Annotated in this window: 51 protein-coding genes and 1 rRNA gene (1 of these 52 only partly in view); 35 read left to right on the top strand and 17 right to left on the bottom strand. The window is 72.0% G+C overall.

Going from position 1 to position 57,177, the window contains the following annotated elements; genetic code table 11:
- Nucleotides 1–90, top strand: the 3' end of a protein-coding gene (locus ON36_RS24205; RefSeq protein ID WP_043658046.1) for an Rv2640c family ArsR-like transcriptional regulator. It extends 270 nt beyond the left edge of the window; 90 of the gene's 360 nt are visible here — the last part of the coding sequence; its start codon lies beyond the left edge, outside the window; the stop codon is at nt 88–90.
- 37 nt (nt 91–127) lie between these two features.
- On the opposite strand, the gene ON36_RS24200 is transcribed toward ON36_RS24205, so the two are convergent.
- The 3 genes from ON36_RS24200 to ON36_RS24190 all read right to left on the bottom strand — a co-directional run bounded on the left by ON36_RS24200 (nt 128) and on the right by ON36_RS24190 (nt 3,890).
- Complete coding sequence (locus ON36_RS24200; RefSeq protein WP_043658044.1) at nt 128–2,083, bottom strand: glycosyltransferase family 39 protein; 1,956 nt, start codon at nt 2,081–2,083, stop codon at nt 128–130.
- A gap of 96 nt (nt 2,084–2,179) precedes the next feature.
- Complete coding sequence (locus ON36_RS24195) at nt 2,180–2,836, bottom strand: SDR family oxidoreductase (protein WP_043658041.1); 657 nt, start codon at nt 2,834–2,836, stop codon at nt 2,180–2,182.
- Nucleotides 2,837–2,888: 52 nt separating this feature from the next.
- Entirely contained in the window at nt 2,889–3,890 is a 1,002-nt protein-coding gene (locus ON36_RS24190) for an oxygenase MpaB family protein (RefSeq protein WP_083885360.1), read from the bottom strand.
- Nucleotides 3,891–4,110: 220 nt separating this feature from the next.
- Here ON36_RS24190 and ON36_RS24185 point away from each other — a divergent pair, with 220 nt between their 5' ends.
- From ON36_RS24185 to ON36_RS33780, 21 genes are all read left to right on the top strand, one after another.
- Nucleotides 4,111–5,757 carry an AMP-binding protein gene (locus ON36_RS24185; protein WP_245558184.1) on the top strand — a complete coding sequence of 549 codons (1,647 nt, stop codon included), beginning with the start codon at nt 4,111–4,113 and terminating at the stop codon, nt 5,755–5,757.
- Complete coding sequence (locus ON36_RS24180) at nt 5,754–6,512, top strand: oxygenase MpaB family protein (protein WP_043658039.1); 759 nt, start codon at nt 5,754–5,756, stop codon at nt 6,510–6,512. The genes ON36_RS24185 and ON36_RS24180 overlap by 4 nt, the downstream gene beginning before the upstream one ends.
- The gene (locus ON36_RS24175) at nt 6,509–7,696 is read left to right on the top strand and encodes a PucR family transcriptional regulator (RefSeq protein WP_043658036.1); all 1,188 of its coding nucleotides are present in this window, start codon (nt 6,509–6,511) and stop codon (nt 7,694–7,696) included. Before ON36_RS24180 ends, ON36_RS24175 begins: the two co-directional genes overlap by 4 nt.
- A 313-nt stretch (nt 7,697–8,009) precedes the next feature.
- On the top strand, nt 8,010–9,248 hold the full coding sequence (locus ON36_RS24170) for an aminotransferase class I/II-fold pyridoxal phosphate-dependent enzyme (RefSeq protein WP_052314306.1): 1,239 nt from the start codon (nt 8,010–8,012) through the stop codon (nt 9,246–9,248).
- Between the two features lie 26 nt (nt 9,249–9,274).
- Complete coding sequence (locus ON36_RS24165; RefSeq protein ID WP_043658033.1) at nt 9,275–9,712, top strand: type II toxin-antitoxin system Rv0910 family toxin; 438 nt, start codon at nt 9,275–9,277, stop codon at nt 9,710–9,712.
- Nucleotides 9,709–11,907 carry an MMPL family transporter gene (locus tag ON36_RS24160; RefSeq protein ID WP_083885358.1) on the top strand — a complete coding sequence of 733 codons (2,199 nt, stop codon included), beginning with the start codon at nt 9,709–9,711 and terminating at the stop codon, nt 11,905–11,907. The genes ON36_RS24165 and ON36_RS24160 overlap by 4 nt, the downstream gene beginning before the upstream one ends.
- Before the next feature lie 26 nt (nt 11,908–11,933).
- On the top strand, nt 11,934–13,082 hold the full coding sequence (locus tag ON36_RS24155; RefSeq protein WP_052314305.1) for an acyl-CoA dehydrogenase family protein: 1,149 nt from the start codon (nt 11,934–11,936) through the stop codon (nt 13,080–13,082).
- Nucleotides 13,083–13,502: 420 nt separating this feature from the next.
- Nucleotides 13,503–13,727: a hypothetical protein gene (locus ON36_RS24150; RefSeq protein WP_043658030.1), complete on the top strand. Its 225-nt coding sequence runs from the start codon at nt 13,503–13,505 to the stop codon at nt 13,725–13,727.
- Entirely contained in the window at nt 13,727–13,912 is a 186-nt protein-coding gene (locus ON36_RS24145) for a hypothetical protein (protein ID WP_043658027.1), read from the top strand. The genes ON36_RS24150 and ON36_RS24145 overlap by 1 nt, the downstream gene beginning before the upstream one ends.
- Before the next feature lie 31 nt (nt 13,913–13,943).
- Nucleotides 13,944–14,789: an MlaE family ABC transporter permease gene (locus ON36_RS24140; protein ID WP_245558185.1), complete on the top strand. Its 846-nt coding sequence runs from the start codon at nt 13,944–13,946 to the stop codon at nt 14,787–14,789.
- Nucleotide 14,790: 1 nt separating this feature from the next.
- Nucleotides 14,791–15,654, top strand: coding sequence for an ABC transporter permease (locus ON36_RS24135; protein WP_043658022.1), 864 nt, complete (start codon nt 14,791–14,793; stop codon nt 15,652–15,654).
- 7 nt (nt 15,655–15,661) lie between these two features.
- Nucleotides 15,662–17,107 (top strand): MCE family protein, encoded by a 1,446-nt coding sequence (locus ON36_RS24130; protein WP_043658020.1) that lies wholly within the window; start codon nt 15,662–15,664, stop codon nt 17,105–17,107.
- Nucleotides 17,104–18,126: an MCE family protein gene (locus tag ON36_RS24125; protein ID WP_043658017.1), complete on the top strand. Its 1,023-nt coding sequence runs from the start codon at nt 17,104–17,106 to the stop codon at nt 18,124–18,126. Before ON36_RS24130 ends, ON36_RS24125 begins: the two co-directional genes overlap by 4 nt.
- Complete coding sequence (locus tag ON36_RS24120; RefSeq protein WP_043658090.1) at nt 18,123–19,139, top strand: MCE family protein; 1,017 nt, start codon at nt 18,123–18,125, stop codon at nt 19,137–19,139. Before ON36_RS24125 ends, ON36_RS24120 begins: the two co-directional genes overlap by 4 nt.
- Nucleotides 19,139–20,239: an MCE family protein gene (locus tag ON36_RS24115; RefSeq protein WP_043658087.1), complete on the top strand. Its 1,101-nt coding sequence runs from the start codon at nt 19,139–19,141 to the stop codon at nt 20,237–20,239. The genes ON36_RS24120 and ON36_RS24115 overlap by 1 nt, the downstream gene beginning before the upstream one ends.
- Nucleotides 20,236–21,375, top strand: a complete 1,140-nt coding sequence (locus tag ON36_RS24110) for an MCE family protein (protein ID WP_043658014.1) — start codon at nt 20,236–20,238, stop codon at nt 21,373–21,375. The genes ON36_RS24115 and ON36_RS24110 overlap by 4 nt, the downstream gene beginning before the upstream one ends.
- On the top strand, nt 21,372–22,556 hold the full coding sequence (locus ON36_RS24105; protein WP_043658011.1) for an MCE family protein: 1,185 nt from the start codon (nt 21,372–21,374) through the stop codon (nt 22,554–22,556). Before ON36_RS24110 ends, ON36_RS24105 begins: the two co-directional genes overlap by 4 nt.
- 11 nt (nt 22,557–22,567) lie before the next feature.
- Nucleotides 22,568–23,332, top strand: a complete 765-nt coding sequence (locus tag ON36_RS24100; protein ID WP_043658084.1) for a hypothetical protein — start codon at nt 22,568–22,570, stop codon at nt 23,330–23,332.
- A complete protein-coding gene (locus tag ON36_RS24095; RefSeq protein WP_043658008.1) occupies nt 23,329–24,552 on the top strand; it encodes a TetR/AcrR family transcriptional regulator in 1,224 nt (407 codons plus the stop codon). Before ON36_RS24100 ends, ON36_RS24095 begins: the two co-directional genes overlap by 4 nt.
- A 241-nt stretch (nt 24,553–24,793) precedes the next feature.
- Nucleotides 24,794–25,867 carry a lytic transglycosylase domain-containing protein gene (locus ON36_RS24090; RefSeq protein WP_052314304.1) on the top strand — a complete coding sequence of 358 codons (1,074 nt, stop codon included), beginning with the start codon at nt 24,794–24,796 and terminating at the stop codon, nt 25,865–25,867.
- Between the two features lie 40 nt (nt 25,868–25,907).
- On the top strand, nt 25,908–26,276 hold the full coding sequence (locus ON36_RS33780) for a WhiB family transcriptional regulator (protein WP_083885354.1): 369 nt from the start codon (nt 25,908–25,910) through the stop codon (nt 26,274–26,276).
- Between the two features lie 81 nt (nt 26,277–26,357).
- On the opposite strand, the gene ON36_RS24080 is transcribed toward ON36_RS33780, so the two are convergent.
- Together ON36_RS24080 and ON36_RS24075 are read right to left on the bottom strand one after the other, a co-directional pair.
- The gene (locus ON36_RS24080; RefSeq protein ID WP_052314303.1) at nt 26,358–27,584 is read right to left on the bottom strand and encodes a PucR family transcriptional regulator; all 1,227 of its coding nucleotides are present in this window, start codon (nt 27,582–27,584) and stop codon (nt 26,358–26,360) included.
- A 79-nt stretch (nt 27,585–27,663) separates the two neighbouring features.
- Complete coding sequence (locus ON36_RS24075) at nt 27,664–28,257, bottom strand: SMI1/KNR4 family protein (protein WP_043658007.1); 594 nt, start codon at nt 28,255–28,257, stop codon at nt 27,664–27,666.
- A 187-nt stretch (nt 28,258–28,444) separates the two neighbouring features.
- Between ON36_RS24075 and ON36_RS24070 the strand changes: the two genes are divergently transcribed.
- Nucleotides 28,445–29,476, top strand: a complete 1,032-nt coding sequence (locus ON36_RS24070) for an alpha/beta hydrolase (protein ID WP_043658005.1) — start codon at nt 28,445–28,447, stop codon at nt 29,474–29,476.
- A 40-nt stretch (nt 29,477–29,516) separates the two neighbouring features.
- On the opposite strand, the gene ON36_RS24065 is transcribed toward ON36_RS24070, so the two are convergent.
- Complete coding sequence (locus tag ON36_RS24065) at nt 29,517–29,849, bottom strand: MmcQ/YjbR family DNA-binding protein (RefSeq protein WP_043658003.1); 333 nt, start codon at nt 29,847–29,849, stop codon at nt 29,517–29,519.
- Nucleotides 29,850–29,982: 133 nt separating this feature from the next.
- Between ON36_RS24065 and ON36_RS24060 the strand changes: the two genes are divergently transcribed.
- Nucleotides 29,983–30,210, top strand: a complete 228-nt coding sequence (locus ON36_RS24060) for a hypothetical protein (protein ID WP_043658000.1) — start codon at nt 29,983–29,985, stop codon at nt 30,208–30,210.
- 3 nt (nt 30,211–30,213) lie between these two features.
- On the opposite strand, the gene ON36_RS24055 is transcribed toward ON36_RS24060, so the two are convergent.
- A complete protein-coding gene (locus ON36_RS24055; protein ID WP_043657997.1) occupies nt 30,214–30,864 on the bottom strand; it encodes a response regulator in 651 nt (216 codons plus the stop codon).
- Nucleotides 30,861–31,874, bottom strand: coding sequence for a sensor histidine kinase (locus ON36_RS24050; protein ID WP_052314308.1), 1,014 nt, complete (start codon nt 31,872–31,874; stop codon nt 30,861–30,863). The genes ON36_RS24055 and ON36_RS24050 overlap by 4 nt, the downstream gene beginning before the upstream one ends.
- A 165-nt stretch (nt 31,875–32,039) precedes the next feature.
- Between ON36_RS24050 and ON36_RS24045 the strand changes: the two genes are divergently transcribed.
- Both ON36_RS24045 and ON36_RS24040 read left to right on the top strand, forming a co-directional pair.
- On the top strand, nt 32,040–32,315 hold the full coding sequence (locus tag ON36_RS24045) for a cation:proton antiporter regulatory subunit (protein WP_043657995.1): 276 nt from the start codon (nt 32,040–32,042) through the stop codon (nt 32,313–32,315).
- Nucleotides 32,316–32,365: 50 nt separating this feature from the next.
- Nucleotides 32,366–33,649 carry an ArsB/NhaD family transporter gene (locus tag ON36_RS24040; protein ID WP_043657992.1) on the top strand — a complete coding sequence of 428 codons (1,284 nt, stop codon included), beginning with the start codon at nt 32,366–32,368 and terminating at the stop codon, nt 33,647–33,649.
- Between the two features lie 6 nt (nt 33,650–33,655).
- Here ON36_RS24040 and ON36_RS24035 read toward each other — a convergent pair whose 3' ends face one another.
- A complete protein-coding gene (locus tag ON36_RS24035; RefSeq protein WP_043657990.1) occupies nt 33,656–35,083 on the bottom strand; it encodes an amidase in 1,428 nt (475 codons plus the stop codon).
- Between the two features lie 124 nt (nt 35,084–35,207).
- Here ON36_RS24035 and ON36_RS24030 point away from each other — a divergent pair, with 124 nt between their 5' ends.
- Nucleotides 35,208–36,731, top strand: a complete 1,524-nt coding sequence (locus tag ON36_RS24030) for an AIM24 family protein (RefSeq protein WP_373281839.1) — start codon at nt 35,208–35,210, stop codon at nt 36,729–36,731.
- A gap of 79 nt (nt 36,732–36,810) precedes the next feature.
- Here ON36_RS24030 and ON36_RS24025 read toward each other — a convergent pair whose 3' ends face one another.
- Nucleotides 36,811–38,094, bottom strand: coding sequence for a hypothetical protein (locus tag ON36_RS24025; protein ID WP_043657988.1), 1,284 nt, complete (start codon nt 38,092–38,094; stop codon nt 36,811–36,813).
- A gap of 249 nt (nt 38,095–38,343) precedes the next feature.
- On the opposite strand from ON36_RS24025, the gene ON36_RS24020 reads away from it, so the two are divergent.
- The 3 genes from ON36_RS24020 (at nt 38,344) to ON36_RS24010 (ending at nt 40,885) form a co-directional block, all read left to right on the top strand.
- Complete coding sequence (locus ON36_RS24020) at nt 38,344–38,907, top strand: HD domain-containing protein (protein WP_043657985.1); 564 nt, start codon at nt 38,344–38,346, stop codon at nt 38,905–38,907.
- 141 nt (nt 38,908–39,048) lie between these two features.
- On the top strand, nt 39,049–40,194 hold the full coding sequence (locus ON36_RS24015; protein ID WP_043657981.1) for an acyl-CoA dehydrogenase family protein: 1,146 nt from the start codon (nt 39,049–39,051) through the stop codon (nt 40,192–40,194).
- A gap of 235 nt (nt 40,195–40,429) precedes the next feature.
- Complete coding sequence (locus ON36_RS24010) at nt 40,430–40,885, top strand: DUF4254 domain-containing protein (RefSeq protein ID WP_245558183.1); 456 nt, start codon at nt 40,430–40,432, stop codon at nt 40,883–40,885.
- Nucleotides 40,886–41,105: 220 nt separating this feature from the next.
- Here the strand turns inward: ON36_RS24010 and ON36_RS32940 are convergent, their stop codons facing one another.
- Both ON36_RS32940 and ON36_RS24000 read right to left on the bottom strand, forming a co-directional pair.
- On the bottom strand, nt 41,106–41,690 hold the full coding sequence (locus ON36_RS32940; protein WP_157224991.1) for an Rv3235 family protein: 585 nt from the start codon (nt 41,688–41,690) through the stop codon (nt 41,106–41,108).
- 1,192 nt (nt 41,691–42,882) lie between these two features.
- Nucleotides 42,883–43,725 (bottom strand): DUF72 domain-containing protein, encoded by an 843-nt coding sequence (locus ON36_RS24000; protein WP_083885350.1) that lies wholly within the window; start codon nt 43,723–43,725, stop codon nt 42,883–42,885.
- A gap of 153 nt (nt 43,726–43,878) precedes the next feature.
- Between ON36_RS24000 and ON36_RS23995 the strand changes: the two genes are divergently transcribed.
- Both ON36_RS23995 and ON36_RS23990 read left to right on the top strand, forming a co-directional pair.
- Nucleotides 43,879–45,093 (top strand): MFS transporter, encoded by a 1,215-nt coding sequence (locus tag ON36_RS23995; protein WP_052314300.1) that lies wholly within the window; start codon nt 43,879–43,881, stop codon nt 45,091–45,093.
- Nucleotides 45,094–45,095: 2 nt separating this feature from the next.
- Complete coding sequence (locus tag ON36_RS23990) at nt 45,096–45,290, top strand: hypothetical protein (protein ID WP_043657973.1); 195 nt, start codon at nt 45,096–45,098, stop codon at nt 45,288–45,290.
- 5 nt (nt 45,291–45,295) lie between these two features.
- Here ON36_RS23990 and car read toward each other — a convergent pair whose 3' ends face one another.
- Nucleotides 45,296–48,742, bottom strand: a complete 3,447-nt coding sequence (gene car, locus ON36_RS23985; RefSeq protein WP_043657970.1) for a carboxylic acid reductase — start codon at nt 48,740–48,742, stop codon at nt 45,296–45,298.
- Nucleotides 48,743–48,992: 250 nt separating this feature from the next.
- Here car and ON36_RS23980 point away from each other — a divergent pair, with 250 nt between their 5' ends.
- Together ON36_RS23980 and ON36_RS23975 are read left to right on the top strand one after the other, a co-directional pair.
- Nucleotides 48,993–50,210: a L,D-transpeptidase gene (locus ON36_RS23980; protein ID WP_043657968.1), complete on the top strand. Its 1,218-nt coding sequence runs from the start codon at nt 48,993–48,995 to the stop codon at nt 50,208–50,210.
- On the top strand, nt 50,207–51,703 hold the full coding sequence (locus ON36_RS23975; protein WP_083885349.1) for an LCP family protein: 1,497 nt from the start codon (nt 50,207–50,209) through the stop codon (nt 51,701–51,703). Before ON36_RS23980 ends, ON36_RS23975 begins: the two co-directional genes overlap by 4 nt.
- Before the next feature lie 33 nt (nt 51,704–51,736).
- Here the strand turns inward: ON36_RS23975 and fadD32 are convergent, their stop codons facing one another.
- A complete protein-coding gene (gene fadD32 / locus ON36_RS23970; protein ID WP_043657965.1) occupies nt 51,737–53,605 on the bottom strand; it encodes a long-chain-fatty-acid--AMP ligase FadD32 in 1,869 nt (622 codons plus the stop codon).
- 28 nt (nt 53,606–53,633) lie between these two features.
- On the bottom strand, nt 53,634–54,854 hold the full coding sequence (locus ON36_RS23965; RefSeq protein WP_043657963.1) for a KasA/KasB family beta-ketoacyl-ACP synthase: 1,221 nt from the start codon (nt 54,852–54,854) through the stop codon (nt 53,634–53,636).
- A gap of 275 nt (nt 54,855–55,129) precedes the next feature.
- Here ON36_RS23965 and ON36_RS23960 point away from each other — a divergent pair, with 275 nt between their 5' ends.
- Nucleotides 55,130–56,122 carry an acyl-ACP desaturase gene (locus ON36_RS23960; protein WP_043657960.1) on the top strand — a complete coding sequence of 331 codons (993 nt, stop codon included), beginning with the start codon at nt 55,130–55,132 and terminating at the stop codon, nt 56,120–56,122.
- On the opposite strand, the gene ON36_RS23955 is transcribed toward ON36_RS23960, so the two are convergent.
- Nucleotides 56,119–56,766, bottom strand: coding sequence for a YdcF family protein (locus ON36_RS23955; RefSeq protein WP_043657957.1), 648 nt, complete (start codon nt 56,764–56,766; stop codon nt 56,119–56,121). The genes ON36_RS23960 and ON36_RS23955 overlap by 4 nt on opposite strands.
- 217 nt (nt 56,767–56,983) lie before the next feature.
- Nucleotides 56,984–57,100: ribosomal RNA gene (gene rrf / locus ON36_RS23950) — 5S ribosomal RNA — on the bottom strand.
- Nucleotides 57,101–57,177 lie beyond the last annotated feature (77 nt).

Below are 57,177 nucleotides of genomic sequence, written 5' to 3'. Positions count from 1 at the left end.
GAACGCCGCGGGATGAACACCTTCCACCGCGCCCGCCGTGACGCGCTCGCCGCGCTCTGCGTCGTCCTCGACCCGAACTGCTGCCGCTGAGCGCGCGGCGCCCGCCGGGGGGCGCCGCGCGTGCCGATCAGTTCGCCGGCCGGGTGAGGTCGTAGAGGGTGACGCCGTCGACCTCGACGGCGGTGTAGTGCTCGCGCACCCAGGCGGTGATGCGCGATCCCTCGGTGGTGCCGGAACCGCCGGGGCCGCCGCCGGATCCGCCGGCGAGGAAGTAGTGGATGTCGCCGTCGGCCACGTAGCGCTGGAACTGTTCCAGCGTCGGCGCGGGGTCGCTGCCGCTGAAGCCGCCGATGGCCATGACCTGTCCCGCGACGGCGAGCTGGTACCCGCCCTGGGCCTGGGAGCCGACGGTCGCGGCGACCCAGCGGTAGGAAGCGTGGTCGGCGTCGAGCAGGGCGACGACCTCCTGGCTGACCGCTCCACCGCCTGCCCCGGGCATCGCCGCCGGGGTGGACCCGGACCCGCCGGGCGCGGCGGAGGTGGGCGACCCGTCCCGGGGTGCGCCGTCGGCCCCGCCCGGACCGCTCGTCCCGCCACCGACGTCGTGGCCGCGCGCGGTCCGCGGGCCCGCGGTCGGCGTCGAGCCGGTGTGGGCCGTGTGCAGGGTCTCGACGGTGTAGGCGGCAGGCCCGGCGATCCCGGCGAACAAGGCCGCCAGCACGGTCATCGTGGCGAGGTCGCGGCGGTTGCCCGCGAGCAGCCCGGCGACGGCGAGGACCGCGGCCGCGGCGACGGCCCACTTCAGCCACGGCACGAAATCCGGTGTGCGCGCGAGCAACAGCCACGCGGTGACCGCCGTCGCGGTGAGCGTGCCCGCCAGGGTCAGGCGGATCCACCACCGCCGGCGCCGTGGCCACAGCACCGCGAGTCCCGCGGCGAGGGTGCCCGCGACCGCCGGGGCGAGCGCCACGGTGTAGTACTCGTGGAAGATGCCGCTCATCAGGCTGAACACCAGGCCCGTCACCACACCCCAGAGGCCGAACAGCACCAGCAGGGCGCGGCGCGGGTCGGTGCGCCGAACGCGCCCGAGGGCGACCAGGCTCGCGACCAGCACGATCAGCGCCGCCGGGATCAGCCAGGCGATCTGGCCGCCGACCGTGTCGGAGAAGAGCCTGCCGAGCCCGCGGGCGCCGCCGAAGGGGCTGCCGCCGCCACCGGGTCCGCCCGTCTCGCCGCCGCCGAGCCGGTCGAGTCCGTTGTAGCCGAGGGTGAGTTCGATGATCGAGTTGTGTTGCGAGCCACCGAAATACGGGCGCTCGTCTGCGGGCGTGCACTGGGCGATGAGAACCCACCACCCCGCGCCCGCCACCATGCCCGCCGCGGCGGCGAGCACCTGCCCGATCCGCCGCCGCAGCCGCGGCGGGCCGAAGAGCAGATAGGTGAGGGCGAGTGGGGGTACGACGAGCAGCACCTGCAACTGCTTGGCCAGGAAGCCGAGCCCGACGAAGAGCCCGCACAGCACCAGCCAGCGCCAGCGCCCGTCACCGAGCGCGCGGCTCATCGCCCACACGGCCGCGAGCATCAGCAGTACCAGCAGCGCGTCGGGATTGTCGTAGCGGAACATCAACGCCGCCACCGGCGTCAGGGCGAGCAGCGCCCCGGCGAGCAGCCCGGCGTTCGCCCCGAAGTGGCGGCGCACGACGGCCCACAGCACGGCCACCGAGGCCACGCCGAGCAGGACCTGGGGCACCAGCATGCTCCAGCTGTTCATGCCGAACAGCCGCGCCGACAGCTCCATCGGCCAGAGCGAGGCCGGGGTCTTGTCGACGGTCACGGCGTCGGCGGCGTCGAGCGAGCCGAAGAAGAACGACTTCCACGAGGACGCGCCCGCCTCCACCGCGGCCGCGTAGTAGGTGTTGGCCCAGCCGTTGGCCGAGAGGTTCCACAGGTAGGCGGCCGCGGTTCCCAGCAGCAGCAGGACGAGGCCCGCCCACTGCGCGCGGCCGTCGCGGCGGGCCGGGGCAGGCGCGCCGCCGGCGCGGAGGTCGAGGTGCCGGGTCGGCACCGTGGCGGTTTCTGTCATGCCCCCACCCTCGCGCCGGGCGGTGCGGGCACGCTGGGCAGACGCTGCGAGCTCGCTGTGAACCCCGGCGTCACCGGAGCCGGGCTCGCGGGCGTGTCAGCCGTCGTAGGACACGTGCGGGGTCCAGGCGTCGTCGGGGCGGGACACCGCCGCCCACATGGCCTCGGCGATGGGCTCGGGTGAGAACGGCCCGGTCCGGGCGAGCAGGCCGTTGATCTGCACGGCGACCGCGCGGATGCCGTCGCCGGCCAGGGTCGCGTCGATGCTGGTGACCAGGTTGCGGACGCCCGCCTTCTGCACGCCGAGCGAGGCCGCGCCGTGCCAGGGCTTGTCGGCGGCGGCGCTGCCGGTCACCAGCACGCGGGCGCCGCGGCCGAGGAACGGGCGCGCGGCCTGCACCGCGGGCAGCAGGGCCCCGACGCCCAGCGTGACGTCCTCGAGCAGCTCGGCGACGGTCAGGTGCAGCGGGTCGGCCTCCCGCCAGGCGCTCGGGTTGAAGTGCAGCACGTCGATCCGGCCGTGCCGCTCGCCGACCCCGGCGACCACCCGGGCGATGTCCGCGGGATCGAGCAGATCCACGGCGGCGCCCTCGGCCGGGTGACCGTCGGCGGCGAGCAGGTCGGCCAGCTCGGCGGCCTCGGGGGCGGTGCGGGCGGTCAGGACCGCGTGGTAGCCCTCGCGGGCGAAGCGGCGCGCGACCCCGGCGCCGAGGCCGGGGCCCGCGCCGAGGGCGAGATGGACGGGAGTCTGCACGGGTGCAGGGTAACCGGGTGGCCCCGTCCCCTGCCCGGGGCCACCCGCGACCTCAGATGAGCGCCTTGTGCTTCCGGATCTTGCGGCGCACGTCGGCCATCATCACGTTCGTCCCGGCGAAGCGCAGGAACTTGGGGATGAACCGGTTGACGAAGCCGACGAACAGGAACAGGTGCTCGAACCGGCGCTGGTCGGATTCGCTCCATTCCACGCCCATCTGTTCCTGGAAGTGCGGGGGCAGGAAGCCGGCGGTGAGGAACTGCAGCAGCGGGCCGAAGAGGATCCGCAGCGGCCAGGCGACCATCCGCAGGTGCAACAGATCGCCGATGTAGGCGCGGAACTCGTCGTCGCAGATGACGCCCTTGCACGCCTCCAGCCAGTACTCGTCGAACTCGGCGCGGGTCTTGGGCCACATGTCGGGGTGGACCTGCAGGGTGGTGCCGAAGGTCTCGGCGCCCTCGTAGAACGCCTCCAGTTCCTCGGGCGACATCTTGCCGCACAGCAGCTGGTGGGTGTCCTCGAAGCCGATGTAGATGGCGGCGGCGACATACATCTGCAGGTTGCGGTCGAAGGCGTTGTACTTGACCTTCGAGCCGGGCTTGGACCGCACCTGGCGGTGCGCGCCGTTGACGGCCTCGCGCATGGCCTTCTTGTCCTCGTCGGTGCCGAGGATGGCGGTGGCGAGGTAGGCGGCGGTGGTACGCAGCCGCTTCCACGGATGCACCATCAGCGCACCCGATTCCACCGGGCTCTCCATGACGCCCGCGGCCACGCCCTGGTGCGCGAACTGCATGGCGACGTTGGCCGCGGCGCCGGCGAACATCCAGAAGTCGAGCGCGTCGGCGATGTGGGCGGGCCGCTTGCGCGGGGAGCGATAGGTGTCGGGGATGTGGATGCGGACCCGCTCGAGTGTCAGGGGCGCCTGCGGTTCCGCCGGACCGGGCACCGCGTGGACGGACCGGCCGCGCCACGCGGGCGCCGCGCCCTCCTCGACGTAGGCGTCGCTGTGCGGGTCGTCGTAGTCGGGTTCACCAGGCTTCCTTGCCGTGGTCATGTGCGGGTCCTTTCCCAGAGCTGTTCGCGCGCCGCGGTTTCCGGGCCCGAAGGACCCGGTGGCCGCCGAACCTGTGCGTCCGTATCCACGCGATTCCACGCCAGAGCGTGCCGACGTACGATTATGTTACTTGTGATTCCGGTCGAAGCGGAGGGAATTGCCGAACCCGCTCCGGCCGCGGACACCCGGCCCCGCCACCCGAGCCACCCCGGAGGTACCCGTGCGGACCACCCTGCCGACCCCCACCGCCGTGACCCGCGGCCTCACCGACACCCTGGCCGCGGTCCGCGTCCTGCACCGCCGCGGCGCGATCGACCTGCGCCACCCCGCCGAACTGGTGCGCACGGCACGCGACGCCGCCTCCTCGGGGCCGGTCGTGGCCGCCCTCGCGCACGGCGCGCGCACCGCACCGGAGGCGACCGCCCTGGTCGACGACCGGGGCGCGCTCACCTTCACCCAGCTCGACCGCCTGGCCAACGCGGTCGCCGACACACTCGTGGCGCGCGGCGTCACCCGGGAGACGGTGCTCGGCGCGCTGTGCCGCGATCATCGCGGCCTCGTCCTCGCACTCGTCGTCGCGGGCAGGATCGGCGCCCGCATCGTGCTGCTGAACACCGGCACCGCCGGGCCCCAGTTGCGCGAGGTGCTCGCCCGCGAGCGCGTCGGCACACTGATCACCGATCCCGAGTTCCTCGACCGACTGGGCGGCGAGGCGGGAAAGTTATCAGTCATTCTGTCCGATTCCGACACGGTCGAGCCGCCACGTCACCCGTGCCTCGACGACCTCGCCGCCGCGGGCCGCGACACACCGCTGCCCGCCCCCGCCGAGCCCGGCGGCATCGTCGTGCTCACCAGCGGCACCACCGGCGTCCCCAAGGGCGCGCCGCGCACGCGGGTGACGCCCCTGCAGTCGGCGCAGTTCCTCGACCGCATCCCGGTGCCCACCGGGAGCACCATCGTGCTCGCCGCGCCGCTGTTCCACGGGACCGGGCTGTCGCAGTTCATCCTGGGCTGGGCGCTGGGCAACGCGATCGTGGTGCGCAGGCATCGATTCGATCCCCGCGCGACGCTGGCCGCGGTCGCCCGGCACCGCGCCTCGGTGCTGGTGGTCGTGCCGACCATGTTGCAGCGGATCGTCGACCTCGGCCCGGACGTGCTGGCGGAGTACGACACCCGCTCGCTGTCGGTGATCTTCGCGGCGGGTTCGGCGATCTCCCCCGACCTGAGCCGCCGCACCGCCGCGGCCTTCGGCGAGGTGCTCTACAACCTCTACGCCTCCACCGAGGTGGCGGTCGCGGCGGTGGCCACCCCCCGGGACATGCGCGAGGCACCGGGCACGGTCGGCAGGCCGCCGGTCGGCTGCCGGGTCGCCCTCTACGACGAGCAGCGACGCCCGGTCACCACGCCCGGCGTCGTCGGCACGATCTTCGTCAGCAGCGGTCTCAGCTTCGCCGGATACACCGACGGCACCGGCAAGGAGACGGTGGACGGGCTCCAATCCAGCGGCGACGTCGGGCATTTCGACGCCGAGGGCAGGCTGTTCATCGACGGCCGCGACGACGACATGATCGTCTCCGGCGGCGAGAACGTCTACCCGCTCGAGATCGAGAACCTGCTCGCCGAACGGCCGGACGTGCTGGAGGCGGCGGTGATCGGCGTGCCCGACCGGGATTTCGGCCGGCGGCTGCGGGCCTTCGTCGTGCCCGCGCCGGGCGCCGAGCGCGACGGCGAGGCGATCAAGGCCCACGTCAAGGCGACCCTGGCCCGGCACAAGGTGCCCCGCGATGTCGTCTTCGTCGACGAACTCCCCCGCAACGCGACCGGCAAACTGCTGCGGGCCCGGCTCGACAGCGGAGACCCCCGATGAGCGACGCACCGGTCGCCGGGCCGCTGCTGCGCAGGCACCTCGGCGACCGGCGTTTCCTGCTGATGCTGCCGCGCGCCGTCGGCCTGCAGATCCTGCACCCGGCGATCGCCCACGGCCTGACCGAGCACGTGCCGACGCGGCTCTGGGATCACAAGCGCCGCGCGGTGCTGCAGATGATCTATCTCGCGTGCGGCACGCACGACACGGCCTCGGCGATGCGGTTCGCGCACGAACACGTCAAGGGCACCGACGATCTCGGCCGCCGCTATCACGCGCTGCATCCCGACGTGTTCCTGTTCCAGCACGCCACCTACGTCGAGGCCCTGTTCGCCGCGGCCGACCTGTTCGGGCCGCCGCTGTCCGGGCCCGACCGCGCGGAGCTCTACCGGCAGTGCTGCGCCTGGTACCGCGGCTACGGCATCAGCGATCGGCGGCTGCCCGCCACGCTGCCCGAGTTCGCCGCCTACCTGGACACCGTGTGCGCCGCGGAACTGCGCCGCACCCCGGCCACGGGGCCGCTCGCCCGGCAGGTGCTGCACCCGGACGCGTGGGTGGTGCGGCGGTTGCCCGCCGCGGCGGTGCGCGCGATGCAGCACGATCGCGCGGCCGACCTGCTGGCGGTGCGGCGGCGTCCCGGCGACGCGGCCGCGCTGCGCGCGCTGGCGGGCACGACCCGGGCGGCCTTCGCGGTGGCGCCGCGGCGCGCCCGCCGGGTGGCCCAGGCCGACACCGCGACACCGGGGAAGCGCCGATGACCATCGACGACCGTCCCGCCGCGGTGAACGCGCCGATCCCCGTCGCGCCCGGCGACATCCCCACACTCGCCCGCCGGGTGACCGACCGGCTGGCAGGCACCACGGGGTGCGCGGCGCTGCCGGGTGACCTCGCCACGGTCGTGGAGACCTGCCTGGCGCTCGCCCTCGCGCCGCCGGGCGCCGGGCGTGAGACGGTCCTGCGGAGGCTGCGCGCGACGGCGGCCGGGTGGGCCAGGGAGGGCATCCCGCTCGACACGGTGACCCACGTGATGTTCGAGGCCGTCGAGGTCGGCGTCGATCTCGCGCTCGCCGACGCGGGCCGGTCGACCCCGCACGGCATCCACCAGGCCGCGACGGGCATGCTCGCGCTGCTGGACATCGTCACCGGGACGGTCTCGCAGGCCTACGTCGAGGAGTTGCGCGCGGTCATCGGCGCCCACCACGACGCGGTGCACACCCTGACCTCCGCGCTGCTTGGCGGTCGCGGCGCGGCCGCCATGGCCCGCGAGTGCGGCGTCAGGATCGCCGAGTCGTACACGGTGCTCGCGGTCGCCATCGGCCGGCACCGGGACCCCGGCGGGCCGCCCGCCGCCGAGCAGCACCGCGATCCGCTGCGCCGGGTGCAGGCCGAGCTCACCGCGCGCGGCCGGGGCGCGGCGCTGGCCCTGCTCAGCACGACCGGCGGCACGGTGCTGCTGCCCGCGGGCGCGCTCACCGACGACGAGATCACCCGCCTGGTCGACGGGCTCACGCGGGCCGCGCGGACGCCGGTCACCGCCGCGCTGATCCAGGCGGACACCGCCGACATCCCGCGCGCCGCGGACGAGGCGCACGACCTGCTCGACATGGTGCTGCGACTCGGGGGCGGGCCGGGCCTGTTCCGCTTCGCCGAGCTGGCCCTGGAATACCAGCTGACCCGGCCGGGACCGGGCCGCGAGCACCTGGTGTCGCTGCTCGATCCGCTGGATCACCATCCCGAGCTGCGCGAGACGCTGAGCAAGCACATCGCCACCGAGCTCAATCGCCGGCGCACCGCCGCCCAGCTGCACGTGCACGCCAACACGGTGGACTACCGGCTCGAGCGCATCGCCCAGCTGACGGGGCTGGATCCGCGGCAGCCCTCGGATCTGTGGCAGCTGCGGTCGGCGCTCGTGGCGCGCACCTACCGCCACCGCGGTGTGTGACCGAGTTCGCTCAGCGGAAATCGGCCAACCAACTAGAAGAATCATCAGTCACATAATTCCCTGATCGCCGCTGGCGACCAGGGAATTTTCTTGTGACGCCCACGTCTGCGATGTCGGATACCGGACGCCCAGCCTGTTCTTAACGAGAATGAGCATTAACTTAATGCTTGTGCCGAAGCACCCCTCCATGCCACGATCGACGCGTCACGGGGGATTCATCGACGAACTCCCTGCGCGGAACATCCGCATCACCCAGCTCCCGCCCTCGTCCAGGGCCGGAGGTCTGTCACGCACCGAACCCCGGGAGGGATCCATGGCCGTCACCGCGTTCGCCGACCGCATCGAGTTCGCCGGCATGCGCCTGCTCGTCCGCACGCTGGAGCAGGAGGGCCGCGCGCCGATCTTCCGCACCGTCGAGACGGCGGCGACCACCCACGTCCGTTCCGGGGGCGAGTCCCGGATCATGCTGAGCTCCAACAACTATCTCGGCCTGGCCAATCACCCGAAGGTCGTCGAGGCGACGCACGCGGCGATCGACCGGTACGGCGCGGCCAGCACCGGCAGCCGCGTCGCCAACGGCAGCTACGCCGTGCACACCGAACTCGAGGCCGAGCTCGCCGACTGGCACGGCACCGAGTCGGCCATGATCGTGACCACCGGCTACCAGACCAATGTGGGCACCGTCAGCGCGCTGACCGGCCCCGGCGACGTGGTACTGCTCGACTGGTCGGCGCACGCCTCGCTGCACGACGGCGCCAAGCTCTCCGGCGCGCGGGTCCACCGCTTCGCCCACAATGACCCCGCCGAACTGCGCACCCTGCTCACCGCGGCCGCGGGCGCGCCGACCATGGTGATCATCGACAGCGTCTACTCGATGGAGGGCGACGTCGCGCCCCTCGACGTGATCGCCGGTCTGTGCACGGAATTCGGCGCCCTGCTGATGGTCGACGAGGCGCACGGCGCGGGCATCTACGGCCACACCCGCACCGGCGCCGTCGAACTCTACGGCGTGGCCGACGCGGTCGACGTCCGCATGGGGACCCTGTCCAAGGGCATCGGCTCCATCGGCGGGTACGTCGCAGGCTCCCGCGATCTCGTCGACTACCTGCGCACCAGCGCTCGCGGATACCAGTTCACCACCTCGGCCACTCCGCCCTCGGTCGCCGGCGCGCTGACCGCGGTCCGGATCATCCGCTCGGCCGAGGGCGCCGAGCTCGCCCAGCGGCTGCTGGTCAACGCCCGGTTCCTGCACAACGCCCTGCGCGAACGCGGCATCCCCGTCGAAGGCGTCACGCCGACCCCGTGGGGCACCGAGCTGGTCGGGCCGATCGTGCCCGTCCCCGTGCTGCACGAGGTCGCCCTCATCGAGCAGTGGAACGCGCTCTACGAGCGCGGCGTGTTCATCGGGATCAGCGTGTTCCCCGGCGTGCGGATGGGCAAGCCGCTGCTGCGGCTCTGCGTGCAGTCCCAGCACTCGGTCCACGACCTCGAGTTCGCCGCCGACGCGATCGCCGAAACCTACCGGCACAGCGACGAACTCGCGTCGCTGTAGTCCCCCCGAAAAGAGAAGGAAGATCCATGGGAAGCATCTCGGTCACCAAGACCCTGCCGGGCAGCCCCGCCACGCTGTTCGACGTCATCACCCGCCCCGCGACGTGGGAGCATTGGTTCACCATCCACAAGGAGTTCGTCGGCGCGGTCCCCGAGCAGCTCGTCACCGGTGAACGGCTGGAGGCCAAGGTCTCGATGCTCGGCATGAGCGGCGAGATCTCCTGGACCGTCGAGGAATTCGAGCCCGCCCACCGTGTGCGCCTGACCGGGCGCGCGCTGGCCGGCGTCACCTGCGAGTTCACCTACGGACTCCGGCAGGCGGGCGAGGACGCCGAGATCACCGTCGACGGCGACTTCGGCGGCCCGCTCATCACCGGCATCCTCGCCCGCACCCTGGAGAAGCACGGCCTGCAGCAGCTCGACCGCAGCCTCGACCAGCTCGCGGCCTACGCCGCGGACAAGTGACCGCCCTCGACACCCCGCCCGCTCAGGGGGCGCGCACCGGCCTGCTCGGCAGACTCACCGGCGCCGCGCAGCGCGCCCCCCGGCTGACCCTGCTCGTCGCCGCCCTGTTCCTCGTGCTCGGCGGCGCGGCGGGCAGCACCCTCACCGACGAGCTCTCGGCGGGCGGCTTCGTCGACCCGGCGGCCGAGTCCTCGCGCGCGGCGGGCATCCTCGTCGACGAGTTCGGCCTGACCAGCATGCAGATGGTGTTCACCGTCACCGGCGACGACGGTGTCCTCGGCGCCGCTACGACCGCCGCCGGGCGTCGGCTGGCCGAGGACCTGCGCACCGAGGCCGCCGTGGCCGGGGTGCTCACCCCGTGGGACTCCGGCCCGGCGTCGGCGGCGCTGATCAGCACCGACCGCCGGGTCGGCGCGCTGGTGGTCAGCCTGCGCGGTGCCGACGACGAGGCGATGAACACCGCGCACCGGCTGGCGGAGTCCCGGTCCGGGACACACGACGGGATCACCGTCGCGGCCGGCGGCCCGGCGCTGGCCTACTACGAGGTCAATCACACCGCGACCGAGGACGGTTCGCGGGCGGAGATGATCACCCTGCCGCTGAGCATGCTGGTGTTGGCGCTGCTGTTGCGCAGCGTCATCGCGGCCGCGATCCCGGTCGCGGCGGGCGCGGTGGCCATCGGCGTCACCGTGGCCGCGCTCGCGGGTCTGTCGCTGATCACCGAGGTGTCGGTCTTCGCGGTCAACGCCACCGGCGCGATGGGCCTCGCCCTGTCGATCGACTACGCGCTGTTGATCATCAGCCGCTTCCGCGAGTACCTCGACGAGGGGGTCGAGCATCCGGCGGCGGTGTCGCTCGCGGTGGGCGCGACCGCGCGGGCGGTGGTGTTCTCCGGGCTCACGCTGACCCTGTCGCTGCTGGGCGCGATGTTCTTCCCGATCGCGTTCGTGCGCTCGATGTCGATCGCAGGCATCGTCGTCGTCGCCCTGGCCGTGCTGCTCGCCCTGACCTGCGTGCCCGCGATGCTGGTGCTGTTCGGGCAGCGCATCGAACGCAGGCGGACGCCGGCGCCGCCGGTCGAGCGGAGCCGGTTCTTCCGGACCGCGCGCTTCGCCCAGCGCAGACCGGTCCTGGTCTCGGTGCTGATCGTCGCGGGGCTGCTCGCCCTCGGCGCGCCCGCCCTCGGCATGCGGCTCGGCCTGCCCGACGACCGTGTGCTGCCCCGGGATTCGGCCGTGCACCAGGTCGGCGACACCCTGCGCGAGCAGTTCCCGATCCAGCTCGCAGGCACGTTCTACCTGGCCGTGCCCGGGGTGACCAGCGGTGACGCAACGGCCCTCGCCGACTACGCCGCCGAGCTGTCGCGGCTGCCCGGTGTCTCCGCGGTGACCGGCACACCCGGCAATTTCCTCGGCGGCGCCCGGCAGGGCACCGCGGTCCCCGTGGCCGACGGCGCGGCCTACCTGGCCGTGGCGACCCGCTTCGAGCCGAATTCGGCGCAGGCGGGCGACCTCCTCGATCGCATCCACGCGGTCGCGACGCCGCTTCCGGTCCTCGTCGGCGGGCTCACCCAGCAGAACGCCGACCTGGTCACCGCGATCGAGCGCGGCTTCCCGCGCGCGCTGGTATGGATCGTGGTCACCGCGTTCCTGCTGCTGCTCTGCATGACCGGCAGCGTGCTGCTGCCACTCAAGGCCGTCGCGCTGAACTGCCTGTCGCTGTCGGCGAGCTTCGGCGCCCTGGTGTGGATCTTCCAGTCCGGGCACCTGGGCGGTCTCGGCACGGTGGTCACCGGGGTCACCATCTGCACCATCCCGATCGTGTTGTTCGCCAGCACCTTCGGGCTGTCGATGGACTACGAGGTGTTCCTGCTGTCGCGGTTCAAGCAGCAGTGGGAGGCCTCCGGACGCACTCGCGCCGACAACGATCTGGCCGTGGCCGTCGGCACCGCCCGCAGCGGCCGGGTCATCACCGCCGCCGCGCTGGTCATGGTCATCGCCTTCTCCGGCCTGATCTTCAGCGAGGTCGCGGTGAACCGCATCCTCGGTCTCGGCATGACTCTGGCCATCGTGCTGGACGCGACCCTGCTGCGGCTGCTGCTTGTCCCCGCGGTCATGCGCCTGGCGGGCACCTGGAACTGGTGGGCGCCCGCCCCGCTGCGGCCCTTCCTCGCCCGCTTCGAGATCCGGCACTGATTCCCCTTCGAAGAGAAAGACTCGTCATGACAACGACACTGCCGCCCGCCCCGGCCCTGCTGGACCGGGACTGGGATGTCTTCGCCGCCTTCACACCCGATCTGGCGCGCTACCTGCGCGACACCCCGGTCGAGCAGCTCGAGCAGCCCGACGGCGCGGCGTTGCTGCGGTTCAAGGAGGCGGGCGGGCCCGCGCTGGCCGTGCCCGCCGAGTTCGGCGGTTTCGGCGCGACCGCCGAACAGATGGCGCGTGTCCACCGCGCGATGGGTTCGCGCGCGCCGTCGCTGGCGGTGGCGACGATGATGCACCACCTGTCCATCGCCACCGTCATCGAGGCCACCGCCACCGGGCCCGAGCAGGAACGCGAGGCGGTCGCCTTCCTCACCGCCTCCGGCGCGCTGATCGCCTCCGGGTTCTCCGAGGGCACGCCCGGTGGCGGCAGCGTGTTCACGCCGACGGCGCGGGCGGTGGCCAGCGGGGACTCCTACGTGCTCAACGGCCGCAAGCGCCCGTGCAGCATGGCCCGGTCGATGGACATCGTGCTCTGCTCGGTGGCGATCGAGGGCCGCGGGCGCGGCGTCGCGCTGGTCCCCGCGGAAACGCCGGGGCTGCAAGTGAATCCGTTCTGGGCCAGCCCCGTGTTGCGGGCCGCGGAGAGCGAGGAACTGGTACTCACCGACGTGGTGCTGCCCGAACTCGCCGTGGTCGGCCACGACAGCGCCGACCCCACCGGGGAGAACGAGCGCACCGGCTACATCTGGTTCGGCGTGCTCACCGTCGCCTCGTACCTCGGGATGGCCACCGCGCTGCTGCAGCGCGGCCTCGACAGCGCGCGCACCCCGGCCGCCCCCTTCGCGGCCGCGGTGTCGACGCTCGACACCGCATGGAACGCGGCGCTGCTCGTGTGCCGGGAGTTCGACGCCGGGGTCCGCGGCGCCGAACTCTCGGCCCGGGTCATGCACCTGCGCTACGCGCTGCAGGACCTGCTGCCCAAGGTCGGCTCCGACCTGGTCGAGGCGCTGGGCGGGATGGCGTTCTGCGGCGGGTTCGACGTCGCCTACTTCGCGGGCTGTCTGCACGCCTTCGCCCTGCACCCGCCGGCCCGCAGCAGCATTGCCGATCGGCTCGTGGACTACCACCGGACCGGCTCGTTCACGCTGCCCGTGCCCGACTGACACGAGCACGCCGGGACTCACGGCCCGCGGCAGGTCGTCCGGAACGCGCGGTGCGCGTGACGTTCCGGACGACGCCGCGGGCCGTTCGTCTGCCCGCCACGAGGACACCCGCCGCGAGCGGCCACCTTCTGTGGCATCTGGCACTCCTTCGTGTCCACGCCCTCTGGGCAACGGCGAGATGATGAGCTATGTTACCCGTAATTCTCGTCACAACTCGGGGAATGAGTAGTAACTTCAATCCCGGGACACCGCCGGGGAGGTCGGGATAGCAGCAGATCAGCTGAATTGATACATGCGCATGCGCTATCAATTGCCGCATGAATGCGTGAATGGACATCAACTTAGAACAACGAGCGACGCGCGGTTCACTTGCACCGCCGCCACCGCTCGCGGCTACACACGGAAGGAAGTCTGGCACCCATGCTCGAGCGCCTGGACCGGATACTCAGCTACGAGATGAAGTTCTCCGAGTTCCTGGGAACCCTCATCATCATCGGCATTCCCTATGGCATCGTCGGCGTCCTCTGGAGCCTCACCCACACCGATCACCTGGAGGACCTCCACGGTGTCGACCTGGTGGTCTCGTTCCTCGGGTCGATCGTGTGCTGGCCGGTCCTCACCTTCGCGAATGTGACGATGACCTGATGATGGCCCTGGTGTGGATCATCGACGTCGTCGTGATCCTCGTGAAGATCCTCGGGGGCCGAACCCAGGTCAACCCCGTTCTGCGGCTGGGGCTGTGGCTGGCCGTGCTGACCACGCTCGCGGCTGGAGTCGCGGTGCTCGGTGTGCTCCTCGTGCTGCTCGAGCACTGGCTCGCCACGCTCTGATTCCGGAAGGACACCCGTCACCATGACCACCATGGATCACCGGCCCGAGGAATCGGAGGTCGGCAAGATCATCGAGAGCGCCACGGGACTGTGGAAGCGGCATCCGCAGCAGTCCCTGGAGACGCTCGGACGGCAGGTGCTGCTCGGCCGCGAGGCGATCGTGCAGCTCGTCGTCGCCCTCGCGCAGCGGCGGTTCCCGTTCCACGAGTTCATCCGTCAGTGCGCGTTCATGGCCAACGTCTCGGCGCTGCCCACCGTGTTCGTCGCGATCCCGGTGGCGGTCGTCGTCTCGCTGCAGGTCGGCGCGCTGGTCAACCAGGTCGGCGCGACCACGTTCATCGGCGCGGTCGCCGGCCTCGGCATCATCCGGCAGGGTGCGCCGCTGGTCACCGCGCTCATGATCGCCGGCGCGGTCGGCTCGGCCATCTGCGCCGACCTCGGCTCGCGCACCGTGCGCGAGGAGATCGACGCGATGATGGTGATGGGCGTCGACCCGGTCCGCCGCCTCGTGGCGCCCCGGCTCGCCGCGGCGGTCCTGGTCAGCATGCTGCTGTGCGGGTTCATCGTCTTCGTCGGCTTCTCCACCGCCTACCTGTTCAACGTCTACGCCCAGTCCGGCACGCCGGGCTCGTTCATCTCCTCGTTCGCCTCGTTCGCCGTGGCCGACGACCTGTTCGTCGCGCTGTTCAAGGCGGCCGTCTTCGGCGTGCTCACCACGATCATCGCCTGCGACATCGGCCTGCACACCAAGGGCGGCCCCGGCGGCGTGGCCAACTCGGTGAACTCGGCGGTGGTGTCCTCGGCGCTGATGCTGTTCGCGACCAACATCATCGTGACCCAGCTGTACAACACCTTCTTCCCGGCGAAGGTGGTGTGACATGGCCTCGGAATACGTCCCCCCGGCGCTGCGGCCGGTCCACGCCGCGGGCGCGGTCGCCAAGATCCCGGTCGCGGCCAACCAGCGGCTGGGCCATCAGGCGATCACCTTCGTCCAGGCGGTCCTCGCCATCCCCTTCACGCTGCGGCACTACCGCAAGGAGGTGGCCCGGCTGCTGTCGGATGTCGGCTGGGGCAACGGCTCGCTCATCGTCGGCGGCGGCACCGTCGGCGTCGTGCTCGTGCTGTGCGCCTTCGGCGGCATCACCGTCGGCATGGAGTCCTACACCGCGCTGAACATGCTGACCATGGGCCCGCTGACCGGCGCCATCTCCGGCTTCGCGACCACGCGAGAGATCGCGCCCATCCTGGGCACGCTCGCGTTCGCGATCCAGTCCGGATGCCGGTTCACCGCCCAGCTCGGTTCCATGCGCATCTCCGACGAGATCGACGCGCTCGAGTCGATGGCCATCCGGCCGCTGCCCTACCTGGTGACCACCCGCATGATCGCCGCGACCGTGGCGATCGTCCCGCTCTACGTGCTCGGCCTCGCGGTCGCCTACATCGCGACCAAGGTGTCGGTGCTCGTCCTCGGCGGCACGACCGCGGGCACCTACGACCACTACTTCTTCCAGTTCCTCATCGGCGGCGACGTGTTCTTCTCCATCGTGAAGGTGGGGGTGTTCGTGATGATCGCCTCGTTCATCCAGTGCTACTACGGCTACACCGCCACCGGCGGCCCCGAAGGCGTCGGAGTCGCGGCCGGACGGGCGATCAAGATGGTGATCGTCGTCATGGTCTTCACCAATCTGTTTCTCACTCTTGCCATCTGGGGCATCGACCCCGGATTCCGTATCTCGGGATAGGTCAACGATGATTCTCGATCCCAGTGGCCGCGGGCCCGGTCCGGGGCAGCTCACCCTGGCCGGGCTGTCCATGATCGCCGTGCTGGCGGTGGCGCTGTCCCTGCTCGGCCTGCGCTACACGGGCCGGTTCGAAGACAAGGTGGTGGTCAGCGCCGAGCTGACCAGCACCGGCGACGGCCTGCCGAATCGCGCGGACGTCAAGTTCCGCGGCATGATCGTCGGCTCGGTCGACCAGGTCGACATGGTCGCGAAGGGACAGCGGCAGCACGCCGTCCTGCATCTGAAGCCCGGCATCGCCGGCACGATCCCCGACACCGTCACGGCACGGGTGATCCCCGACAACATCTTCGGCGTCTCCTCGATCCAGCTGGTCGACAACGGCCCGGCCCCGACCGGCCTGCGCGAGGGCGCGGTCGTCGCCGAGGACGCCAGCAGCGCCACCATCCAGCTGCAGACCACCCTGAACACGCTGCGCGAGGTCCTGGACAAGATCCAGCCCGAGAAGCTGGGCCGGGTGCTGTCGACCTTCGCCGCGGCGCTCGATCCGGGCGCGCGCGTGCCCGGATCGACGATCGAGCGTCTCGACCACTGGATGACCCAGATCCACGGCATCCCCGAGATCGGCGACCTGCTCGGCGATCTGGGCCGGGCGACCTCCGCGCTCAGCGCCTCGGCCCCCGAACTCGTCGGCGTCCTCGCCGACTCGGTGACCGCCGCGCGCACCCTCAACGAGCACCGCACCCAGGTGGTCGACCTGCTCACCCAGGGCAACCTGACCGTCGATTCGGTCAACACGCTGTTCGCGGCCAGCCCGAACGCGGGCAAGGATCTCGTGGCCGGCCTCGACGGGCTGTTCGGCGCCCTGGCCAAGGACCCGAGTCAGCTGCAGAGCGCGATGGCGAACCTGAACCGGTCACTGGCCAAGCTGCAGAACACCTTCAACTTCGGCCCGTCCCGGCAGATGGCCTGGCAGATGAACGTCACGTTCACCCCGTTCCAGCAGTACACCGCCGAGGACTGCCCCCGCTACGGCGACATGGTCGGCCCGCGCTGCGGCGGCGGCACCGTCCCGACGGCCGCGCCGGTGCAGCAGTACCCGGAGAACATGAAGCCCGGCTGGCTCGACGCCGCGGGCCCGGCCCCGACGGTGTCGCTGCCCACCGTGCCCGGCGTGAACCTGCCCAGCCTGTCCACCCTTCCCGGCCTGCCCGCGATCCCGGGCCTGCCCACGATCCCCGGCCTGCCCGCGATTCCCGGCATCACCGCGCCCTCGGCGAAGCCCGCCGCCGCGTCCACCGAGCCGAGCGCGTCCGCCGCCCCCATCAGCGGGCGTGCCGCGGTCACCGCGTTGCTCGGCCGGACCCCGACCTTCAGCGAACTGCTGCTGCTCGGTCCCGTGATCGGCACCTCGTCGCTGGTCGCCCGGCCCGTGGAAGGCGGTGCGGGACAGTGAGATCCACCAAGGCGACGGTCGGCTTCTCGGCCTTCCTCGTGCTGGCCTCCCTGCTGACCTTCAGCATCTGGTCCACGCTGCAGCGCAGCGTGGCCGGGGACACCGACAGCTACTCGGCGGTGTTCACCGACGTCCTCGGGCTGCGCGTCGGCGACGACGTGCGCGTCGCGGGCGTGCGGGTCGGCCGGGTCGACAAGATCGACTTCACCGACGACTACCACGCGCGCGTCGACTTCAGCATCGAGAACGATCAGCACCTGACCGACACCACCAAGGCGCTGGTGCGCTACCAGAACCTGATCGGCCAGCGGTACATCGCGCTCGCGGCCACCGACCGGCCGGGCACCGTGATCGCCGCGGGCAGCCAGATCCCGCTCACCCGGACCGAGCCGTCCTTCGACGTCTCCGCCCTGCTGTCCGGCTTCGAGCCGCTGTTCAGCGTGCTCCAGCCCGACCAGGTCAACAGCCTGTCCGAGACCCTGATCCAGGCGTTGCAGGGCAACCAGGTCTCGCTCTCGGCGCTGATCACCCAGGCCGCCGAGCTGGCCGCCACCTTCGGGTCCCGGGACCAGATCCTCGGCGACGTGCTCACCAACCTGAGCTCGGTCATGGCGGGCCTTGCCAACCGCAACGGCGAACTGGAGACGCTGATCACCCAGACCCGCAGCCTGATGGACGGTCTCTACGCCCAGGGCACGGATCTCGAGAGCTCCGTCGAACGGGTCTCCGTCGCGACCGACTCGCTCGTCTCGATCGTCGCCCAGGTCAAGCCCGGCATGGGCAGGGCGCAGAGCGACGCCACCACCGCCGTCAACCTGCTGCTGGCCAACGGCGCGGCGCTCGATCGCTCGGCGGTCGAACTGCCGCAGTTCCTCAACGCCGTCGCCCGGTTCACCAGCTACGGCGCCTACGGCAACGCCTTCATCTGCAGCCTCGACGTCTCCCTGTGGGGCGTGGTCCTGCCCGAGGGGATGTTCTCGCAGGTCGGCGGCAACTCACATTCGGAGGTGTGCCGATGAACACGCTCGTCGGCCTTGTCCAGGCCTTCTTCCGCAATCGGCATCTGCGGCTCGGCCTGATCGCCGCGGTCTCGGTGGCCGCGCTGCTGTTCGTCTCGGTCCTGCTCGCCCAGATCCGGATCGGCGACCAGACCATCCGCGCCGAGTTCGCGCAGGCCGCGGGCCTGCGCGCGGGCGCTACCGTCGACGTCTCGGGTATCGAGGTCGGCGAGGTCCGCTCGGTCGACCTGGAGAACGACAAGGTCCTGGTGACCATGCGCGTGCGCTCCGAGCTGAAGCTCGGGCCCGACGCGCAGGCGGGCATCAAGATGTCGACCATCCTCGGCCGCCTGCACATCGAACTGAAGCCCGGCGACGGCAGCGGCCTGCCCGGCAAGCGGATTCCGCTGGCCAACACGACCGTTCCCTACAACCTGGCCAAGGTCATCCAGGACCCGACCTACAAGTCCTCGTTCGAGCGCATCGAGCGCCTCGACGCCGACAAGCTGCGGACCGCCCTCGACGTGCTGAACCGGCAGATGGGCGACTCGCCCGCGCTCGCGGTGCAGGCGCTCGACAGCATCGGCTCGCTCGCCGACGTCATCAACGCCCGCCGCGACGAGGTCGACGCCCTGCTGAAGAACATGGACCAGGTCTCGCAGCTGGTCTCCGACAACCGCAACAGCGTGCTGTTGCTGCTCACCCGCGGCGAGGCCATCGGCGCGGCGGTGCAGGCCCGCCAGCAGCTGCTGACCCGGCTCCTCGACAACGTCGCCGCGCTGTCGAAACTGCTGCAGGACATGGGACTCGAGAACCAGGGACAGCTCCAGCCGCTGATCCGCAACCTCGACACGATGACCCAGGGCCTGACCAAGAACAAGGAGAACCTGGACCGGCTCTACGAGATCATGCCGGTCACCGTCCGCCAGTTCAACAACGCGCTGGGCAACGGGCCCTACGGCGAGATCTACGCGCCCTGGCTCTTCCCGGACAACTGGCTGTGCTTCGCGCAGGCCGTGAAGGGGTGCAACTGATGAAACGCGTGACCATCCGCCGGTTCGCCGCGGTCACCGCCGCGGTGGCCATGGTCTCGGGCTGCTCGCTGGTGCCCGACAGCGTGGCCCGGTTCGGCGACGAGGCGGTACGCGGAAGCCGCACCATCTCCGCCGATTTCGAGAATGTCGCCGGCCTGTACGAGGGCAACGAGGTCGCCGTGCTCGGCGTGCCCGTCGGCACCGTCACCAAGATCACGCCGCGCGGCAGCTACGTCGAGGTGATCATGTCGATCCGCGCCGACGTCCGCCTGCCCGCGGACGCGGTCGCGGCGCTCATCTCGCCGCAGCTGATCACCAACCGGCACGTCGAGCTCGCCCCCGCCTACTCCGGCACCGGCCCGGAACTCGAACGCGACGCCCATCTGCCGCTCGCGCGCACCCGGACCCCGGTCGAGCTGGACCGCATCCTGGAGAGTTTCGATCAGCTCGGCGCCGCGCTGAAGGGCGACAGCCAGACCGGCCCGATGGCGAGCCGGGTGCTGTTCCCCCTGCTCGACGGCAACGGCGACAAGCTGCGGGAGACCCTGGACGCGCTGTCCGGGGCGTTCGAGGTGACCTTCGCCAACAAGGATCAGATCTCCAACACGATCATCCGGCTCAACGAGATCACCCAGATCATCGCCGAGAACGACCAGACGGTCCGCGATTTCAGTGGCCGCATCACCGAGCTGGCCGCGTTGCTCGGGCAGCAGTCGCCGGGCCTGCAGGCCGTGCTCCAGCAGCTCGACGACTTCGTCACCAACACCGCGACGCTCGTCGGCGACAACGCCGACCAGCTCGGCGGCGCGCTGACCCGCTTCGTCGCCATCACCCAGCAGATGCGGGACAACGCCCGCAACCTCACCGAGATCGTCGACGTCGCGCCGCTGATGTTCCAGAACTTCGACAACGCGGTCAGCAGGGACGAGCAGGCGCTGCGCCTGCACGGCCTGTTCGACAAGATCATCGTCGACAGCGAGATCCTGTCCACCTTCTGCGAACGGGTGCAGATGCGCCTCGACGGCTGCCGCACCGGCAAGGTCGCCGACCTCGGCCCGGACTTCGGGATCACCGCCGCACTCCTTGGATTGACGAAATGAACCTGCGCACCACAGTCGTCGCGGGCGCCTGCGCGGTGGCGCTCGCCTCCGGCACCACCGCCTGCTCCCTGCCCGTCGACAAGCTGCCGCTGCCCGAACCGGGCATCGGCGGACCGGGGTACACCCTGCACGCGACCTTCACGGACGCGCTGAACCTGCCCGACCGGGCGCACGTCAAGGTCGGCGGCACCGACATCGGCATCGTCACCGACGTCTCGACGACCTCCTTCCTCGCCGACGTCGAGATGGAGATCCGCCAGGACATCCAGCTGCCCACCGGCACGAGAGCCGAACTGCGCCAGGCGACCCCGCTCGGCGACATCTTCGTCGCGCTCACCCTGCCCACCGCCGAGGAGGCGGGGCCGATGCTGAAGCCGGGCGACCGGATCGGTCTCGAGAAGACCGGCTCGGCCGCCTCGGTCGAACAGCTGATGATGTCGGTGGCGCTGCTGCTCAACGGCGGTGGCCTGAACCAGGCCGCGCGGATCACCGCGGAGATGAACTCGATCTTCGCCGACCGGGCGCCGCAGTTGCAGCACCTGGTGACCGAGATGACCTCGGTCATCGCGGCGCTCAACCAGCGCACCGGAGACCTCGACGCCACCCTCCACGGGCTCAACACCCTCACCGGCGAACTCGCCCGCCGCAAGGCGGAACTGGGCCAGGCCGCCGACAGCTTCCCCCAGCTGATCGGCCTGTTCGCCGAGAACAACCAGTCCATCACCGACCTGATCAACAAGGTCGCGATCACCATGGACGCGCTCGGCGACTTCGCCGACACCAACGGCGACGAGTTCGTCAGCCTGTTCCAGAGCATCCAGAACCTGATGTCGGGCTTCACCCTGATGGGTGACGACCTGACCGGCGCGCTCAACGGCCTGCACGCGTTGCAGGGGCCGCTGATGGCCAGCGCCGAGGGGCCCGCCCTCTCGGTCGCGGCCACCCTGTCCTATCTCGACGTGACCGCCCTGAGCGACCCGGCGGGCAGCCGCTGGCCCGAACTGAAGGACGCGGGCCTGTTCATCGGCAGTCTCACCCAGGTCCTGAACAAGGTGTTCGGCCGGGTCACCAGCCCGCCCCAGGTCCCCACCCAGCAACCGCCGACCGAACCACGGACCGAGGAACAACCGCGATGAACTCACCTCTGTGGCAATGGCTGGTCCGGCGGCGCGTCGCCGTGGCCAACATCGGCCTGATCGTCGTGCTCGTGCTCGGCAGCCTCTACCTGAGCAGCGAAGTGCTGCGCTTCGATCCCGCGCGCAAGACCTACCGGGTCACCGTCGAGCTGGCCGGGTCCGGCGGGCTGACCACCGGCAGCGACGTGAACTTCCGCGGCACCCGCGTCGGCCGCATCGCCGACCTGCGGGTCTCCTCCGACGGCGTGACCGCCGTCGCCGACATCGAGGAGCGCTTCCGCATCCCGCGCGGCGGCACCGTCGCGGTGGGCAGGCTCTCGGCCGCGGGCGAGCAGTACCTCGACTTCCGGCCCGACAGCGACTCCGGACCGTACCTGGCCGACGGCGAGGCGATCGACCGGGCGCAGACCTCCACCCCGGTCGCGGTGCAGTCGGTGCTCATCAACATGAGCGGGCTGGTCGGCGGCATGAACCCGGCGCGACTCACCGTCATCGTCGACGAGCTCGACAAGGCGCTGGCCGGCGGCCCGGATCGCCTGCGCAACATGATCTCCGGCCTGAGCCGTGCCATGGCGGGCCTGACCGATCTGCTGCCGCAGACCGAGCAGCTGATCCAGAACCTGCAGGTGATCGCGGAGACCACGTCCCACGCCCAGCCCGACCTCGGCACCCTCACCTCGGCGGGCAGCGCGCTGTTCAAGCAGTTCACCGCCGCCGACCAGGAGCTGCGCCACCTGCTCGAGCACGGCCCCGGCTACCTGACCACGATCGACGGTTTCATCACCGAGACCGAGGACCCCATCAACAACCTGGTGTCGAATTTCGTCGCGATCACCCGCTCGGCGAAGCTGCGCCAGCCCGCTCTCGAGGTGCTCTTCCCCTCGCTGAGCAGGTTCGCCGAAGCCGCCGGTATCCCGGTGCACGGCGACAAGTACCTGACCCTGGTCGACCCGTGGCCCCGCCCGGTCTGCGAGTACGACACGGTGCCGGTGGTCCCCACCACGGCCATGGCCGACACCCGGGTGCGCCTCTACAACTACTGCGTGACGTCGGATCCCGCCCTCCAGGTGCGCGGTTCGGCCAACGCGCCGCGGCCCGCGGGCCCCGACAACGGCTCCGGCCCGCCGCCCGGCGTGACCGGCAACGAACTGTCCCAGCCCGCGGTCCCCGCGCCGAGATGAAAGACGACCCCATGAGCGACAACGACACGACACCGGACCCCGGCGAGAAGAACGCCGCGACACCGGAAACGGACGCGGCGCCCGGGGCGGGGACCGCCGGTTCCGGGGCGGCCGCCGACCCGGCCGAGACGGACGCCGCGCCCGAGGTGAGCGTCGCGCTGGACAAGGAGGCACCCGCGTCCGCGGACCCCGACACCAGCGATGTCCCGGTGGCGGACCCGGCCGGCGACCCGGCCTCGGCCGGGCGGCGTCTCCCCCGGTTCGCGTTCGGCCGCCGGACCAAGGTGGCGGCCGGCGCGGCCGTCGCGGTGGCCCTCGCCGCGACCAGCGCGGGCTGCGTCGCCCTGTTCCTGCAGGACCGCGAGCACCGCGGGCTGATCGCCGCGCACGAGGAGGCACGCGAGGCCGCCTGTGGGTACGCGCCGGTGCTGGCCGACTACGACAGCAAGAACCTCGACAAGTACTTCAAGGCGGTGCTCGACGGCGCGACCGGGGACTGGCGCAAGCAGTTCGAGTCGACCAGCACCGAATTGAGGCAGGTGCTCGAGCAGGGCGAGGTGACCACCAAGGTCACCGACGTCCAGTGCGCCATCCGCGAGGGAGACACCGAGTCCGCCGAGGCCATCGTGGTGGTCGGCCAGAGCGTGTCGAGCCTCGGCACCCAGCACAAGCCCGCCGCGGGTCAGCTGTCGATGGTGCTGTGGCTACGCAAGAGCGGGGACCGATGGTTGGTGGAGAAGCTGAATTCGCCGCTGGCACAGACGACACCGCAGTGATCCCCGACCGGGCGACCTCGCACGCGGCGCCGCACCGGCCGGTGCGGCGCCGGCCGAAGAACCGGCGCGCCCAGATCGCCGCGGAGGCCGCGGCGGCCTTCGGCGCGCACGGCTATCACGGCGTGAGCATGGACGACATCGCGCGCAGGCTCGATCTCAGTTCCGCCGCGCTCTACCGGCATTTCCCCAGCAAGTACGCGCTGTTCAAGGAGGAACTGTTCCGGCTGGCGAGCCTGGCCGGCGGCGCGGTCGTGCTGCCGGACGAGGCGGCGGGCTGGCCCCCGGACCGACGCCTCGACCACGTCGTGACCGCCATCGTGACCGAGACGATCGCGAATCGCCCGCTCGTCGCGCTGACCCGGTGGGAGCGGCGCTATCTCGAGCCCGCGGACCGTGAGGCCTTCGACACCGAGTTCGCCACCGCGATCGCCGCGCTGCGGCGGCTGATCGGCGAGGTCCGCCCGGACCTGCACGGCCACGACCGCGCGGTCCGGGCGGTGGCGGTCTTCTCGGTGATCTCCTCCATCGGCGACCATCACGCGCACCTGCCCGCGAAATCGCTGGCCCAGCTGCTGCGTTCGGCGGCGTGGGCGCTGATCCGCGGTGACCTGTCGCCCGACCGCACGGTCCAGGCACCCGGGGAGGGTGTGCTGCCGCAGACGTTCAAGCACGAGGTGCTGCTGCGCGAGGCCATCGAACTGTTCCACCAGCGCGGGTACCCGAACGTCAGCATGGAGGACATCGCGGGCGCCGCGGAACTCTCGGCCGCGTCGGCGGTGTATCGGTACTACCGCAGCAAGAGCGATCTGCTCACCGCCGCGTTCCGCCGGGTGGCCGACCGCATGTCGGCGGCGATTCCCGCCGCGACGGCCGCGACCCCGAGCCCGGCCGCCGCGCTGGGCACCCTCATCGACCTCTACGTCGCGGGTTCCTTCAACGAACGGGCGCTGACCTTCGTCTACTACGCCGAACTCGGCCACGTCGACGCCCCGGACCAGGTGACGCTGCGGCATCTGCAACATCTCATCGTCGCCGAGTGGGCGAAGCTGGTGGTCGCGGCCAGGACGGAGTTCTCCGCCGGCGCGGCCCGGATCCTGGTGCACGCGGGTTTCAGCCTGGTCGTCGATCTCGGTCGCGCCTTCTCCGACGCCTTCTGCCCGCAGCAGACCGTCGCCCAGCTGCTGGAGACCACCATGATCGGTCGCCCGCAGGCCCGCTGACCACCCGCGAATGGGCCCGGCGCTCCCCACGGCGAGCCGGGCCCGCGGCGTTTCGCGCGAATTGCTCCGAAGCGCTGGAAACATATGTCGCGCTGGAATTCGCTCTACAGGCGTTATCTACGGCCGAAAGCGTGCCACTTGGCGAGAATCTTCAGTAACATAATGGTGGGCGCATCGACGCGGCCGGTTCGCCGCGCTCGACGTCCGCGTGTTTGTCGATTCGCGACTGTCGGAGAGTTCCATGCGTACTGCACCGATCACCGCCGTGGCCGTCCTGGCCGCGGGCCTGCTGGTCACCGGGTCCCAGGCGGCCCCGGCGGACCGGCTCACGCCGGCGCCGCTCGCCGAGGAACAGCTGTCCACCGCCGTCGGCCTGCTGCCGGTCCAGGTGGGCGCACCCCGCACACTCAATGCCATTGCCCCGGTGCGCGAGACCATCCCGGATCTGCCGGACGGCACCGCCACCGGCGGTGGCGTCGCGGGCATCCCCCAGATCGTGCTGGCGGCCTACCGCAACGCCGAACTGACCATGGCCACCACCCGGCCCGACTGCCACGTCGGCTGGAACCTGCTCGCGGGCATCGGGCGGATCGAGTCCGGGCACGCGTTCGGCGGATCGGTCGACGACGCGGGCACCACGCTGCGCCCGATCTACGGACCGGCGCTCGACGGCACCCTGCCCGGCAACGAGATCATCCCCGACGCCGCGGGCGGCTACGTGCGGGCGCTGGGACCCATGCAGTTCCTGCCGAGCACCTGGAGCCGCTACGCCGCCGACGGCAACGACGACGGGGTCGCCGACCCGCACAACGTCTTCGACGCCACGCTGGCCGCCGCCCGCTACCTGTGCGCCGATGGCGCGGACCTGCGCGACCTCGCCGCCCAGCAGCGGGCGGTGCTGCGCTACAACTACTCCGGCTCCTACGCCGCCGACGTCCTGCGCTGGTCGGAGACCTACCGGACCGGCACCGCGACGCCGGGACCCGTCCTGCCACAGCCGATTCCGGAGGTGAGCGGCTCGGCGCCGGTGCCGACGCCGGGCACCACGGTCCTGGTCTCCGGCCCGGCGCAGGACGCGCGGCCGCTGCCGCTCGAGGAGATGGCGGCCGACGCCCCCGCGGCCACCCCCGCGCCCACCGTGCTGGTGTCGCTGCCCGTGGTCGGACCGGTCTACTGCGGGCTGCTGTGCGAGGGCCCGGCCGAGGAGACCCCGCAGGCCGACCCGGAGCCGCGGTCCCCGAGCACCCCCGCCGAGCAGCCGAGTGTCACGTTGCCCTTCGGGGTGGTCGTGCCGCTGCCCATGCCGCAGGGGTGAGTCCGCCGTGCCCCGCCATCACACAGAGAGCCGCAGTCCCATGGTCTTTCGTTCCCGGCACACACCGATCCTGCCCCCGCCCATGGCCGACTCCTGGGACTGGCAGCTGCGGGCCCGCTGCCGCGACATGGATTCCGACACCTTCTTCCCCGGTCACGACGACCGGCTCGACAGCATCCACATCCAGGTCCTCGACGCCAAACAGATCTGCCTCGGCTGCCCGGTGCTCGACGCCTGCCGGGACTACGCCCTCGACGCCGAGGAACCGCACGGCATCTGGGGCGGGATGACCGCCCAGGAGCGCGCGGCCCTGCGCGGCAGGCGCTGGGCTCGCGACGACGAACCGCTACCGCCTGCCGGGAACCCGGTGCCGCCCGCGCGGGGCGGCCTGCGCCGGAGCGTCGGGTAGCGCGATCACCCGCTCGGACACCGGGTCCCGCCACGGCTGCCCGATCTCGGCGCCGCCCCGCGCGTCCGCCGGAGGGCCCGCTCAGCCGAGCCGCGGGCCGGTGGCGGTGTGCGCGATCAGCGCCGAGCGCAACGTCCAGGCGCCCGCGCTCGCGGTGGGATCGAACCCCGTGAGCTGCGCGATCCGCCGCAGCCGGTAGTCGACGGTGTTGGTGTGCACCTGGAGCCTGCGGGCGGTGGTACGCCGGGTCAGGTCGTGCGAGAGGTGCACGCGCAGGGTGTCCATGAGATCGGGGAACTCCGCGATCGGGCCCAGGATGGCGGCCAGCCGGTCCAGCGCGGGCCCGGGACGGGTGATCTGGTACTCGAGCGCCATCTCGTCGAAGCGGTGCGGCCCGCCGTGCAGGCCGAGCGCGACCGCCGCGTCGAGCAGCCGGTGCGCCTGCTCGACCGCCTCGGGAATCGCGTCGCGCCCGGCGCGCACCACCGCGGTGGTGACCGGAGTCTGCGCCGCGACGGCGAGATCGTCGGAGACGGCGTCGACCCGCTCGCCGTCCGGGAGCAGCACGGTGCCGCCGCGCTCGCTCAGCGCCGCCAGCGGCGCCCGGCCGAGATGGGCGGTCAGCGCCGAACGCAACCGGTGGACGGTGCCCGCCGCGAGAGTATCGGCGTCGTAGCCGGGGCGGTCGAGCTCCGGCGGCGCGACGTGGACGGCCAGCACGGCGTAGTCGGCCGCCAGCGCGACACCGCACTCCCTGGCCAGGCTGTTGGTGGCGTACCCGCCGAGCAGCGCCGACACCAGCGGCCGCACGACGGCGTTCGCCGCCTCCGGGCGGGTGCTCAGCTCCCGCACGTAACCGGTGGCGACCGCGGTGCTCACGGTGTCGAGAACCGCCAGGATCAGCCGCACGCCGTCCATCAGATCGCGCTGATCCTCGGGCCCGCGCGCCTCGGTGGCGCCGACCAGATCGAGGATCATCCGGAACCCGGTGTGGACGGCGCGCTGGACGATCTCGATCGAGACGCCCTCGCGCGCCCACCCCGCCGCGGCCTGTTCGACCCGGGGCATGCGGGGCGGGATCTCGCCGCCGTCCAGCGCGGCGACGGCGAGTTCGAGACAGTAGCGGGCCAGGGCGACGACGCCGGCGTGCGGCCCGTCGCCGCAGGGGAACACCCGATCGTCCAGCCGGGCGGCCAGCCGCTGGGCAAGGGCGCGCACGTCCCGCAGCGGCTGCGACATCGGTCTGCCACCGAGGGCGAGGGGCCTGCGCTCGGCCTCCCGCTCGTCCTCGAGCATCGTCCACGCCACTCCAGAACCCCCTACCCACTCCTCACCCGCATCGCCGCGACCCACGGTAACACGGTTACCGCAGGAAACGGGCGGGCGGTCACCAGACGTAGTGCGAGGTCGGATAGCCGGGATTCCGCGCGGCGATGAAGGACTCGTACACCGCGAAATCGGCAGGCTCCCAGCTCGGTACCTGGCTGGGTTCGTAGACGAGGATGCCCGCCTCCAGCGCGTCGACCACCGTCTCGAGCCACGCCTCCAGCGAGGGATAGGTGACGTGACGCTGGTCGTCCTCGTGCTTGAACTCCACGATCTGGCCCGGCACGCCGCCGAATCCGCCACGCAGGTCGACGCAGACATAGTCGCCGTAGATGTTCTGCAGGAACGGGACCCAGTCCGGGCCCCACAGGTTGCCGAAGTCGTCGTTCTCGACGAGCCAGAGCATGTCGGCCAGCGCGGCGGTGATCATCGTGGTCGACATGAGGGCCCAATACTCCACCAGGCACTGTTCGTATTCGGGATCCTGACCGTTGCGCCAGGCCAGCAACTCGCGCAGGAGCGGGGGCAGGGTGAGCCCGAAGCGCGTTTCGATCGCGTCCAGTTCCGCCGCCGTGGCGGGCGGGGACAGGGTCGCGTGGAGAGTCGGCCGTTGTGCGGCGAGCAGGTGGTCCAGTCTTGCGATAGCCGGATGCACAACCAGATCCTATCCGCGACAAGGGTTTTCGACACCCACCGATTCCGGCGGCGCGCGGGATGTGGTGGATCCCGAAACCGGGGCCGTTTCGCTGGGACACGTCCCGATCCCGGCCGAAACCGTCCCGGCGGCGCGCCGATGCGCCAGGCTGTTGACTCCCAGCGGTTCGAGGACGTCGAGGTAGGTCATGACTGTTCGCCGGTCGTGGACGGCGCTGCTGGCGGTGGCGCTCGTGGTGGCCGCGCCGATCGCGTGGGCCGAGCCCGGCGGGCCGCGGGCGACGACCGCGCCCGACGGCTCGCACGTGGTCTCGGCCGAGCGCGGCGCGGACGGGCTCGTCGAACTCACGGTGTACTCCGCGGCGATGGACCGGACCGTGCCGGCGGCCGTGCTGCCCGCCGCCGACCCGGACGCGCCCGCGCCCGTGCTGTACCTGCTCAACGGGGTCGACGGCGGCCTGCCCGACGCGGGCGACTGGCGCGCGGGCAACAACTGGTTCACCCGGACCGATGCCGCCGCGCTGTTCCGGGACGAACAGGTCACCGTGGTGATGCCGATCGGCGGACAGGGCTCGTTCTTCGCCGACTGGCGGGCCGACGACCCCGTCCTCGGGCGCAACCGGTGGTCGACGTTCCTCACCGCCGAACTGGCGCCGGTGATCGATGCGGCCTTCCACGGCACCGGGATCGCGGGCCTGGCCGGGCCTTCCATGGCCGGTCCCGCGGTGTTCCGCCTGGCGGCCGCCGACCCCGCCCGCTACCGCGCGATCGGGGCCTTCAGCGGCTGCGTGCGCACCTCGGACCCGGCGGGCCGGGCGATGGTGCACACGGTGGTCTCGGTCCGCCACGGCGACGCCGCCAACATGTGGGGCCCGCCCGACGCGCCCGCGTGGGCCGACAACGACGCCTACCTGCACGCCGAACGCCTGCGCGGCGTGAGCATCTACGTCTCCACCGGCAACGGGCTGCCCGGCCCGCTGGACACCCTCGACGGCCCCGGCATCGACGACGATCTCTACACCCTGGCCGACCAGATGGTCGTCGGCGGCGGCCTCGACGGCGTCGCCGCCGTGTGCACCCGCCAGCTCCGCGATCGCCTCACGGAACTCGGCATCCCGGCCACCTTCGACTTCCGCCCCTCGGGCACCCATTCCTGGGGCTACTGGGCCGAGGACCTCCGCAACGCCTGGCCGGGCATGCGCGCGGCCCTGCAACGGTGACGGACCGGCACCGCGGGGGCGCCGGGAACGGACGGGCCGCTCACTCCGGCAGCAGCTCTCGCGGGGCGGCCTGGGTCCAGGAGTCGCGGACGATGGCCTCGAGTTCGTCGGTGTCGTCGAGCGCGGGCAGGTGGACGCGGACCCACGCGTTGGCGGCTTCGTGCGGGGCGATCCAGAACTTGTGCGGTTCGGCGCGGACGAGTTCGTCGCGGTCGAGGACGGGGCAGCGCACGGCCATCGAGGTCTCCGACTCCGGGAGGGTGAGGAACAGTTTGCCCGCGACCCGGAAGATCGGCATGCCCCAGGCGAATTGCTCGGTGGTGCCGGGCAGGGACAGCGCGAAGGCGCGGACATGGTCGCCGGAAAAGCTCATGCTTCCAGCATGCCCGGCCCGCTGACGGAAAAATTAGAAGTACTGCATTTTCAAAACTCGCCGCGCGGTAGCCGGGACGGCGGCATACTCTCAACCGAGCGGTCACCCCGCTCCGGCAGGAGGTCTCGAATCCATGTCCCCCATCACGGTCGTCAGCGTCGACACCGTCACCAGGCACCGCTACGAGCGGTTGCAGTACACCGGCTCCGCGGGGCCGGTCGCCGCGCTCGAGGACGCGCGGCTGGTGGCCCGATGGCAGGCGGAGTACCCGGACTGGCACGGCGGGCACTGGGCGTTCTCGGCGGGCACCGAGAGCCCCGGCCGGCTGCGGCCGATCAACATCGCCCGGCGCGCCCACTGACCCTCACGGTTCGAGCAGGCCGGCCCTGATCGCGTAGCGCGTCAGCGCCAGCCGGTCCCGCAGCCCCAGTTTCTGCAGGATGTTGGCCCGGTGCCGGTCGACCGTCTTGACGCTGATGACCAGCTCGGCGGCGATCTCCCTGGCGGAGTTGCCCTCCGCGATCAGCTTGAGCACCTCCTCCTCCCTCGGCGTGAGCAGGCTCTCCGGCGGCTCCTGCCCCTGGCGGATCCGCCCCAGCCAGTCGCGGACCAGCGCGGTCACCGCCCCGGGATACAGGAACGGCTCCCCGCGCAGCGTGGCGCGGCAGGCCTCGAGCAGGTCCCGGTCGGCCACCGACTTGAGCACATAGCCCGACGCGCCCGCGCGCAGCGCCTCGAAGAAGTACTGCTCGTTGTCGTACATCGACAGCATCAGCATGCGCGCGTGCGGGTCGTTGCGCCGGATCTCGCGCGCGGCCTGGATGCCGGTCATCCGGGGCATGGCGATGTCGAGGATGGCCAGGTCGACGGGGGTGTCGGCCATGCGCTGCACGGCCTCGTACCCGTTGCCCGCCTCGGCCACGACCCGCAGGTCCGGTTCGGCGTCGATGATCAGGCGCAGGCCGGAGCGGACCAGCGCGTGGTCGTCGGCGAGCAGGATCCGGGCGGGTGTCACAGCGCTCCCCCTCGATCGGGACAGGGCACCGACAGCAGCACCGTGGTGCCGCCGCCGGGCGGTGAGGTCACGGTCAGCGTGGCGTCGACCAGCAGGGCGCGTTCGCGCATCCCGCGGATCCCGGCCCCGGCGGCCCGCACGCCGCCGCGGCCGTCGTCGCTGACGGACAGTTCGATGCGGTCGCCGTGGTCGCGCAGGCCGAGCCGCACGTCGGAGGCGTCCGCGTGGCGGGCGACGTTGGTCAGGCCCTCCTGGGCGACCCGGTAGCAGACCAGCTCGACGTCGGCGGGCAGCGGCGCGGCGGGCCGGTCGATGCCGCGCGCCACCTCGATGCCGGTGCTGTCGGCGAATTCGCCGCACAGCGCCGCCAGCGCGCTGGCCAGACCCAGGTCCTCGAGCACACCCGGCCGCAGCCGCCGCGCGATCCCGCGGACCTCGTCCAGGCAGCCGCGCACGGTCTCCTGCACGGCCCGCACCCGGTCCGCGGTCGCGGGTTCGGCGTTGTCGGCGACCTGCTTGAGCGAGAGCAGTACCACCGTCAGGCTCTGCCCGATCTCGTCGTGCAGTTCCCGCGCGATCCGCTGCCGCTCGCCCTCCTGCGCGGCGAGGGCGGAGGCGCTCGCGGCGCTGCGCTCGCGCTCCAGCCGGTCGACCATCCCGTTGAACGCGGCGATGACGGTGGCCAGGTCGCCGGAGGGCGGCGCGCTGAGCCTGCCGTTGCGCGCGAGCGGATCGACCCGGCGCAGCGAGTCGGTCAGCCCGTCCAGCGGCGCCAGGCTCGACCGCAGCAGCAGGGCGTTCGCGGTCAGCATGACCGCCAGCCCGATCAGCAGCACCGGGATCTCGGTCAGGCGCACGCGCGCCGACACCGTCGCGGGAGACAGCGCGAGAACCAGCGTGCCGAGCGTGAACACCGCGCCGTTGATCAGCACGATCCGGCGGAACAGCGCCCGCGCCGGCGTGCGCTCGCGCGGGCGCAGGACGGTCTTTCCGCTGGTCGGACGGGGCATGCCTGCAGTCTGTCGGCCGGCGAGCCGGTTGTCCATCGGGTCGGACACCCATTCCGCGCCCTGCATGTCACCACCCCCGCGGAATGGGTGCGCGACCGGATGGTGTGCCGCGAGCCCGCCGCACACGATGGGAGCACGCCACCGCCAGGGAAGGAGCCACCCGGAATGGACACCGACCGCGCCACCGTTCCCGGCCAGGCCGTGATCCACCGCTGCCGCACCCGGTCCGGGGACCTGATCACCCTGCTGACCGAGCGCTCGGGACGCAGGCAGCTGCTGGTGACGGCGGGCGACGAGGACGAGCCCGCCGCCGCGATCACCCTCGACCCCGACGAGGCCGACGAGCTGGCCGACCTGCTGCGCCGCCGGTCGACGGCCGATCGCCTGGCCCACCTCGAGCGCCGCGTCGACGCGCTGGCCACCGGGCGGGACCGCCCATGAGCCCCCGGATCCGGACCGCGCGGGCCGGTCCCGGCGGCTGACGGCCCGCCATGGCGCAGCTGCTGGCGGTGACGGTCTTCGTGGTGGCGTTCTGGTTCATCGCCACCGAGCGCGCGCACAAGGTCAGGGTGGTGCTCGTCGCCGCGGGCGTCCTCGCGCTGCTCGGCCTGATCCCGGGCGAGCGGATCTTCTACGACGCGCACGTCGGCATCGACTGGAACGTCATCTTCCTGCTGCTGGGCATGATGGTCGTCGTCGGGGTGATCAAGCAGACCGGGCTCTTCGACTACCTGGCCGTCTGGGCCGCGAAACGCTCCCGCGGCAGGCCCTTACGGCTGATGGTGATGCTCATGGCCATCACCGCCGTGGCCTCCCCCGTGCTCGACAACGTCACCATCATCCTGCTCGTCGCCCCGGTGACGATCGTCGTGTGCGACCGATTGCGTTTCCCCGCACAGCCTTTCCTCATCGCCGAGGTGCTGGCCGCCAACATCGGCGGCGCGGCCACCCTCGTCGGTGATCCGCCCAACATCATCATCGGCAGCCGGGCGGGCCTGAGCTTCAACGACTTCCTCGTCCACATGGCCCCGGCCGTCACGGTCGTCTTCGTGCTGTTCGTGGCCTGCACGCCCCTGCTGTTCCGGCGCGAGCTGCGCCTGCCGCCTGCCGATCCGGTCCAGGTGCGCGCGTTGCGCGAACGCGAGGCCATCACCGACCCCCGTCTGCTCGCGCGGGCGCTGATCATCCTGACGCTGATGATCGCCGGATTCGCCCTGCACTCGGTGCTGCACGTCGCGCCCTCGATCGTCGCGCTGCTCGGCGCCGGCGCCATGCTGCTGGTCGCCGACCTGGACGTCGAGGAGGTCCTGCGCGAGGTCGAGTGGGGCACCCTGGTGTTCTTCCTCGGCCTGTTCGTGGTGGTCGCCGGGCTGGTGCACACCGGGGTGATCGACCGGCTCGGCGCCGCCGCGGTCGGCGCCTTCGGTCACGATCCCGCGCTGGCGGCGACGGTGCTGCTGTTCGGGTCGGCGGTGGTGGCCGCGTTCATCGACAACATCCCCTACACCACCACGATGGCGCCGGTCGTGGAGGAACTGGTCGCGGGCACGACCGATCCGGGACACAGCGAGGCGCTGTGGTGGGCGTTCGCCTTCGGCGCCGACTTCAGCGGCAACGGCACCGCGGTCGCGGCGGGCGCCAACATCGTGGCGCTGGCCATCGCCCGGCGCGGCGGTCATCCGATCAGCTTCTGGCACTTCACCCGCTACGGCATCGTCACCACGGCCTTCTCGACCACCCTGGCCTGGGCCTACATCCAGCTGCGGTACTTCTGACCCGGTTCAGGCGCTGCGGCGCACCCGGGTCGGCCGGTCGGCGATGCGGGGGAACGGGCTCGTCGCCTCCAGCTGATAGGCCAGGTCGAGCAGCGTGCGCTCGTCGGCCCACTTCGCGGCCAGCTGCACCGAGCCCGGCAGGCCGGCCGCGGTGAGGCCGTGCGGCACCGCGATACCCGGCCCGCCGCCGACGTTGTTGAGCGGCGTGAAGCCCACGTAGTCGACGAGCTTGGCGAACAGGTCCTCGAACGGCTGACCGGGCGCCAGCTCACCGATCCGCGGCACCGGGTGCGACAGCACCGGGGTGAGCAGCACGTCGACGTCGCGGAAGTGCGCGTCGTAGATCGACCGCGCGGCACGCAGCCGCCGCGCCGCGGGCACCAGCGCCAGCGGATGCCTGCGGACCAGACCGATCAGGCCGCGCGTGAACGGGTCGAGCCGCGAGGCGTCGAACCAGCCGCGATGCCCGATCCGCATCGACAACGTCATCGCGGCCGCCATGGCCGCCCAGTACAGCTTGAAGTCCTCGGCGAAACGCGGATCCACATCGAGGCGCATCGGCACGATCTCGTGCCCCAGTCCGCCGAACACCGCCGCCGCCGAGTCGAGCACGGCGCCGGTGTCGGGATGCACCTCGCGGCCGAACACGTCGTGGCGGATCAGGCCGATACGCACCCGGCGGGCGCTCGGCCCCTCCACCAGGCCGACCGCGGGCAGCGACCGGTTCGGCCGGTAACCCTCCACCGCCGCCAGGTAGTGCGCGGTGTCGCGGACCGACCGGGTGACCACGCCCTCGGTCACCAGGTTCACCGGAAGCGACCGCGCGCCGGGCTGATCCAGCAGCCGGGCGCGGGTCACCTTCAGCCCGACCAGGCCGTTGGCCGCGGCCGGGATGCGGATCGAGCCGCCGCCGTCGTTGGCGTGCGCGATCGGCACCGCGCCCGCGGCGACCAGCGCCGCCGACCCGCCCGAGGACGCGCCCGCGGAGAACTCCGGATTCCACGGGTTGCGGGTGGGGGCGCGGCCGACGAACTCGGTACTGGCGGTGAGCCCGAACTCCGGCAGCGTCGACTTGCCGAGCACCACGACCCCGGAGTGCTGGAACTGCGCGGCGGGCCCGCTGGTGGTCGAGGCGTCGTGGGGCGTGAACGCGGCCGAGCCGTGACAGCTCGGCAGGCCGGCGACATCGGTGTTGTCCTTGACGAACGCGGGCACACCCGCGAAGACCCCCGAGGTCTCCGGCGCGCTGCGCGCCCGGTCGAAACACGCCACCTGCACCGCGTCCAGCGCCGGATCGACCAGCCGCGTGCGCGCGATCGCGGCCTCGAGCACCTCGGCCCGGCCGACCTGGCCGGATCGCAATGCCGCGGCCACCCCGACGGCGTCCAGGTCGCCCAAGGCGTCGTCGGTGAATCCGTGAACCGCACTGCTCATGTGCGCGAGCCTAATCAGGCGAGCCGCTTCTGTAACGGGTGTCAGCGGAATCCACACCAACTCCACAACCCGCCCGGACCCGGCACGTTGGCGCGCCGCCCGCGGGCGCGGCACTATCGAGGTCGTGACCACCTTGTCTCGTGGCGAGAACCGGCCCGCACCGGGTGAACAGCTGCGGATCACCGTCAGCTGTTCGGCGCCGGTCGACGTGTCCGCCCTGCTGCTGGGTGCCGGGGGCAGCGTGCGCTCGGACGCCGATTTCGTCTTCTTCAACCAGCCCGCCGCGCCCGGGGTGACCTACCGGCACGGCAACGGCGGCCCCGACGTCGTCGACGTGGTGACCTCCGCGGTCCCCGCCGACGTGGACACGGTGGTGGTCACCGCGAGCCTCGACGGCCGCGGCCCGGCCGCCTTCGCCGGCGCGGGCACCCTCACCGCCACCATCGCCGCGGCCGGGCAGACCCTGACCTTCCCGATCTCCGGTCTCACCACCGAGAGCGGGGTCGTGTGCGTCGAGATCTACCGGCGCGCGGGCGCGTGGAAGGTGCGCGCGGTCGGCCAGGGGTACGACGACGGCCTCGCCGGCATCGCGACCGCCTTCGGGGTGCGGATCGACGACGAACCCGAGCCCGCGCCGCCCGCGCAGGCCCCCGCGCCGCCCGCCCCCGACCCCGCGCGGATCGCCGAGACCCGCCGCGCGCCGATCCGGCAACCGCCGCCTCCCGCGCCGACGACCCCGTATCCCCCGGCGGCGCAACCCCCTCCGGGTCCGAACCCCCAGTTCCCCGCGCCCGCGACGGTGCCCGCGGGACAGTACTTCGACACCGGGCAGCCGCCGCCGTACCCCCAGGGTGCGCCGCCCCCGCCCGCCGTCCCCCCTCGGACGGCCCCCTCGTCCTCCGCGCAGCAAGGAGCGTTCCCCGTGCACAGCGATCTGTTCGACCCCCTCCACGCCGAAGTCCACGGCCAGGGCATCCACAAGCAGGGCGGGAAGATGATCAAGGTCGGCCTCAACGGGGAGGTGATGGCGCGCGCCGGGTCGATGGTGGCCTACCAGGGCGAACTGCAGTTCCAGGCGCTCGGTTCCGGCGGCATCGGCCGCGCGATCCGGCAGCACCTGACCGGCGAGGGCGTCCCGCTGATGAAGGTCTCCGGCCGCGGCGACCTGTTCCTGGCCAACAGCGCCTCCGACGTGCACCTGATCGACCTCGACGGCAGCGACGGGCTGACCATCAACGGGTCCAACGTGCTCGCCTTCGACTCCTCGCTGCGCTACGACGTGAAGCGGGTCCAGGGCGCGGCCGGATACGCCTCCAACGCGGGCCTGTTCAACTGCGTGTTCACCGGCCGCGGCCGGATCGCCATCACGACCCACGGCACCCCCGTCGTCCTCAACGTCGACCAGCCGACCTACGCCGACCCGCAGGCGGCGGTCGCCTGGTCGTCGAGCCTGCAGACCGGCATCAAGCGCAACGACTCCTTCGGCCTCGGCAGGCTGGTCATGGGCCGCAGCACCGGCGAGGGCACCACGCTGTCGTTCTCCGGGCGCGGGTTCGTCATCGTCCAGCCCTCCGAACTCCCCCCGGGCGGGTTCATCGGCGGCACGGGCGGCGGCCAGGAGGCCGGCGTCGGCGGCCTGTTCGGCTGACCCGGTCCACGACGAACGGGGCCGGCCGGACACTCATCGTGTCCGGCCGGCCCCGTCTCGTGTCGGCGGAGCGACCCGCTCAGGAGCCCGCGCGCTCCTTACGGGCCTGGCGACGGGCCTCGCGCATGGCGTTGAGTTCCTGTTCGAGGCTCTCGGCGATGCGGAACTGGCCGGTGTCGTAGACGCTGACCGGCTCGATCGGCTCGTAGCCGAAGTTCGCCTCCGCGAACGCCTTCTCGACCCGGGCCTCGATATCGGAGATCGCGCTCTTGCGCGGAGTGGGTTCCGCGGCGGCCGCGGGGGCCCCGGGGGCCTCGGCCTTGGGCGCCGCGGCGCCGGGGCGGGACACCGGCTCGGTCTTGGCGGTGCGGGCGCTGCCGTTCTTGCTCGCCTTCTCGCTGCCGGACGGCTTGCTGATGCCGAAACGCTTGCGCTTCTCGGTGGGCGCGGCGGCCGCCGCGTAGTCGGGCTTGGGCACGTCACGCACCGAGATGGGCTCGAAAGCCGGTGCTGCGGGCGCGGTCGTGAGGCTCGGCGGCTGGTATTCGAGGCGGGGGCCCGTCTCGGGAACGCGGTTGAGCAGCTGCTCGGCCGGGTCGGGCAGGTCGCGGACCTGGCTGGTGGCGCGGGTGATCGCCAGGCCGTACCGGGCGCTGGCCGCGTCGTGGATGAGCAGCGCCACACCGATCATGACCGGCGCGACCGCGTGCACCGCCGCGTCGTACCAGCGGCCCTCGCGCACATAGGGATAGGTGTTCAGGGTGACCGTCAGCCCGAGCAGCGCGATCTCGGCGAGCGCGACCTGCCTGCGGTTGTCGATGACACCCCACTCCGCGACCTTGTTCGTGCCGACCATGATGATGATGAGGCAGACACTGATCATCGCCTCGAGCAGGTAGCTGAACCAGTACAGCGGATCCGAGGGGCCGCCGGGCGCGATGTTGTGCTGGACGTTGACCGCGGACCACAGCATGCCCGCGCCGACCACGCCCGCCAGCGCGCGCAGCGACCACGACCGGTGCCGGTACAGCGACGCGAGTTTCGCGTGCGGGCTGGACTCCCGGCGCTGGGCGGCAATCGCCTTTCTGGCGAGCAGGAGATCTCGCATGTCGGCCTTCTCGATCGCTTCGTTGGTCTGCCGGGCCCGGTCCGAGGCGGTGGCCGCCGCCTGGATGTTCTTCCAGCGCTGTTCTCGATCCTGTTCGCGGATACGTTCGGCCAGTTCGCGTTCGGCGCGCAGTTCCTCTTCCGAGAGCGAGTCGGTCAGTGCCGGGTCGAACTGGTAGGCGAGCCGCCCGCGAGCGCGTTCCACTCGCTGGGCGAGCTGACTGACGTCGTCCTCGACGGGATTCTCGACGGTCATCGCAGACCACCGCCCAGGGCTCGCGAAGGCAGACGGGTGACCACACGTGTGAACGGCACACGCCATTCATAGTCGATTCGCGCACACCTGTGAAACCGATGCTCACACACCGGTCATCAAAACCGGCGTGCCGCGCGCGACACGCGCAAACGTAGCTGGACTGTTGTCCGTTCTGCCCGAATGATTTACGCGGGAATGGTAGTGCCGCGCAACGCGGCGGCTATCGGGGTGGTCGGAGTTCGGAGTTACATGGTGGCGCAACCCTACGGTGCACTGGAAGACGATCTCGCGCGGCGCCTCGCCCCGTGGGACACCGCGCTGGGCGCCGACCGCAAAGCCTACGTGCACCACATCCTGCGGGTCCTCGCCATCGCGGACCTGCTGTTCGCGCGCACCGGCGCCGCCGGGGCGCCGCCGAGCGAGCGCGAGGAGTTCCGGACCGCGGCCGCCTTCCACGATCTCGGCATCTGGGCCGCGGGCACCTTCGACTATCTCGAGCCGTCGTGCGCGCTGGCCACCGAGTGGCTCATCGCCGCGGGGCGCGAGGACCTGACGGACCCGGTCTGCGCCATGATCCGCGATCACCACCGGCTGCGCGCCGCGGGCGGGCCCGCCGAGGCGGTGGAGTTGTTCCGCCGGGCCGACACCGTCGACGTCACCCTGGGCGCGCGCCGCTTCGGGCTGCGATACTCGGCCTACTCCCGGCTCACCGAGCGCTGGCCCGACGCGGGCTTCCACGCGCGGCTGGTGGAGCTGACCTGGCGGCGCGCCCTCATCCACCCCCTGTCGCCGCTGCCGATGCTGCGCTGGTGACCCCGCGGACCGGCCCGACCGAGTACATCGGACAGCTGTCTCGGGTACTCTATTGTCACAGCGCCAATATTGGTACACACTGTTGCCTGTAACCACTGGTCACCCCTGCGACCAGTGCTGTCCGAGCCGTAAGGAGACTCGATGGCCGCCAACCGGTCCAGCTGGATGAACGAGGACCTCGACGCCCTCCGGGATCTCGCCCGGGCGTTCTTCGCCAAGGAAGTCGAACCCAACATCGAGAAGTACCGCGACCAGCACCACGTCGACCGGGAACTCTGGAACAAGGCGGGCGAGCTCGGCCTGCTGTGCCTGTCCATCCCGGAGGCCTACGGCGGCGGTGGCGGCACCTTCGCCCACGAGACGGTCCTCATGGAGGAGCAGGCCCGCGTGGTCGACACCTCCTGGGGCGTCAGCCTGCACAACGGCATCGTGGCGCACTACCTGCTCGCCTACGGCACCGAGGAGCAGAAGCTCGCCTGGCTGCCCAAGATGGCCTCCGGCGAGGTCGTCGGCGCCATCGCCATGACCGAGCCCGGCACCGGCTCGGACCTGCAGGCCGTCAAGACCAAGGCCCTGCGCGACGGCGACGACTACGTCATCAACGGCTCCAAGACCTTCATCACCAACGGCGCCCAGGCCGACCTCATCATCGTCGTCGCCAAGACCGACCCCACCCAGGGCGCGGCGGGCACCTCGCTGATCCTGGTCGAGGGCGACCGCGCGGGCTTCCGCCGCGGCCGCGTGCTCGACAAGATCGGCCAGAAGGGCCAGGACACCTCCGAGCTGTTCTTCGAGGACGTGCGCGTCCCCGTGACCAACCTGCTCGGCACCACCGAGGGCCAGGGCTTCATCCAGCTCATGCAGCAGCTGCCCCAGGAGCGCCTCATCGTGGCCGCGGGCGCCGTCGCGGGCATGGAGGTCGCCCTCGACCACACCCTGCGCTACACCAAGGAGCGCCAGGCGTTCGGCCGCGCGGTCTTCGGCTTCCAGAACACCAAGTTCAAGCTGGCCGAGGTCGCCACCGAGGCCCGCATCGCCCGCGTCTTCCTCGACGACTGCATCGAGAAGCACCTGCGCGGCGAACTCGACATCCCCACCGTCGCCATGGCCAAGTGGTGGTGCACCGACCGCGCCATGAACGTGGCCGATACCTGCCTGCAGCTGTTCGGCGGCTACGGCTACATGACCGAATACCCGATCTCGCGCATGTGGGTCGACAACCGCGTCCAGCTCATCTACGCGGGCACCAACGAGATCATGAAGGAGATCATCGCCCGGTCGCTGTGACATCGAGCGCCTGCGCGCTCGGGTCGCGGCCCTTCTCGGCTCGACGACGACCCCGGACTTCGCGGCTGCGCCGCACGGGTCCGGGGTCGTCGTCGTCGACACGGGACGCGCCCCTCGTTCGCCGGGCCTCGCGTCTTCCCGGCCCACGCCTATCCACGCTTCCGGCTGGGACGAATGTTGTTCGTTGCGGGTGGTTCGGCGAAAGGTCGGTGGCGTGGAGCGGGACGGTGCGGGGGTGGGGCTGCCTCAGCGGGACGTGATGCTGCGGGCGGTGCGGGGGGTCGTCATCGGCGGGGACCCGATACTGCGTGCGGCACACGATCTCTCGACGCTGCACGAGCGGCGGGAGCTCATCCTGCCGGGAGACACCAGCGACATCGACTGGGCGCGGGCGCGGCTGGTCACCGAGATCGACCGGTGGGTGCTCATCCGCACGCCCCCCGCCGCCGACACCGCGCCCATGCACACCGAGAGCATCGGCGCCGTGGTCGACCGGCTGGCGCTGTTCGCCGCGCTCACCTACCGGGCGCTGGCCTGCGGCGCGGAGGCGCAGCTGCGGTCGGCCCAGCAGCGCCTCGACGAATTGGCCTGCGGATACGACGATCTCGTCGGCGACGTGGTGCGCGGCGCCCGGCGGCTGCCCGACGCCCCGGAGGATCCACCAAGCCACGGCGGCGACGGCGACGAATAATCAGTGATGCGCCGCCCGATCCAGCCACGGAAGAGGGCGCATCGACACACCCTGGCCTCGCCGGTTGTAAGCCCCACCCTCCCCCAGGTCCGGCGCGGTCGGCAGGTGGTCCCCGCTCTTCGGGCGGCGGGGATCGCCGGGGCACGGCGGCTTCCGCGGGACCGGCGAATTCGGTTGCCCGGCGCCGCCACGCGTCCGGGCCGTCGTCCGCGCCCGACGCTCAGCAGAGCCGGAAGGCGGTCAGCCGCCAGCCGTCGGCGACCCGGTCGACCCGGGCGGCGATGGCGAAGTACCGCGGGCCCCGCCGATAGGTCGCGAAGAGTTCGGCGCCCGCGTCGTCGACATGGGGCCGGTGCATGCGGATGCCGGTGGCGGTACCGAGTTCGCGGCCGGGCGCGCGGCCGACCATCGTCCGGATCGCCTCGAGCGCACGGGTATCGGCGACCGGCCGCAGCTGACCGGCGGCCCGCCGCCCGTCGACGACCTCCATCGCCAGCCGCAACACCTGCTCCCCGAACCTCGCCACCGGCGAACCATTTCCGGCACTACCCACCCGCGAACCCGCGACCGCGCGAGTCTCCCCCGCGACCGCGACGTACTTCCCCGCGACCGCGGCGTTCTCCCCCGCGACCGCGGCGGTCTTCCCCGCAGCCGCGGCGGTCTTCCCCGCAGCCGCGGCGGTCTTTCCCGCAGCCGCGGTGGTCTCCCCCGCAGCCACGTGTGCCCCGGCCGGGACGGTCTCGCCGCCGAGCGGCACACGCGCGCTGCTCGCCGAGACCGGCACCGGGCGACCGCGACGCGACACGCCCCCGATTCCGCAGGGACCCGACATCGCCCCGCCGCCACGGAGACCGTCATCGCCGACGCCCACCGCCGCCGCCGCGGCCACGGGAGCCGACGCCGCAGCCGATTCGGCCCGCGCCGAGGAGACCGGCGGAACCGCGGACGCCCCCGAGACGACCGCCGACGCGGCTGCGGCAGATAGGACCGGTACGGACCCGGCCGCCGCCGATGCGGCTGGTGCCGATGCACGCCCCGTCGACCCGTCAGGTACCGACGCGAGCACCGCCGGCGCACCTGGTGCCGTACCGATTTCCGCCAACCCGACCGGCGCGGGCATCCCCGAGTCGGCAACTGTCGTAGGAGCCGGTGCGGACGCCGCTGACGCCGCCACCGCCGAGACTCCTCCTGCCGTGGCGACCGGTTCCGATTCCTTCGCCCCTGACACCGCTGGAGCCGACGCGTCCACCGGCAACGCGGCCGGGGACGGCATCGCCGACGCGGCTGTGGCCGACAGGACCGGTACAGACCCGGCCGCCGTCACGACTGGTGCCGACGCGAGCACCGTCGACACATTCGGCGCCGTCGTGATCTTCGCCGGCCTGCCCGGCGCCGGCACCGCCGGTACGGCAGCCGCCGTGGGAGCCGGCACGGACGCGACGCCCGCCGGCACCACCGACACGGCTGCTGTGGTGGGGGCCGGTGCCGATTCGGCCGCCGCCGGCGGCGACGCGGACGCCGCCGGCGCGGCCGATCCCGACATCGACCGTGCGGCCGGCACCGTGGGGACCGGCGCCGACGCGCCCGGCACCGACGCTGCCGGCGGCGATACAGCCGACGCCGACACGACCGCCGCCGGGACGAGCGGGAGGGCGTTCGACCCTCGGGCGGCCGACGAAACGGGCGCCGGAGAAGCTGCGGGGGAAGCGGTTTCGGCGTCGGCGCCCTGCACGCAGGTTCCGCGCAGGGCACGGCGCAGGCCGGTGGGCGCGGTGGCACGCCCGGCGCGGCGCGACGGCCGGGCCGAACGTTCTTCCCGGACACGGTGTTCCAGCCGCGGTTCGCAGTGCGGCGCGGCGGTGAGCCGGGCCGGATCGGGCGATGTCGTTCGCTCGGTGGACATTTCAGCGGACCTCTCGTTCGGCCCACCCACTCCCCAGTGTGGCGACAGCATGCCACGGTCATACGACATGCGCATGACGAATGGGGCCAGGTCGCTAGAACAAGGTCATCGGCTCGGTGGCGGGCGGCGTGGGCAGGGGCCGCAGGTCGGGGACGCCGGCGCGCACCTCGTCGTGGAACTGCCGGGCCAGGTCGCGGGCGGCGGCGTTGTCCGGGGTGTGCACGAAGACGGTCGGCGAGCGGCCCTCGGCCAGCCACTGCCGCGCCTGCGCCACCCAGGGCGCCCAGCCCGCCACGGTGACCGCGCGGTCGGCGCGGCCGTGGTAGCGCACGATGGGGAACTCGGTGAGGGCCCGCGTCCGCCTTGGCAGCCGCGGCTTCTTCGACCGCGCCTCGAACTCCGACGGATCGGCGGCGGGCCCGTCGAACAGCACGGTGGTGTCGAAGGGCACCCACTCCGCGCCGATCCGGCCGAGCACGCGTTCCAGCTGGGTGGCCGCGCGCTCGTCGTGGAAGAAGGCCGGATGGCGCACCTCGACCGCGCAGCGCAGCCCGGACGGCAGCGCCCGCTGGAACCGGGCGAGCGCGCCGAGCTCGGCCGGGCCGAAGCCCGCGGGGAGCTGGATCCACAGGGCGTGCAGGCGCGGGCCGAGCGGGGCCATGGTGTCGAGGAAGCTCGCCAGCGGAGCCTCGGCGCCCATCAGGCGATGCTCGTGGGTGATCGGGCGCGGCAGCTTGAGGACGAAGCGGAAATCGGGTTCGGTCTGGCGGGCCCAGGACTCCACGGTCGCGGCGGACGGGGTCGCGTAGAAGGTGGTGTTGCCCTCGACCGCGGTGCAGTAGCCGGCGTAGGCGCGCAGCCGCTCGCCCGGCGCCGGCAGCCGTTCCTGCCACTGCGGATGGGTCCACATCGCACATCCCACGTCCAGCCGCCGCATGGGCCGACGGTAGTACACGAAACACGCGCGACTAAGATCGAGCCGGGCACGCCGCTGATCCGGCGCCCGATTCTCGCCGCACACACCACGACGGCATGTACGTCCTCGACCCCGGCGACGGGGCGGAGGTCCACACCGTAGGAAAGGTCTGTGATGGCGATTCTCAGCGCCGAACGCCCGCGCGCCGCGGCGCCCGCGGCGACTCGCGCCTGGTTCCCGGTGGCGGCGGCGATGTTCGCCATCGCCTGGGGCGGCAACGAGTTCACGCCGCTGCTGGTGATGTACAAGCTGCACGGGCTGGCCCCGACCTCGGTCGATCTGCTGCTGTTCTACTACGTCTTCGGCATCGTGCCCGCCATGCTGATCGGCGGTCCGCTCTCGGACCGCTTCGGCCGCCGGGCCTTGATGCTGCCCGCCGCGCCCGTCGCGGCGGCCGGGTCGCTGCTGCTGGCGGCGGGCGCGGCCTCGGTGCCGATGCTCGCGGCGGGCCGCCTGCTGAGCGGGCTCGCGCTCGGCCTTGCCATGGCCGTGGGCGGGAGCTGGCTCAAGGAACTGTCGGCGGCCCCGTTCGGCGCCGCCGCGCCCGGCGCGGGCGCGCGCCGCTCGGCGATGAGCCTGACCGGCGGCTTCGCGGTCGGCGCCGTGGTCGCGGGCACCCTGGCCCAGTGGGGCCCGCTGCCGAACTCCTCGGCCTACCTGATCAACGCGCTGCTGTGTGTGGCCACGACCGTGGGGTTGGCCCGCATCCCCGAGACCGTCACCGCGCGCGCGGCGGGACCGGCGCGGCGCGCCCGGCTCGCCCCGGCGGGCCTGCGCCGGTTCCTGTGCGTGGCGCTGCCGGTCGCGCTGTGGCTGTTCACCGCCAACGCCACCGCCTACGCCGTGCTGCCCACCCTGATGATGAGCCGGGTGACCGAGGCGCCGATCGCGTTCTCGGCCCTGGTCTGCATGGTGACGCTGGGCTGCGGCTTCGCCATCCAGTCGGCCGCCCGACGCATCGACCGGCCCGGCACCGCGCGCGCCGCCGTGATCGCGCTGGTCCTGCTCACCCTCGGCATGCTGCTGGCCGCGGCCACCGCGGCCGGGCTCTCCATCCCGCTGACGCTCGCGGCCGCGGCCACCCTGGGCTGCGGGTACGGCATCGGCCTCGTGGCCGGGCTGCAGCAGATCGAGCGGATCGCGCCCGAAGGCAGGCTCGCGCAGCTGACCGGTGTGTTCTACTCGGTGAGTTATCTCGGCTTCGGGGTGCCCGCGCTGCTGTCGGCCCTGCACACGCACGCCGGCTTCGGTTATCCGGCGATGTACCTCGTCGCCGCGCTGGTCGCGGCGGCCTGCCTCGCGCTGGTCGCCGCCAACTACCGGGAGTGACGATGGCCGCCGATCCGGTCGAGACCCTGCGGCGCTGGACCGGGTCCGGCGCCGTCTGGCGGGTGCTCGGCCGGGGTCCGGCCGGGCTGACGATCGGGCTGTTCGACTGCGCGGGCGGTCAGGAGGTCGACCGCTTCACCTCGGCCGACCCCGGGCTCGCGCGCTTCGTCGGGGAGCGCGCGAGCAGCGAGGACTGACCGGCTCAGTCGGCCGGTTTGTCCGGGTCGAGCAGCCCGAGTTCGCGCAGGTCGGTGACGTACTTGGTGATCAGCGCCGGATCCAGGTGCGGGATGTCGGGCGCGCCGGGCAGGCCCGCCGCGCGCACCGCGTCCCGGAACCCCGCCGCGGGCAGCGCCGATCCGGCCCGCGCCCGGCCCGGGTGGCGATAAACCTCGAGCACCGGCAGCAGCGAGTGCCTGCGCTGCTGCTCGGGCAGCCCGCGCAACGCCGTGGCGAACCGCTCGAACCAGGCGGCGTGGTCGTCGATGCGGTCGATCGGGTGCCCGGCCTCGATCAGCCAGTCGACGAAGGTGTCGAGGCCGATGCCGTCGTCGTGCGGATTGACCACGTCGTAGGTGCGATGGCCCGTGGTATGCGCGCCGAGGGCGACGATCGCGGCGGCGACGAAGTCGGCGGGCAGCCCGTCGTAGTGCGCCCGCTGCCGGGTCCCGTCCGGGCCGGTGCGGTAGAACGAGGCCGGGGCCAGCCCGGTGAGCAGCACGCTCAGCAGCAGCCGGGTGAACACGTCGGGCACGTTGAGCTGGCCGGGCAGCGTCCGGTGGGCCAGGATCATGTCCGACCGGAACACCGTGACGGGCAGCCCGAACCGGTCGGCGGCCTCGCGCAGCAGCACCTCGCCCGCCCACTTGCTGTTGCCGTAGCCGTTGGCGTAGCTCGCGTCCAGCGTGCGCACCGGGCTCATGACCCGCACGTCGCCGTCCTCGGCGAAGGACTCCCCCTGCGCGGCGACGGCCACGGTGGACAGGTAGGCGACCGGTTTGCGGGTGGTGGTCAGCGCCAGCCGCAACACCTCGGCCGTGCCGACGACGTTGGGCCCGAACAGCTGCGCGTAGGGCAGGACGTGGTTGACCAGGGCGCCGGAGTGCACGATGAGGTCGACCTCGGCGGCGAGCCGCCGCCACTGCTGTACCGGCAGACCGAAATCCGGCTCGCTGATGTCGCCCGCGAGCACCTCGGGCCCGTCGGCGCCGGTGAGCGCGGCGGGGACGTGGTCGCCGAAGCCGGCGAGCAGCCGGTCCCGCGCCGCGCCCGCGTCGGCGCCACGAACCAGCGCGATGACCCGCGTGCCCGGCCGCGACAGCCATTCGAGCACGAGGAACCGTCCGAGGTAGCCGTTGGCGCCGGTGATCAGCACCGTGCGCGGCTCCGGCGCGGCGGCGGGGAGATCCGCGGCGGCGGTGAGGGTCTCGTGATCGAGGAACCGCTCCAGGGTGAGGTCGGCGGCCCGGATCTCGGCGGCGCCGTCGCCGTGTACCGAGGCCGGCGTGGGGCGCGCACCGCCCGCGCGGCGGCGGGTGATGTAGGCCGCGATACCGGCCAGGTCGCCGGCCGGGCCGAGTACCACGTTCACCGGGACGTCGACCCCGAGCAGCTCCCGCAGCAGGTCGGCGTAGGACAGCGCCGCGAGCGAGTCGCCGCCGAGGTCGGCGAAGTGCGCGTCGGGCCGCAGATCCTCGACCGCGCACCCCAGGACGGCCCGCGTCGCGCGGGCGACGGTCTCGGCCACCGGCAGGACCGCGGCGTCGCGGCGCAGCGCGCGCAGCTCGTCCTCCTGGCCGCGGGCCAGGTCGGCGTAGAGCTGGTCGAGCCGGCCACCGTAGCGCTGTTTCAGCGCGGGCCGCAGCAGCTTGGCCACGCCCGAGAGCAGCCCGTTGGCGATCGTGAACGGCTCGGGTTCCAGCAGGAATTCCCGGGGGATCTCATAGGATTCGAGCCCGGCCGCGCGGGCGATGGCGCGCAGTTCCTCGTGCAGGGCGGGCCGCAACCGCGCCTCCGGGAGCGCGGCGGCGCGCTCGGTGGGCACGATGACCGCGAGCAGGTAGGCGCGCTCGCTGCTGCCGTGCACGTAGATCTGGCGGATCAGCGGCGAGGCGACGTACGCGGCTTCGAGATTCGACACCGTCACGAACTCGCCCTGGGACAGCTTCAGGACGTTGTTGCGCCGGTCGACGTAGCTGAGCCGGTCGGGGCCGAGCTCGGCCACGACGTCACCGGTGCGGTAGAACCCGTCCGCGTCGAACATCTCCGCGGTGACATCGGGCCGCTTGTAGTAGCCGGGGACCATGCTGCTGGTCTTGAGCAGCAGTTCGCCGCGCGGATACGGCTTGTCGGTGGCGAAGTAGCCCAGCTCCGGCACGTCGACGAGCTTGTAGTCGAGCACCGGCGGACGCAGCAGATAACCGTTGACCAGCAGCGCGCCGCCCGCCTCGGTCGAGCCGTAGCCGTCGTGCAGCTGGAGTTGCAGCACCGATTCCATGAAGGCGCGCATCTCGGGCGCCAGCGGGGCGCTGCCGCAGATGGTCATCATGAGCCTGCCGCCGAGCAGGTCCTCCCGCAGTTCGGTCCGCACCCGCTCGGCGAGGGCCTCCTCGTCGACGCCGGTACCGCGCGAATCCATCTCGCGGCGGTACCGCTGGAAGACGATGTCGCACACGCGCGGAACGAGGAACACCTCGGTCGGGCGGACGAGCGCGAAGTCGTCGAACAGCGTGGACATGTCGGGCGCGGACGCGAAATACGCGGTGCCGCCGCGCGTCAGGGTGGAGATCAGGGTGAGCCGCGCCGCGATGTGGCTCATCGGCAGGTAGTTCAGGGTGATCGCGGCCAGCGGGCGCCCGGCCCGCCACCCGTCGGCGACCAGCCGGTGGGTGTACATGGCGCCCTTGGGCGTTCCCGTACTGCCGGAGGTGTAGATCAGCATGGCGAGCGGGTCGGTACCCGGTTCGGGCTCGAACAACGGCGCCGGCGGCGCCTGCTCGCCCCGCGCGCGGACCTCGTCGTGGGTCCGCACGGCGATCCCGGTGTCCGCCGCCGCCGTCCGCGCGGCGGCGAGGGCGGCGGCGTGCGTGTCGTCGTCCTCGCGGTGATCGAACAGCAGCAGTGACCGGGGACCGCCGCCGTCGCCCGTGGCCGCGAGCGCGGCGGGCAGGTTGTCGTGGTCGACCGCGAGGACGGCGGGCTCGGTCTCGTCGAGGATGGCGCGCAGCCTGCCCGGGCTCACCCCGCCCGTCAGCGGGACGACGACGGCGCCGAGGTGGGTCACCGCCAGGTCGATCGCCAGGTACTCGGCGCTGGTGAAGCCGATGACGACGACGAAGTCGCCGGGCCGGACCCCGTCGGCGTGCCAGGCGGCCGCGATCGCGCCGGCCCGCTCCCAGAGCTGGGCGTAGGTGAGCAGGTCGTGGTCGGGCAGCAGGGTGCGCCCGTCGCGGCGCCGGGTGCCGACGGCGGGCCGGTCGGCGTAGCCGGTCATGACCGTGGTGATCAACTGGTTCACCGACAGCCCCGGCGCGCCGAGCCGCTCCTGCACCTCCGGCAGCGGCCGCGCGGCGCGGATCTGGTCGTCGGCGGCGTAGAGCGCCTCGATACGCTGGGACAAGCGGGCTGCGGCGTCGTTGTCGCGGGCCATGTCTTCCTTCCCTCACGGAGCGCGGAGCCCCGGTTTCCCGGCGGTGCCGGTTCACAGCTCCGGCGTTCCCTTGCTCACCTTGCCGCTCCATTGTCGCCGGTCAGCGGCGTCCGCGCCGGGGAGTCGGCCGAGCCGGACCGCCCGTGACCCCGTTCCCGCTGGCGAACCCCGGTAAACTTGTGCGCGCGGCACGGGGGCGCCGCCGCTTCACCGTTCACTGGGGGCACGCACAGCCACACAGGAGTACGTCATGTCCGCAGGGCCCGCCCGCAGGCTCCGCCTCGGAGCCGCCGCACTGCTCGTCGCGCTGGTCGCCGCTTGCTCGGCCGACCCCGAACCCGGCGCGGGCGGCCCCGCCGCCGCGCCTGCCCCGGCCATCACCGTCTCGCCCGGCGCGGGCGCGACCGAGGTCGATCCGCTGGCGCCCGTCCAGGTCGCGGCCGCCGACGGCGAGCTGACCACGGTGACCATGACCAACGAGGAGGGCCGCTCCGTCGAGGGCGTCTTCACCCCGGACCACACCGCCTGGAAGCCGTCCGAGCCCCTCGGCTACAACCGCACCTACACCGTCACCGCCGAGGGCCTGACCGTCACCGGCCGCAGCGGACCGGTCACCTCGACCTTCAGCACGATCAAGCCGGGCAACCAGACCCGGCTGACCCTCTCCGCCACGGGCGGCGCCGCGCTCACCGAGAAGGGCACCTACGGCGTCGGTACCGTCATCGCCGCGCACTTCGACGAGAACATCCCCGACCGGGCCGCCGCCGAGAAGCGGCTGCGGGTCACCACCGACCCGCCGGTGACCGGCTCCTGGTACTGGGTGGACGCCCGCACCGCACACTGGCGGCCGGAGAAGTACTACGCCCCCGGCACCAAGGTCCGCGTCGCCGCCGACATCTACGGCGCCGACCTGGGCAACGGCCTCTACGGCCAGGAGGACGCGAGCGCGGCCTTCACCATCGGCCCGTCGCACGTCAGCATCGCCGACGACGAGACCAAGCAGGTCCAGGTGTTCGAGAACGGCACCCTGATCCGCACCATGCCCACCTCGATGGGCATGGGCGGCACCCAGGTGATCGCCGGCAAGTCGATCAGCTTCTGGACCCAGCCGGGCGTGTACACGGTCATGGACAAGGCCAACCCGGTGATCATGGACTCCTCCACCTACGGCCTGCCGGTCAACTCCAAGCTCGGCTACAAGGAGGAGATCAACTGGGCGACCCGGATCAGCACGGACGGCGTGTACCTGCACCAGAACGAGGCGACCGTGTGGGCGCAGGGCAACACCGACGTCTCGCACGGCTGCCTGAACCTCTCGGGCGAGAACGCGCGCTGGTTCTACGATTTCGCCAATCCCGGTGACGTCGTCGAGGTGCGCAACACCGGCGGGTCGCCGCTGGAAGTGTGGCAGAACGGCGACTGGAGCGTACCGTGGTCGGCGTGGCAGGAGGGGAGCGCGCTGCGATGAGCCGGCGCATCGCGACGGCGTTCGGCCGCGCGCTGATCGCGGCCACCGCGCTGGCGGTGCTCACCGGGACCGGCCTGGCCTGGTCGGCCAAACAGAATTTCGACGCGGGCTTCCTGCACTCGGACGCGCTCGGCGACGACGCGCCCCGCTCGCTCGGCGGCGACCTGAACATCCTGCTGATCGGCCTGGACACCCGCAAGGACCTCGACGGGCGCGACCTGCCCAAGGCCGTGCTCGACCAGCTGCACGCCGGGGACGGCACCGAGGGCGGCTACAACGCCAATTCGCTCATCCTGCTCCACATCCCGGCCGACCTGAGCAAGATCGTCGCGTTCTCCATCCCCCGCGACGACTACGTCGCGGTCTCGGGCATCCCCGGCTACACCCACGCCAAGATCAAGGAGGCGTACGGGCTGAAGAAGGCCGCGGTGCAGAACAAGCTCATCGCCTCCGGCGTGACCGATCAGGTCAGCCTCGAGCGGCAGAGCCGCGAGGCGGGCCGCGCCTCGATCGTGTCCACCGTGCGCACCCTGGTCGGCGTGCCGATCGACCGGTTCGCCGAGATCTCCCTGGCGGGCTTCTACGATCTGGCCTCCGCCCTCGGCGGGGTCGACGTGTGCCTCAACCACGCCGTCGACGACAGCGAGTTCTCCGGCGCGGTGTTCCCCGCGGGCCGCCAGCACCTCGACGGTTCCCAGGCGCTGGCCTTCGTCCGTCAGCGGCACGGCCTGGAGAACGGCGACCTGGACCGGACGCACCGTCAGCAGGCATTCCTGAGCTCGGTGGCCAAGCAGCTCAAGGACTCCGGCACGCTGACCGACCTCGGCAAGCTGGGCGCGCTCATGGACGTGGCGCACCGCGACGTGGTGCTGTCGGAGGGCTGGAACCTCACCGATTTCGCGCGCGACATGGGCAGGGCCGGGTCGATCCCGGTCGAGTTCCGCACGCTGCCGGTCGTCCGCTACGACGTCGTCGACGGACAGGACGTCAACATCGTCGATCCGGCTGCCATCAAGCGCGAGGTGCGCGCCGCCTTCGGCGTCCAGGCCGCCACGACGACCACGCAGGCGCCCCCGCCCGCCGCCGATCTCGAGATCTACAACGCGGGCACCGTCACCGGCCTGGCGGGCAGCCTCGCAGAGACCCTGCGCGACCGTGGCTACCGGGTGAGCACCGTCGGCAACCGCACCGGCGGCGACGGCACCTCCTCGGTCACCTACGGCACCGGGGCCGCCGCCGACGCCGCCCGGGTCGCCGAGACCTTCGGCGGCCTGCCGACCGCGGCCGACCGCACCGGCGAGGTCGCCGCCGGGACCGTCCGGATCACGCTGGCCGCCGATTTCACCGTGCCCGAGGGCCTCTCGGCCACCGGCACGTCGACCACCACGACCACGACCACCACGGCCGTGCCCGGCAGCAGCGGGCTGCCGCTGCCCGACGCGGGCAGGCCGGTGGCATCCCGCATCGGCGACACGGTCCCCTGCGTGAACTGACGGGACGGCCGGCGCCGGCCGTCCCGTCCCGGCTCAGTCGTGTACGAGGTCGGGGAACTCCTGCTGGCGGTGTCCGCCGCGCAGCGTCCCGGTGACGTAGGCGGCCTTGCACGCCCGCCGCGCGATCTTCCCGCTGGACGTGCGCGGGATCGACCCCGCGGGCACCAGCAGCAGGTCACGCACGGTCACCCCGTGCCGCTGGGCGACCGCGGCCCGGACCGCCTCGGCGATCGGCCCCGGCTCGAGTTTGGCCGCGCCGGTGCCGCGTTCGGCCACGATGACCAGCTGCTCCCCCGACCCGCCCGCGCCGGTCCCGGCGGGCAGCTCGTCCCCGGGCACGGAGAACGCCGCGACGAAACCCGGCCGCAGTGCCGAACTCGCCTCCTGCGCGGTGTATTCCAGGTCCTGGGGGTAGTGGTTGCGGCCGTCGACGATGACCAGGTCCTTGACCCGGCCGGTGATGAACAGCTCGCCGTCGTGGTAGGCGCCGAAGTCACCGGTGCGCATCCACTTCGCGTGCGCCGGGGTGCCCTCGGCGCGGCTGCCCGCCGGGTTGCGCCCGCGCAGGCGGTTGGCGAACACCTCCGTGGTCTCGTCCGGCCTGCCCCAGTAGCCGATGCCCATGTTGTCGCCGTGCAGCCAGATCTCGCCGACCTCGCCGTCGCGGCGCTCGAATCCCGTCGCCGGGTCGACGATCACCGCCCACTGCGACCGCGCGACGTAGCCGCACGACACCTGCGCCACCGCGCCGGGCGCGTCCTCGTCGACCTCGATCATCCGCCCGGCGTTGAGCTCGGCCCGGTCGACGTGCACCACCCTCGCCTCGTCCTCGCGCCGGGTCGCCGACACGAACAGCGTCGCCTCGGCCATGCCGTAGCAGGGCTTGATCGCGGTCTTGGACAGCCCGAACGGCGCGAACGCCTCGTTGAACTTGCGCATCGAGGTCACCGACACCGGCTCGCTGCCGTTGATCAGGCCGATCACGTTCGACAGGTCCAGGTACTCGCCGTCCTTGGGCAGGCCGCGGGTCGCCGCGTGCTCGAACGCGAAATTCGGCGCCGCCGAGTAGATCTCGGCGCCGTCGGACTGCGCGGCCAGCTCCTTGATCCACCGGTAGGGCCTGCGCACGAAGGCGCTCGGCGACATGATGGTGATGAACTTGCCGCCGATGGTCGGCAGGATCACCGTGAGCAGACCCATGTCGTGGAACAGCGGCAGCCAGGTGACCCCGCGCGCGTTCTCCGTGATCCCGATCGCGTCGATCATCTGCAGCAGGTTGGTGCCGACCGCGCGGTGGGTGATCTCCACGCCCGCGGGCACCCGGGTCGAGCCCGACGTGTACTGCAGGTAGGCGACGCTGTCGATGTTGATCGAGGGCCGGGTCCAGCTCGCGCCGACGCTGTCCGGGATCGCCTCGACCGCGATGATCCGGGGCCGGCGGGCGGCGGGCAACTCGCGGAAGAAGCTGCGCACGCCGGGCGCGGCCGAGCCGACCGTGAGCACCGCGGCGGGTGAACAGTCGCCGAGGACCGCCCGCAGCCGGTCGCTGTGCCCCTGCTCGTCCGGGTCGAACAGCGGTACCGCCACGTTGCCCGCGTACACCGCGGCGAACAGGGCGACGACGTAGTCCAGGCCCTGCGGTGCCAGGATCGCCACCCGGTCGCCCTGCGCGGTGACCTGCTGCAACCGGGCCGCGACCGCGCGCAGCCGGGTGCCGAAGGCCCGCCACGTCAGCTCGTGGTACTCGCCCTCCCGCTCCCTGGAGTAGTCGATGAAGCGGTAGGCCAGTTCGTCGCCGTTGGCCTCGCTGTGTTTGTCGACGAAGTCGATCAGCGTCTGGTCGCCGCGAATCCGGATGGCGCCCGACTCATCGATGTATTCGTCGAAGATCTCGCCGATCATTCCCAATCCTTTGCCATGCGCCGGAGGGTCATTCGCGCCCGAAGGCCAGCGCGACGTTGTGCCCGCCGAAACCGAACGAGTTGTTGATCGCGTAATCGATGGCGCCCGCGCGCGCCTGGCCCGCGACCACGTCGAGCGCGATCGCCGGGTCCTGGTTCTCCAGGTTCAGGGTGGGCGGAACGACGCTGTCGCGGATGCTGAGCACGGTCAGCACCGCCTCGAGCGCGCCGACCGCGCCGATGGAGTGCCCCAGCGCCGACTTCGGCGCGTACACCGACGGGTGGGTGCCGACCGCCTTGGTGATGGCCGCGGCCTCGGCCAGGTCGCCGATGGGCGTCGCGGTGGCGTGGGCGTTGATGTGGGTGACGTCGGCGCGGGTGATGCCGCCGGTCTCGAGCGCGCGGGTCATGGCCCGGGCCGCGCCGGTGCCCTCGGGATCCGGGGCGACCAGGTGGAATCCGTCGGAGGTCACGCCCGCGCCGAGCAGGCGGGCGTGCACCGTGGCGCCGCGCGCGCGGGCGTGTTCCTCGGTCTCGAGCACCATCATCGCGCCCGCCTCGCCGAAGACGAACCCGTCACGGTCGGCGTCGAAGGGGCGCGAGGCGCCCTTCGGGTCGTCGTTGCGGGTGCTCATGGCGCGCATCTGGGTGAACGCGGCGATCGGCACCGCCTGGATCGAGCCCTCGACCCCGCCCGTGACCACCATGTCGGCGTCGCCCATCACCAGCATCCGCCAGGCGTTGGCGATCGCCTCCGAGCCGGACGAGCAGGCCGACACCGGGGTCGAGACACCGGCCCGCGCACCGAGTTCCAGGCCGACGCAGGCGGCGGGGCCGTTCGGCATCATGGCCTGCACGGTCAGCGGCGAGACCTTGCGGTAGCCGGCCGTGGTGAGCCGGTCGCGGGCGTAGATCAGCGACTCGGCACCGCCCAGACCCGTGCCGAGCGAGACGCCGAGCCGGTCGCCGTCGACCTCCGGGCTGCCCGCGTTGCGCCACACCTCGCGGGCGAGCACGACCGCCATCTGCTCGACGTAGGACAGCCTGCGCGCCTCCTCCCGCGTCAGCGACATCGCGGGCGAGACCTTCAGGTGCCCACCGATCCGCACCGGCAGGTCGAACTCGGTGATGAACGGATCGTCGAGGACGTCGATGCCGCTCTCGCCGTTGAGCAGTCCCTTCCAGGTCGAGTCCACGTCCGGCGCAATGGATGTGGTCGCCGCCAAGCTTGTGACCACGATGTCCCGCATATTCGCTCACTCTCTCTTCGAAAAAGAAACAGGTGGAGCTGAACTGGCTGAACCGATGGAGCGTGTCCACACCCGCGCGCGACGCGCCGAAAATCAGAAACGGTCGCCTCCGCACCGTGTCGTTCGGTGGCGTGGACGGGCAGGTCTATTGTCGGCTGGGTCGCCATCGACCCGTGCTCGACGAACGTCGGGCAACACTACCGGATCGGGCGCGGAATACCAGCCCCGAGTACAACTGCACCGTCCCGCTTTTCACCCGAGGAAAGGCAAAGGCCGTGGCCCGGAATCTGACCCAACTGGAGTTGCTGCTGGAATTGGAGCCGGTCGCGGCCGACAATGTCGACCGGCACCTGGCGATGGCCAAGGAGTGGCACCCGCACGACTACGTGCCGTGGGACCGGGGACGCGACTTCGCCGCGCTGGGCGGAACCGACTGGGACCCGGCGCAATCGGCGCTGAGCGAGGTCGCCGCGGCGGCCATGATCACCAACCTGCTGACCGAGGACAACCTGCCGTCCTACCACCGGGAGATCGCCGAGAACTTCTCCCAGGACGGGGCCTGGGGCACCTGGGTCGGCCGCTGGACCGCCGAGGAGAACCGCCACGGCATCGTGATGCGTGACTACCTGGTCGTCACCCGCGGCGTCGACCCGGTCGCCCTCGAGCAGGCCCGCATGGCCCATATGGCCACCGGCTACTCGGCGATGGCCGTGGTGGACGCGAAGGCGGGCCCCGACGCGCGGCTCGCGGCCGACGCCGGCCTCCTCTACTCGGTGGCCTACGTGACCTTCCAGGAGCTCGCGACCCGGGTCAGCCACCGCAACACGGGCCGCGCCTGCGACGACCCCGTCGCCGACCGCATGCTGGCCCGCATCGCCGCCGACGAGAACCTGCACATGATCTTCTACCGCAACCTCTGCGCCGCCGCCCTCGACCTCGCCCCCGATCAGACGCTGGAGGCGATCACGACCATCGTCACCGGGTTCCAGATGCCCGGCGCGGGCATGCCGGGCTGGCGTCGCAACGGGGTCCTGATGGCCAAGCACGGCATCTACGACCTGCGCCAGCACCTGGAGGAGGTGCTGCTCCCGGTGCTGCGGAAGTGGAACGTCTTCGAGCGCACCGATCTCGGGCCGAGGGGCGAACGCAGCCGGGAACGGCTCGCCGCCTTCCTCGACCGCCTGCGCGCCGATGTCGTCCGGTTCGAGGAGCAGCGCGACCGCGCGCTCGCCCGCGAGGCGCGACGCCGGGAGCAGCAGCCGGTCTAGCCGCCCGCCCCGGCGCCGAAGGGCTTCACCCACAGCGGGGCGACGTCCGGCGTCATGGTCGCCACCACGGGCACGCCCGCGGCCAGGAAGTTGTCCAGGGCGCGGCGCATGTGGTCGGCGGAGGTGATCAGCACGGCGTTCTTGATGTCGAGGGCGCGCATGAGTTCCGCGCTGAACAGCGCGTTCTGCACCGTGGACCCGGCCTGCGTCTCGGTGTGGATGCGGTCACGGGCGATCCCGCGCAGTGCCAGCCAGTCGGCCATGGCCTGCGCCTCGGTGACGCCGTTGCGGGGGTTGCCACCGGTGACGATGACCGGCGAGGCGGGCGACATCATGGCCTGGACCAGGCCGGCGTGCAGGCGCTGGCCGAGTTCGGCGCGCATCGACCCGTCGGGCAGCAGGCCGAAGCCGAGCACGACGATCGCGGTGCGCGGCCCGTAGGTGTCGGGCAGCTCGATCCCGGCCAGTTCCGCCACCGACTTCGCCGCCCGCAGTATCTCGTTCGGGACGCCCGCGGTGGACACCGGCGGGATCCCCACCGATCCCAGCTCCGGTACGTCCGCGTACGCGGGTGCCGTGACCAGGCACAGTGCCGCGGTGGTGACCGCCGGCAGCAGTGCCCGGACGAGGAAACGCCTGTTCATCGAACCTCCTCGCGGAAGCCTGCCGATCCCCGACCGAGCAGGCAGAGCCTGACGCGGACCATGATGCGGGACGGATCGCCGCCCTGGGACGGTTTGTGAAAAACATGCACTTCAGAGGGGGTGCGAGGACGGCCGCGCGGCCGGCGGAACGCACAGTGGACGTGGTGGAGAAACGTCGAAGGCCCCCAGCTGATGCTGGGGGCCTTCGGGAAGAATGTTCCGGCGGTGTCCTACTCTCCCACACCCTGTCGAGTGCAGTACCATCGGCGCAGGTGGCCTTAGCTTCCGGGTTCGGAATGGGACCGGGCGTTTCCCCACCGCTATAACCGCCGTAACTCTATGAAACTATCCACAGAGAGCCTCCCCACCCCAACAACCCCTTCTCGACAAGAGAAGAAGCCCGGGATCGGG

It is taken from the genome of Nocardia thailandica NBRC 100428, from assembly GCF_000308795.1.
GTDB classification, from domain to species: Bacteria; Actinomycetota; Actinomycetes; order Mycobacteriales; family Mycobacteriaceae; genus Nocardia; species Nocardia thailandica.
The sequence above is the reverse complement of the archived record's forward strand: the minus strand, read 5'-3'. Positions and strand labels throughout refer to the sequence as shown.

Bases quoted from the DNA above. Each gene is read 5' to 3' on its own strand.
- ON36_RS24200 (WP_043658044.1), bottom strand. From the start codon at position 2,083: ATGACAGAAACCGCCACGGTGCCGACCCGGCACCTCGACCTCCGCGCC.
- ON36_RS24190 (WP_083885360.1), bottom strand. From the start codon at position 3,890: ATGACCACGGCAAGGAAGCCTGGTGAACCCGACTACGACGACCCGCAC.
- ON36_RS24180 (WP_043658039.1), top strand. From the start codon at position 5,754: ATGAGCGACGCACCGGTCGCCGGGCCGCTGCTGCGCAGGCACCTCGGC.
- ON36_RS24175 (WP_043658036.1), top strand. From the start codon at position 6,509: ATGACCATCGACGACCGTCCCGCCGCGGTGAACGCGCCGATCCCCGTC.
- ON36_RS24170 (WP_052314306.1), top strand. From the start codon at position 8,010: ATGGCCGTCACCGCGTTCGCCGACCGCATCGAGTTCGCCGGCATGCGC.
- ON36_RS24165 (WP_043658033.1), top strand. From the start codon at position 9,275: ATGGGAAGCATCTCGGTCACCAAGACCCTGCCGGGCAGCCCCGCCACG.
- ON36_RS24155 (WP_052314305.1), top strand. From the start codon at position 11,934: ATGACAACGACACTGCCGCCCGCCCCGGCCCTGCTGGACCGGGACTGG.
- ON36_RS24150 (WP_043658030.1), top strand. From the start codon at position 13,503: ATGCTCGAGCGCCTGGACCGGATACTCAGCTACGAGATGAAGTTCTCC.
- ON36_RS24145 (WP_043658027.1), top strand. From the start codon at position 13,727: ATGATGGCCCTGGTGTGGATCATCGACGTCGTCGTGATCCTCGTGAAG.
- ON36_RS24140 (WP_245558185.1), top strand. From the start codon at position 13,944: ATGGATCACCGGCCCGAGGAATCGGAGGTCGGCAAGATCATCGAGAGC.
- ON36_RS24135 (WP_043658022.1), top strand. From the start codon at position 14,791: ATGGCCTCGGAATACGTCCCCCCGGCGCTGCGGCCGGTCCACGCCGCG.
- ON36_RS24130 (WP_043658020.1), top strand. From the start codon at position 15,662: ATGATTCTCGATCCCAGTGGCCGCGGGCCCGGTCCGGGGCAGCTCACC.
- ON36_RS24120 (WP_043658090.1), top strand. From the start codon at position 18,123: ATGAACACGCTCGTCGGCCTTGTCCAGGCCTTCTTCCGCAATCGGCAT.
- ON36_RS24115 (WP_043658087.1), top strand. From the start codon at position 19,139: ATGAAACGCGTGACCATCCGCCGGTTCGCCGCGGTCACCGCCGCGGTG.
- ON36_RS24110 (WP_043658014.1), top strand. From the start codon at position 20,236: ATGAACCTGCGCACCACAGTCGTCGCGGGCGCCTGCGCGGTGGCGCTC.
- ON36_RS24105 (WP_043658011.1), top strand. From the start codon at position 21,372: ATGAACTCACCTCTGTGGCAATGGCTGGTCCGGCGGCGCGTCGCCGTG.
- ON36_RS24100 (WP_043658084.1), top strand. From the start codon at position 22,568: ATGAGCGACAACGACACGACACCGGACCCCGGCGAGAAGAACGCCGCG.
- ON36_RS24090 (WP_052314304.1), top strand. From the start codon at position 24,794: ATGCGTACTGCACCGATCACCGCCGTGGCCGTCCTGGCCGCGGGCCTG.
- ON36_RS33780 (WP_083885354.1), top strand. From the start codon at position 25,908: ATGGTCTTTCGTTCCCGGCACACACCGATCCTGCCCCCGCCCATGGCC.
- ON36_RS24070 (WP_043658005.1), top strand. From the start codon at position 28,445: ATGACTGTTCGCCGGTCGTGGACGGCGCTGCTGGCGGTGGCGCTCGTG.
- ON36_RS24065 (WP_043658003.1), bottom strand. From the start codon at position 29,849: ATGAGCTTTTCCGGCGACCATGTCCGCGCCTTCGCGCTGTCCCTGCCC.
- ON36_RS24060 (WP_043658000.1), top strand. From the start codon at position 29,983: ATGTCCCCCATCACGGTCGTCAGCGTCGACACCGTCACCAGGCACCGC.
- ON36_RS24050 (WP_052314308.1), bottom strand. From the start codon at position 31,874: ATGCCCCGTCCGACCAGCGGAAAGACCGTCCTGCGCCCGCGCGAGCGC.
- ON36_RS24045 (WP_043657995.1), top strand. From the start codon at position 32,040: ATGGACACCGACCGCGCCACCGTTCCCGGCCAGGCCGTGATCCACCGC.
- ON36_RS24040 (WP_043657992.1), top strand. From the start codon at position 32,366: ATGGCGCAGCTGCTGGCGGTGACGGTCTTCGTGGTGGCGTTCTGGTTC.
- ON36_RS24035 (WP_043657990.1), bottom strand. From the start codon at position 35,083: ATGAGCAGTGCGGTTCACGGATTCACCGACGACGCCTTGGGCGACCTG.
- ON36_RS24025 (WP_043657988.1), bottom strand. From the start codon at position 38,094: ATGACCGTCGAGAATCCCGTCGAGGACGACGTCAGTCAGCTCGCCCAG.
- ON36_RS24020 (WP_043657985.1), top strand. From the start codon at position 38,344: ATGGTGGCGCAACCCTACGGTGCACTGGAAGACGATCTCGCGCGGCGC.
- ON36_RS24015 (WP_043657981.1), top strand. From the start codon at position 39,049: ATGGCCGCCAACCGGTCCAGCTGGATGAACGAGGACCTCGACGCCCTC.
- ON36_RS24000 (WP_083885350.1), bottom strand. From the start codon at position 43,725: ATGCGGCGGCTGGACGTGGGATGTGCGATGTGGACCCATCCGCAGTGG.
- ON36_RS23995 (WP_052314300.1), top strand. From the start codon at position 43,879: ATGGCGATTCTCAGCGCCGAACGCCCGCGCGCCGCGGCGCCCGCGGCG.
- ON36_RS23990 (WP_043657973.1), top strand. From the start codon at position 45,096: ATGGCCGCCGATCCGGTCGAGACCCTGCGGCGCTGGACCGGGTCCGGC.
- car (WP_043657970.1), bottom strand. From the start codon at position 48,742: ATGGCCCGCGACAACGACGCCGCAGCCCGCTTGTCCCAGCGTATCGAG.
- ON36_RS23980 (WP_043657968.1), top strand. From the start codon at position 48,993: ATGTCCGCAGGGCCCGCCCGCAGGCTCCGCCTCGGAGCCGCCGCACTG.
- ON36_RS23975 (WP_083885349.1), top strand. From the start codon at position 50,207: ATGAGCCGGCGCATCGCGACGGCGTTCGGCCGCGCGCTGATCGCGGCC.
- fadD32 (WP_043657965.1), bottom strand. From the start codon at position 53,605: ATGATCGGCGAGATCTTCGACGAATACATCGATGAGTCGGGCGCCATC.
- ON36_RS23965 (WP_043657963.1), bottom strand. From the start codon at position 54,854: ATGCGGGACATCGTGGTCACAAGCTTGGCGGCGACCACATCCATTGCG.
- ON36_RS23955 (WP_043657957.1), bottom strand. From the start codon at position 56,766: ATGAACAGGCGTTTCCTCGTCCGGGCACTGCTGCCGGCGGTCACCACC.